This window comes from Bacillus sp. FSL R7-0646, assembly GCF_037969865.1.
Lineage (GTDB): Bacteria > Bacillota > Bacilli > Bacillales > Bacillaceae > Bacillus > Bacillus licheniformis.
In genome coordinates this window covers 3149790-3206494 of record NZ_CP150217.1, presented here as the reverse complement: position 1 = coordinate 3206494, position 56705 = coordinate 3149790, and the positions used below count along the sequence as shown (strand labels likewise).

The window sequence follows — 56705 nt, the reverse complement described above, 5'->3', positions numbered from 1 at the left end:
ATTATCGCATTTCTCGACTCGCCGACGAAAGCATTGATCGCGCTGATCATCGTCGTTGCCGTTCAGCAGACAGACGGGAATCTGCTGTCGCCGCTGATTATCGGCCGCCGCTTGAATACGCATCCGCTGACGATCATCCTTTTATTAATCGGCGCCGGAAGCTTCGGAGGCATTCTCGGCATGATCCTGGCCGTTCCGGCTTATGCCCTGCTCAAGGCTTTTACATTGAATATCGTCCGCCTTGTCCGTTTAAGGCAGAGGTATAAAAAAGAAACGGCGGAAAATCCTGAAGTCTGAACGTTTTGCCCATTTTCACATATGATGCTAATAAATTAAATGGCGGAGGTGTGAAAATGCCGGCAATTGTCGGACCGATTTTTATCAGGCGAGTCGTTGATGACAGCGCAGCCTTTTTTGGAGATGTGTTTGCGATTTCCCCGAAGTGCACGGATTCCTCCGGAGGAGGAGCGGGCACATTTCAAACAGGGGACTACGGATTGATTCATAACGATATCAATAAAACGACCTTCACAGATGCGGATGTGATGGACGGTTCCCAGTCATTGAACCTGTGACAGCCTCTTTTAAAGAGGCTGTTTCTTTTTTATAGTATAATGGGAAAAAAGATAGATAAGGCAGGTGACAAAGATGAAAATCAGGAAGGCAAACATCTTAAACGAAGATCAGATGATCACAGACGTTTACCTCCATGAAAATAAAAAGGAATTTCATACGCTTGTGGCTGTGCCGCAACTGGAGTGGAGCACGCTGATTTCCTATGAGGAAGAAAAAGCAGAACTCGCCGAAAAGCTTGACCGGTCATTGTCGAAAGTGGCTGAGTCGGATGCGGCTGAGGAGCTGTCCAAAAAGATCGTACAATGGGTGACCGAAATGTAGCACGGGCTCATGCCCGCTGTTTTCGTGGGCATACTGATAAAAAAATGCAGCTTAAAAAACGCTGCCAGCAGGATAAAACTGGAGGGTCTAAGACGTGAGCGACCAATCATTGGATCAATATTTACAGCAGGGAATGTACGGACCACGCGAAACGAAGCCGGATGAACGCAGACTGTTTTTAGGCTCGCTGAGGGAAAGGGTCATCATCGCATTGACTAAAGGACAAGTGCTGCGTCCGAAGGCATACCGGGAAGTCATCGATGCGCTTGGCTCAAAAGCGGATGCAACATTATTGCTTAACGGCGAAATCGGCTACTCTCATTTATCTCCTTACATCAAGGAGTCCAATAAGCAAGGCGTCCCTTTTTCGATCGTGTCCGATCAGCAATCGGACACTCCCCTTGGACTTGTTCTCGCGGCGCGTGAGGCCGTAGAGAAAGAATCGATTTATGTTCAGGACGATATCTTTGAGCAGTCGGTTTTAAACAAGAGATGAGGTGCGGGTTTTCGCACGCGCCTTCCGCAAGGCGGTCCCGAACCCGTGGTTTTTGTTTTTTTCTGAAAAAGAAAAAACCGCTGCTGGCGCGGCTTGACAGCCATATTCGATTGATTCGCCATTCACTTGTCCGTTTAGATAAGTTATAATGTTACCTATCATACAAAAGGCGGGGAGGGCGGCAATGAAAAAAGCTCTTATATGTATAGATTATACGAATGACTTTGTCGCAGCTGACGGTAAGCTGACGTGCGGGGAACCCGGCCGCAAAATCGAAGACGCCGTGGCGCGTCTCGCGGATACGTTTATTCAAAACGGCGATTATGTCGTATTTGCAGTCGATTCACACGAGGCCGGCGATACGCTTCATCCGGAAACCCGTTTGTTTCCTCCGCATAATATAAAAGGTACATCAGGACAGGATTTATACGGGAAGCTTGAAAAGCTTTATCGAAAACACGAACACGATCAGAATGTCTATTACATGGAAAAAACAAGGTACTCTGCTTTTGCCGGGACAAACCTCGAGCTGAAGCTTCGTGAAAGGGATATTCAAGAACTGCACCTTGTTGGCGTATGCACAGATATATGCGTGCTCCATACCGCAGTAGATGCTTATAATAAAGGGTTTAATCTTGTCATTCATCAAAACGCAGTGGCTAGCTTTAACCCGGACGGACACGACTGGGCTCTTTCTCATTTTGCAAACACCCTGGGAGCCTCAGTGTCAGATTGAGGAAGGAGAAATGAAGGTTGGAACACCGTTTTACAGACGACAGTCTAGCACTACACACAGACCTATATCAAATTAATATGGCGGAAACGTATTGGCGCGACGGCATTGATCAAAAGAAAGCCGTATTTGAACTGTTTTTCAGAAAGCTCCCTTTTGACAGCGGTTTTGCCGTTTTTGCCGGTCTTGAAAAAGCGATTGAATTTTTGCGGGATTTCAGATTTACTGAAAGCGATTTAGTTTATTTAAAAGAAGAGCTGGGCTTTAAAGATGACTTTCTCGGCTTTTTAAAAGATATGAGATTCACCGGTTCGCTTTATTCTATGCAGGAAGGCGAAATCGTGTTTGGCAACGAACCGATCATGAGGATCGAAGCGCCTTTGGCTGAAGCGCAGCTGATTGAGACGGCTCTGCTCAACATTGTGAATTACCAAACATTGATTGCCACAAAAGCGGCGAGAATCAAAAGTGTGATCGGAGAAGAGACGGCGCTTGAATTTGGAACAAGGCGCGCGCATGAAATGGACGCGGCGATGTGGGGAGCAAGAGCCGCGATTATCGGCGGATTCGACGCGACAAGCAATGTCCGCGCCGGCAAGCGGTTTGACATTCCGGTATCAGGCACGCACGCCCATGCGCTTGTACAGGCCTATCGCGATGAGTACACGGCATTTAAAAAATATGCGGAAACCCATAAAAAATGTGTCTTTTTGGTCGATACATATGATACGGTGCGTTCCGGCATTCCAAATGCGATCAAAGTAGCAAAGGAATTCGGCGATCAAATTGAATTTTCGGGAATCCGCCTGGACAGCGGAGACCTCGCCTATTTGTCGAAGAAAGCGAGAGCCATGCTGGATGAAGCCGGATTTACAGATACAAAAGTTGTTGCATCAAGCGATCTTGATGAGTACACGATTATGAACCTTAAAGCCCAGGGTGCAAAAATCGACGTCTGGGGCGTGGGCACAAAGCTGATTACCGCTTACGACCAGCCGGCTCTCGGCGCGGTTTACAAACTTGTTTCGATCGAAGAAGACGGAAAGATGGCAGACACGATTAAAATTTCTTCGAATCCGGAAAAAGTGACGACTCCAGGCTTGAAAAAGGTGTACAGAATCATCAATCAGCTGAACCATCATTCAGAAGGCGATTATATCGCTTTGGACTATGAAAAGGTCAATGAACAGGAGCGGCTGAAGATGTTTCACCCCGTTCATACGTTTATCAGCAAGTTTGTGACGAATTTTGATGCGAAAGATCTTCACCAGCCGATCTTTGAAAAAGGCGAGCTTGTCTATGAGAATCCGAGCATTCAGGATATTAAGCGGTATGTTCAAGAAAATCTCAGTTTGCTTTGGGAAGAGTATAAGCGGATCAGCAAGCCCGAAGAATATCCTGTCGATTTAAGCGAAGCTTGCTGGAACAACAAGATGCAGCAAATTCACGAAGCGAAAATCAAGGCGAAAAAAGGTCTGGATCAAGGTTGACTCTGTAAACGATAGTTTTTAACATAACTGGGGATTGAAACAGATAATTTCTTCGGGGATTATCTGTTTTTCAATATTAAGTTCAAATTTGGGTGAATTTTTATACAGCAGACGGGATTTGCCCAATTATTTGATATACTTAAAAGCGAAGGCACCTCAGTCGCTAGGGGGAAGAAGAATGAGGGTATTCGTTGCCAGACAGCCAATATTCAACAGAAAAGAACAAGTTGTCGCATACGAGCTTTTATACAGGGAAAGCGAGAAAAACTTTTTTTCCGGTATTGACGGTGATCAAGCGACAACAGAATTAATGATTAACAGCTTTTTAAACATTGGAATCGATAAATTGACAGAAGGCAAAAGGTATTACGTGAATTTTACCGAGGGTCTTTTGGCATCAGGGCTGCCGACGTATTTTGACCCGGACCAGCTCGTTGTGGAAATCCTTGAAGATGTGCCGATTACCCTTGAGCTTATCGAAAGGTGCAGGCATTTGAAAAGCCTCGGCTACACGATTGCACTCGATGATTTTTGTTTAAAGCATCGCGTGAAGAGGGACTTGCTCCATCAGCTTTTGGCATCCATTGATATTTTGAAGATCGATTTTTTCAAAACGACGCAGCAGGAAAGACAGAGCATCCTTCGATCATGCCGTAACCACCGCCTGACGTTCCTCGCTGAAAAAGTGGAGACGCGAAAAGAGTATGAGCAGGCTGTAAAAGACGGATTTCATCTGTTTCAAGGCTATTTCTTCAGCGAGCCTGTCGTGATTGACGGTCAGGACATTACATATCATTTCCACGCTTATTATGAGCTGCTGCATGAATTAAGCGAAGATCAGCCTGATATTGAAAACGTCACAAATATTATAGAGCGCGATTTGTCGCTTTCTTACCAGCTGCTGAAGCTGTTGAATTCTCCAGCCAACCGGCCGATCCAAAAGATTAAAAGCATCCGCCAGGCTATCGTGCTTCTCGGATTTAAAGAAATCAAAAGGTGGATCTTCATCCTCTCATTTAAGGATTTAACGAAAAAGCAAAACTCCAGCAAGAACGAAGTCGTCAAGATTTCGCTGATCCGCGCGAAGCTTTGCGAATTGCTGGCAAAAAAAACGAACCGCCCTCAGCCGGCTTCTTATATGCTGACAGGCATGTTTTCATTTATCGATACACTGCTGCACAAAGAACTAACGGAAGTCGTCAGCGAACTGCCGCTGACAGACGAAGTGGGTCAGGCGCTGCTCGGAAAAGAAAATGATTACCGAAAAATCTTGCGGCTTGCAAAATCGATCGAACGAAACGAATGGGAAGACAACACACCGGAGACAGAAGGCTTAACTAAAGATGAAGCGTACCAGTGCTATCTTGAAGCTGTTGATTGGTGTCAAAAGCTCTTATAAAAAAATTCCGGCTCCTTCTTAGGGACCGGAATTTTTTTTGCGCTAAGACCAACGCAATAGCAGGAATAGTCTGCTGCGGGGGCTGATGAGCATGATGCGAATGCCGTCGGGATCGAATGAGGCATCAAGCTGGCTGCGGACGCCGGTTTGCCTGAGCGCGGCCAGCACGTTATTTTTTTGGTTGCTTTGGGCAGCCGTCATGATTTGCTGGGCCAAAGTACGCGAGGCTGAAAGCCTGCTTAAAATTCTCTGTCCGTCAGCCATCAAGCTCTCCGCTTCTTTTGCCGAGCGCAATAAGGCGCTGACTTGAACTTCGGGATAGACCTGCCGGCAGCTGACGTGTTGATATGGATGCATCCAAAAGCAATGAGGAGGAAGCAATATGAACACCTCTTTTCAATTTTTACGGGTCAAATTGCGGTTTTTGCGGTGTAAGGCGAAGGGATGGTTTTTTATAAGGGCCGAAATGCGTGTCGGTCTATTGCGTGTTTTTCGGTGGCGCATACCCGATCTGCGTTCCGTGAACACTCAAGTTTTTCTATTCCCCGCTAGTTACTACTTTAGACTCAAGGTTGCAAAACGAACAAAACACAACTGAACTTGCGATGATAAAGGGGTTTATATGCGATCTTTATTTGACTCCTTGAAAAACAAACAAAAATTTTATGTTTCATTAGGATTTGAGAACTAATCGCAAGTTGTGTAAAATGGGTGTTATGGTCTATTTAAAGTTTGCGGTGTAACGCATGAATTTATATGCAACTTTTCGGTGAAAAAGAAACCAAATCCCTTTAAACTTGTATTAACAGATCAAATACCTATGACTCGTTCACTATACACAAATTGATTGATCTTCCAAAAGGAGTGTGGAACCGGTGGAAAAGCAACAAATTGAAGAATTAAAACAACTGCTTTGGCGGCTAGAGAATGAAATCAGAGAAACAAAGGACTCCTTGCGCAAGATTAACAAAAGCATTGATCAATACGATAAGTACACATATTTAAAAACCTCGTAAAAAGACTTGTTTCAGACAAGTCTTTTTTTTGTGTGCAAACGAACCCAAAAAAAGGATAAATTATTATATAATTGTTAAATAAAAAAATTGCTCTGTCAATCGGGATTTTGATTTAGTAAAATATTAAGAAAGGAGGGAGCACCATCTCTAAGCTTTTTTGTCTAGATCACAGTAAAATCAAGCAAAGAATGAATCATTTTATAGACCTTGAGATTCCCAATGCGGACTTAAATCGGACGCTGCACGCTTTTCTAGATGCAAAGGACCAGTTGCATTTCAGCGAGCTTGCTTTTTATCATTACCAAAGTTTCGGCGGCACGGACACCGATGCGGCAGAAACCCTTGGAGCAGGCATTGAACTCTTGATTCTTGCGTTTGATATATTCGATGATTTAGAGGATGAAGACAGCCCCGATGAACCTTGGATGAAAATCAACCGTTCAGTCGCAATGAATGCGGCGACTGCGCTTTATACAATAAGCATTAAAGTGATCGGTTCGGTGTCGAACGATTCTTGCTTTTTTAATAAAATGATGGAATACATATTGCAATCTTCACAAGGGCAACATGATGATCTTAGTGATAAGCCGGTTACGGAAAACGAATGCCTTGATATGATCAAGCGCAAATCTGGTTCATTGACAGCTCTTTCATGTGTTTTGGGAACCATGCTCGCTACAGGTAAATTTAATCCTACTGTTGAATCTTATGCACTCCAATTGGGCATTGCTTTACAGATCGAAAATGATTATAGAGGTCTTTTCTATAATTCAAAAAGCGATATTGTGAAAAATAAGCGAACACTTGCTTATTTATACTTGAAAAGAAAATTTAATCAATCCTCAATTGATTTATTAAAAGTATTTGAAAATGAGGATAAAATTGCCGATATAGAAATAAAATGTTATAAAGAAAAATTGAAGGAAGCTGGTGTTCCCCAATATATGTATGTCATGATTCAGCTTGCTATTCAGAAATTTAGAAGAGGAATAGCTGAGTTAGAGCTGAAACAAGAGGAAAAGAAATGGCTTGCTTCTTTCCTTTTGAACAAGTTTGATAAGGAGGATTAAAATAAAACGTGCAGGATATTGTAAATTTTTTAGTTCAGCATCCAGAAGTTTTAGAACAGGTTATAAAAGGAAATGCCAGTTTGATTGGGCTGGATAAAGATCAATTAATAAGTATAACGGAAGGTTTTAAAGAATGGGAATCTATTGGAAGAAGAGTTCCTGTCTGGGGATAAATAAAAAAATAGGGCGTTCTAAATGAAATTTTCATTGAAGTTAGTGTCAGTAACTCTTGTGGTGATTACCTGTATATATACTTTCTTTGTTATATATCTATGTTATAACAACATGTTTGTAGGTGCATACTTAGCCTACAATTCGAAAAACCAGCTAGTTGTGGATTATGTTGAGGAAGATTCCTTAGCCGATTATACGGGTTTAAAAGCTGGAGATATCATTCTTGAGGTTAATAATGAGAAGCCGTCTAAGAAGGAACCAAAAAATAAAATTCTAGCAGATGTCCGTTCACTTTCTATTGAGAGAAATGGAAAAATCATTACAACTGATACAAGGGATACTATTATTAGTTATGATGTTTTATTTACTGTTTTAATCCCGGTTGTATTTTATTTATTATGCATGTTTTGTGTGTTTTTGATTTTAAAATCTAACAAGACGAATAAACAAATGTCTTCATTTTTGCTAATTTCATTTTTAATCATAATTTCACTGGCTTATGTAAGTGTCGGTGGAGTTTCAAGAGGTGATAAATTTAGCCGATATCTGAATTTGTTAACCTTTCTATCAGTACCTGCTAGTTATTATCACTTTATACTTCAATATTTCAAAGAAATTGGCAAAAAATTCTTTAGCAATAAAATATTGTTGCTCTATGCTTTACCTTTCTTGAATATCGTTTTAGAAATTTTTTATGACCTTACTGATTTTCTTGAGGAAGGTAGGCCATATGTCAATTTGTTTTCGTTCTTTATAGGAATTGTTTTAGTTTTCGGAGTTATTATTTACGGTTTAATTAAATATAAGCATTCAGAGGAAATTTATTTCTTGAAAATGCTTATGTTAGGAAATTTCCTTGGTGTTTTTCCTTTTGTAGTATTCTTTGTTCTTCCAATTTTAATTATTGGGGATTATATTTATTCCGCCGCAGTAGTAGCTCCATGTCTATTGATCATTCCGTTTTCTTTAGTTTATCAATTCATATCTAATAAAACTTATGATGTGGAGTTTTTGGTTGGAAGATTAAAATACTATGGCCTATTGGCGATTATTCCAACAATTATGTTGATATCTGCTTTCAAGCTAATAAAGTATCAAACTGGGGACTACTATGATCTAAGATTCACAATCTATATCTACCTGGTCATGCTCGGTGTTTTTTACCTTAAAGAAATCCTTGATTACCGCTTCCGTCTGAAACGTTTTTCAGAGAAGTATAACTACCAAGACAGTATATTTAAGTTCACACAAACGATTCGAACACACTCATCTTTAAATCAGGTTTTGTTGGAATTGAAACAAACAATTCTCGATGTTTTGATTGTCAGCCAAGCCCATGTTCTGAAAGTCAAAAGCGACGGAACAATATCTTTGCTCGAAGAAGATGCCGAAGAATATCCGTGGATCCCCTACGAACAAGAAGTAACCAAGGTCATCACCGATATCGGCAAAATCGTCGAAGTCGACCGCGGATTTTTGATTAAGATCGGTGAACGGGGCGGGACGTCTTATGTCATGCTGTGTTTGTCGGTTTTAAATACGCCTAGGCTGACGCGCGATGAGATTTCATGGCTTGAGACGCTGGCGTTTTATACGAGCGTTTCCCTGGAAAACGTGCTGAAAATCGGCGAGCTGATGGAGCATCTGGAAAATGTGAAAAAAGAAGGGCCGAATCCGGCGTGGCTGAATAAATTGATGTTTGCGATTGAAGAGAAGCAGAGATCTGATTTAGCCCGCGATCTCCACGACTCTGTCCTGCAGGATATGATTTCCTTGAAGCATCAAAGCGAGATGTTTCTGGCTGATTTTGAAAAAGATAAAGTCTGTACGAATCAAATCCGGCAAAGGCTCATCAATATGAATGAGCAAATGTCCGCCGTCATCCAGACGACAAGGGAAACGTGCCAGGAGCTGAGGCCGCAGCTGTTGTACGATCTCGGACTTGTCAAAGCCCTTTCGAAACTGGCGGCGCAGCATCAGGAGTCCTCATCGATCGATAAGATCCGCCTCAATACGGAAAGGTTCTCAAAGGTGCTCGACTTGGACACGCAGTTGAATTTGTACAGAATTGTGCAGGAGCTTTTAAGCAATGCGGTTAAACATTCGAGAGCTAATGAGGTTTTGATTATGCTTGTCTGCATAAAAGAAAAAGTTGTTCTTCATTATGAAGATGACGGCATTGGGGTTGACCCGGACAAGCTTTATCAAAACAGCGCAAGCATGGGGCTGTCGGGCATTCGCGAGCGCGTCCGCGCACTGAACGGCAGTCTGGATATACAGACAGCAGAAGGGAAAGGCTTTAGGGTCGCCATTGAAATGGGATTGTAATGTTTAGTTAACATTTTTGCTTGGCATCCGCCAAGTTTTTTCTATAAAATGGTGATAGGGCAAGGTTACGCAAAAGGGAGGAAATTATGAGAAGATTACTTGTGATCGATGATCATCCGGCTGTCATGGAGGGGACGAAGGCAATTCTTGAAACGAACCAGGACTTTGTTGTCGATTGCCTCAGCCCTGAAGCCAGCGAACAATTTCTCAAGAAACATGATTTTTCTGCGTATGACCTGATCTTAATGGATTTAAATTTGGGTGAAATCAACGGCATGGACCTATCTAAGAAAATCCTTGAGACATGTTCATCATGCAAAATTATCGTTTACACAGGCTATGAAGTCGAAGATTATTTTGAAGAGGCGATTCGTTCCGGCATGCACGGCGCCATCAGCAAAACGGAATCGAAGGAAAAGATTATAGAGTACATATATCAGGTTCTGGATAATAAAATTGTCGTCGATTATGATTATTTCAAGCAGTTGATTACACAGCAAAAATCGAAGTCAAACAGCCAGCAGACCCAGCACGACCTCTTGACTGAAAGGGAATGCCTGATTTTAAAAGAAGTCGAAAAAGGCTACACAAATCAGGAAATTGCTGATGCGCTTCATTTAAGCAAGCGGTCGATCGAATACAGCTTGACTTCCGTATTCAGCAAGCTGAATGTAGGATCAAGGACAGAGGCTGTTTTAATCGCGAAATCTGAAGGTGTACTCTGATGAGGGGACGATTGTGATGGAAACGAAACATACACTTCTTGAAGCGTTGGGAATCGAGTTGAAGGAGTGCAGCAAAGAACGGTGTGTTGCCGTCATGCCTGTCGATGAAAGAACGCGTCAGCCTTTCGGCTATCTGCACGGAGGCGCGTCCGTTGCGCTCGCTGAAACGGTGGCAAGCATCGGGGCATATCAGCATATCGATCCAAAAGAGCAGGCATGCTTCGGGCTTGAGATCAACGCCAACCATATTAAATCGGTAAAAGACGGAACGGTTAAAGCGGTCGCTACGCCTCTGCATGTGGGCAAATCAACAATGGTGTTTCAAATTGACATACGCGATGAGCAGGACAGCCTGATTTGCACGTCCAGGTGCACGATGGCGGTCATCAGCCGTCCTTCATCGTAAACATAAAGAAAACTCGCCTGTTAGGGGCGAGTTTTCTTTTTATAAATAGGAATCTTCCTTCTTTTTAATCAGAAAATTTCTGTAGCCTTCATAATCGTCCTGTACGGTTTTCTTTTCCATTTTAACGCCTGTATTATACGCGGCTCTTGCGATCAGGTGCGCGCCTACAGGAGACGTCAGAAATACAAAGACGATACCGAGCAGCACTTTTGCCGTAATGAAGCCGTGCAGAAACCAGAAGTAAAAGAATACGCCGAGCAGCACGCTGATGATCCCCAGTGTCGCTCCTTTTGAAGCGGCGTGGATTCTTGAGTATAAGTCAGGCAGCCTAAGCGTTCCAAAGGAAGCGGCTAACGATATCAGTGCGCCAAGAAGGATCAAAACGGCGATAAGCAATTTAGCGGCTTCGATCATTTTCGATAATCTCTCCTTTCTCAAGGAATTTAGAAAATGCGACGGTGCCGATGAAGGCCAGAATGCCGATCAAGAGGATGACTTCCAAATATGCTGTCGTATTTAACAGGATGGACACGAGAGCCGTAATTCCGATTAAGTTGATGCCGATCGCATCAAGCGCCACCACTCTGTCCGGGATGCTCGGCCCTTTAATGACCCTCAGGACATACAGAAAAGTGGAGACCGCCAAAATGCCGAGTGACAATTGCAAAATAAATTCAAACATCAGCGGCTTACCTCCTTAATGGCCTCTTCAAACGAAATTCGGATATCACTGATGGCTTTCTCGGCATCATCGATATCGACCGCATGAATATAAAGAATCGAACGGTCATCGGAGATATCGACGACCAATGTGCCCGGTGTCAGCGTAATCAGGTTTGCCAACGTCGTGATTTCCCAGTCCGCTTTAAGATCTGTCTTGAAGGCGAAAATGCCGGGCTTATTTTTTAACCGCGGTGACAAGATCGTCTTTAATACGCTGACGTTTGCCAGCACGAGCTCTTTAATAAAAATAAACAGCAGTCTGACGATCGCCCAAATGTTAATCAAGTAAAAGCGGCGGCGGAAAAAACGCCTCATCAGAAAGAGCGAGAATAATCCGATCACATAACCGATGACAAACCCGGCAGCGGTGTAGTCATTGTTCAGAAACATCCAGCACAACGCAAGAATAAAGTTCAACAATATTTGTAATGCCATGCGATCTACTCCTTCAAAACGGCTTCAATATATTTTTCGGGGTTGACGAGCGTATCAGCCGCCTGGTGAAAATACGGAGCGATAAGCTCGGTTCCGAGTCCGATGGCAAGCGACAGAAAGAGCAGTACCGCTGCCGGATACATGTAGCCTTTTAGCTGCCTTTTGGCCGGAGCATCTTCCTGTTCATCCCCCCAGAAGCCGTTGATAAATATTTTCATGACGGAATACAAGACGAGCAGGCTGGATAAAAGCATCAGCAGCGTAATCACGAATTCACCGCTTAAAAAGCCGCCTTCTGCAATTTTCAGCTTGCCGATGAATCCGCTGAAAGGAGGAACACCTGCCAATGAAACGGCTGAAATCATAAACATCCAGCCGAGCACGGGATGGTTTTTGATCAGGCCGCTCATTTTTTTCAGGTTGTTTGTCCCTGTCAGGGCAAAAAGCGCTCCGCCAAGCATAAACAGCGCTCCTTTAATGATCATGTCATGAATCAAATAGTAGACAGATCCTTCGATTGAAGCCGGCGTATTGGCGGCGATGCCGAACAAGATGACGCCGACCGCAGTGACAATATTGTAGATGATGATTTTTTGAACATCCCAGTAGGCGATCGAGCCGATGACCCCGAAGATGATCGTAAGCGCCGCAAGCCAGACCATTAATTGATGAGTAAAAGCGGCGTCTTGGGTGAAAATTAATGTAAACACCCTTGTGATCGCGTACAGGCCGACTTTGGTCAGAAGTGCGCCAAACAGTGCGGAAACAGCGGCTGGCGGCGCATAATAGGAACCAGGCATCCAGAAATACAGCGGGAAGATGCCGCCTTTTAAACCGAAGACGATCAAAAATAAAACAGCGATGACCGTGATCAGCCCGGTTTGCCCTGATTCGCTGATCCGGACGCTCAGATCCGCCATGTTTAATGTGCCCGTAACCGCATATAAATAAGCGACTCCGATGACAAAGAGGGCGGAAGAAATAATGTTAAAGACGATGTACTTCAGAGACTCCCGCAGCTGAATCTTCGTGCCGCCGATGACGATCAGCACATACGAAGCCATCAGAAGCACCTCAAAAAATACGAACAGGTTAAACAAGTCCCCGGTCAAGAAAGCGCCGCTAACTCCGGCAAGCAGGAACTGGGCGGCGGGATAATAAAAGAAACGCTCGCGTTTTTCGCCGATGGAGCGAAACGAATAAAGAACCGTCAGAAATCCGATAATGGCTGTCGTTAACGCCAGAAGGCTGGCAAATTGATCAGCGACAAGGCTGATTCCGAACGGAGGCTTCCACCCGCCGAGATACAAGGTCTGGATTCCGTCCGTATAGACTGTCTGCACAAGAACGGCGGCCGCAGCGATCGCCGCAATGGAAGATATGGCGCTGAATGCACGCATCAGCACGATCGACCTGTTCATAAAGATAAGCAGAATTGCGGCCATTAAAGGAATCAGTATTGGCAGAATTACAAGATTATTCATGTTGATCATTTCCCCTCATTTGATCCATATCATCCATTTTCAGCTCTTGATAGGCGCGGAAAGCCATGACCAGGAGAAACGAGGTAACCCCGAAAGCAATGACGATCGCCGTTAAAATCAACGCCTGAGGGAGAGGATCGACATAGGTTGTCGACTCTTCATTCAAAATGGGGGGCGCTCCTTTTTTTAACCCTCCCATCGTCAGCAAAAGCAGATGGACGCCATGGCTGAGAACGGCAGTTCCGATAATCACCCTCAAAAGGCTTTTGGAAAGCAGCAGATAAGTCGCCGCCATGAACAAAATTCCTACAATAAAAGACATTAAAATCTCCATTATTCTCTCTCCCCAATCGTCTGAATAATGGTCATGGTCACGCCGACCACTACGAGATAAACCCCGATATCAAACAATACCGCGGTGGCAAGCTCCGTTTTCCCCAAGAGCGGAAGGTTAAAGTAATCAAACGCGTGGGAAAGAAACTGAGCGCCGAACAAAAATGAGCCGATTCCGGTGGAAACGGAAATGAATAAGCCGACGGCCGCCACATAGATAAAGTTGACGGGCAAGATGTTCTGCACCGTTTTTAAATCATAGGCGAGCAGCAGAAGGACAAGCGAAGACGCCGTCATCAATCCGCCGATAAAACCGCCGCCCGGGTTATTATGGCCGGCAAAAAACAGATGGAAAGAAAAGAGCAGAATGATAAAGGATGCAATCTTTGTAACGGTTTGCAGGATCACATCATTCGTCTGAACCTTTTTCAATGCTCTTCCCCTCCTTTCTCCAATCTGAGCCTGATCATGCCGTATATTCCTAAAGCGGCAATGACAAGTACGGTAATTTCAAACAATGTATCAAATCCCCTGAAGTCGACCAATATTACGTTGACGATATTGTGGCCGCCTGCGAGTTTATAGCTGTTTTCAATAAAATACGATGCAATGCTTTCAAGCGAGCGCTGGCTGTTTGCTGAAAGTGCGAGCAGCGTCACAATGGTTCCGACTCCGACCGATACAAGCGCATTTGTGACCCTGAACCTAGCCGTTTTCGGCTTAAATCTGAGCTTCGGCAAATGATAGAAGCACAGCAGGAACAATGCGACTGAAATCGTTTCGATGATCAGCTGCGTCAGCGCGAGATCCGGCGCCCTGAAAATGACAAAGAACAGCGCGAGCGTGTAGCCGATGACGCCGAGCCCGATAATCGCCGTCAGTCTTGACCTTGCGAAAACGGTGGTAAAGGTTGCGGCAATCATTACGGCTGACAGAACGAGCTCATAGACGCCGATTGAAGCATTGCCTTTCACATCGTATGAAAAGCCCCCGGTAACAGCGAGCGATCCGCCGATGATCACGATAAAGAAGACAAAAACATAAACAAGATAGTCACGGAGAAACCCTGTCATATACGTTCTTGTAATCTTGTTGGAGCCTTTTTCAAGCCCTGACAGCGAGCTGTCGTACAACTTGTTCAGCGTCAGTGTTTCCGGGAAGAGGCCGTAGACCTTCCGCCATTTTGACAAGGTCAAATAGGCGAGAACTCCGAGAGCAACGACGCCGATCGTCATATAGAGCTCAGTCGAAAAGCCGTGCCACATGTAAATATGAACCTTGAATTTTTCGTCTCCGTCCAAAAGGGTCGGCATAATCGACGCTGCAGCAGGTTCAATGATGCTGTATGACAGAATGTTCGGGAAAAAGAAAAAAATCACCACGAGAGATACGAGGACAATCGGCGAAATCAGCATGCCGATTGGAGCCTCATGCGCTTGTTTTTCAAGCTTTTCAGGCTGATATTTTCCCCCGAAGGTTTTAAATAAGAGAACCATGCAGTAAATGAATGTAAACACGCTTCCGATCCAAGCCAGCACAGGAAAGAGAAAACCCCATGTGTCAGCGTCATACAAGTTAAAGTTCGTAATCCTGAGCATGCTGGTGAAGAACATTTCCTTGCTCAAAAAGCCGTTGAACGGAGGCAGTCCGGCCATTGAAAACGCGCCGATGAGCGTAATCGTAAACGTAATCGGCATGATCGTCATAAGGCCGCCGAGCTTGCGGATATCTCTCGTACCCGTTTCATGGTCGATGATTCCGACTGCCATGAATAAGCTGCCTTTGAAAGTCGCATGGTTAATCAAGTGAAAGATAGCGGCGATTACTGCAACCATGTAGTATTCAAAATGCTGAAAATGCAGTGCGGCCGCTCCGACGCCAAGCATCGACATGATCATTCCGAGCTGGCTGACCGTAGAAAATGCAAGTATCGATTTCAGATCAGTCTGCTTGACGGCGTTGAACGAACCCCAGAAAAGCGTGACAATCCCCGTGAGAGACACGATCCAAAACCATTCCCCTGAAAAAGCGAACACAGGGGTGAATCTTGCAACGATATAAATTCCCGCTTTTACCATCGTGGCGGAGTGCAGGTAAGCACTTACAGGCGTTGGTGCTTCCATTGCGTCCGGAAGCCAGATGTAAAAAGGGAACTGCGCAGATTTAGTGAAGGCTCCGATTAACACCAGCACGAGAGCCGGGATGAAAAAGCCGTGCCCCGAAATTAAATCAACCTGGTTGATCATTTCTCTAATCGAGAATGAACCTGTGATCGTGTAAAGAAGAATGAAGCCTCCAAGCATGGAAAGACCGCCGAATATGGTGATAAGCATCGATTTTGTCGCGCCGTATCTTGATTTTTCCCGCTTGTACCAATAGCCGATGAGCAGAAAAGACGATATGCTGGTCAATTCCCAAAACAAATAAAGTACAATGACGTTATCAACGAGAACAACGCCGAGCATTGCCCCCATGAACATGAGCAGATAAACGTAAAATGGTCCGAGCTGCTCTCTTTCTTTAGACAGATAATAGATGCTGTAAAGGACAACCAAAGACCCGATCCCTGTAATCAGAAGGGCGAATAGCAATCCGAGTCCGTCAACGTACGCGGTAAAGTTAATCCCAAAGGACGGAATCCATTCCAGTACAGCCTTTAATGTTCCGCCATCCGCCGTCATTTTGATCATGCGGAAAAAATAAATAAATAATAGAACAGGAAGAAACAAGACAAACCAGCCTGTATGAATCTTTCTGACGTTTTTCGCCAATAGCGGAATCAAGAAGGCGAGTGCAAAAGGCGATAAAATAGCAATATGTAAAGACGTCATATTAACCTCCCTTAAGGTAGCATGTATAAATACATTCTGTTCCATACTAAAATTTTCAAACGTTATGTACTTTTTGTAGAACTGGTGACCTAGACAAATTATAACTCAAATTTAAATCGGCTGCATGATCTCATGGTAACCGCGGTTTATGCGGTCTTATGAACCTGAAAACAATTTTAACAAAAAATTCGGCATTTGTATAATGGAAAGTTTTTTTGAACAAGATGAATTTGAGGTGATGAAAGATGAAAAGGAAAGCTTTTGTCAGCCTAGGTTTATTTTGTTCGCTTTTTGCGGGAGCGTTTATGATCAACAGGGAAATGACGCGTGAACAGACTCCGGGGATCGGAACACCCGAAGGCCCTCAATACCGCGGTGATTACACGCCGCTACAGACGGGAGCGGAAGATCAGTCCTTAACGGGAACAGAAAGAGCTCCCTTTAAACCGAGAGAATATATCAGAGTTGAGAAACGCTGAAAACAAAAAAGGAATCCGATCGTATAGATCAGACTCCTTTTTGTTTTTTTATGCGGCCCTTACGAGGTGAAGAACCTCAGTAAAACGGTCGCCATAATGACGGTGGATGCCCCGCCGAGACGCGTTGAGATTTGCGCAAACGGCATCAGACCCATCCGGCCTGAAGCCGAAAGAATGGCCACGTCCCCCGTGCCGCCGAGACCGCTGTGACAGCCTGTGACGATCGCTGATTCAACAGGGTACATGTTCATTAATTTTCCGACAAAGTAGCCTGATGTCACCATGGCAATGACGACTGAAGCGCAGACGGCGATGAAGCGCAGGGAAATAACAGACGCCACATCATCAAGAGGGATATAAAGAATGCCGAGCCCGACCATCAGCGGCCAAGTGAAGCTTGATGACATGAACTTGTAAAGCTGGTGAGCGCCTTTTTCCATGCTTGCAGGCAGAAGCTTTGCATATTTTACGGCAGCCGCTGCGATGATCATCAGGATCGCTCCCGGAATCGCGATGAACTTGGAGACCAAACCGCCGAAAATGAAGAAGGAACATGCGATTAAAACGCCGGCACCCATTAATTTCAAGTCGATTTTCGGCTCCTCTTCTTTTTGGTTGAAAATTTCATCGTCTTTTTTCGATTTAACGAGTCTGCCGTTACCGTTCAGTTCAGGACGCTTTTCCCCAAGCTTTTTCATCAGTCCGGCTGAGATGATGGCAACGACGTTTCCGATAATAGCGGCCGGAATGAGCTGTGAAACAAATACATCGGTGGACTGTCCCAAAATTTGCGAGTAGGCGAGTGACAGCGGCAGGATGCCTTCGCCGATGCCTCCGGCAATAATCGGTACAATAATAAAGAAGAAAGCTTCATAAGGGCTGTAGCCAAATAACAGACCGACGAGAATACCGGCGGCAACCGCTGCGATCGTCCCGGCCAACAACGGAACGAACATTCTCATAAAACCTTGAATCAGAACCGTGCGATGCATTCCTAAAATACTTCCCGCGACTAAACATGCGATGTAGAAATACAAGAAATTTGACGTTTTCATCAAAGTTGTAACCGCTTCCATAGATGCAGGGTTAAGCACTTTGAAAAAGACTAAGAACGAAGGAACAAACAGCGATAGAATGGCAGGTCCGCCGATATCTTTTAAAATCGGAATGCGCTGTCCGACATCCCCGAGAAAAATGCCGAGAATCATAATGACCGCGAAACCGCCGAGCATGTCATTCGGCAATTCATTAAAGTAAGCTGCCAGAAAAACAATCAGCGCAAGCGCAATATATAGCGGAAACGGAATCACGCCGATTTTCCAGTTGATCAGCTTATGGAAAATATTTTTATTTTCTTTATGACCGTGATTTGTAATCGGTTTCAAATCTTTTGCTGCTTCCATAAAAAACACCCCCATGTTTGTATGTGTTCAATTGTAGAAGAAAAGTGTCAATTCTGTGCGTTTTTTAAATTAAAATAATCGATTGATAATTAAATTAAAACGAAAAAGGGCGGGAAAAGAGAAGGAATCTCCTTGATTTTGATCGTTTTATAGGTCTTTTGGTTTATTAGGGATCCATATCCAGGCGGAAAAAGGGGATTTCCTGTCCATGGAGAAAAGCTTTTTTAAGCAGCAATTAAAAAACCCCCGAAGCGCATTTCGGGGGCGGTGCATTATGATGTTCTTTTGGCAAGAGATCCTAACACCTCTCCCATTTTGACTTGAAGAGAGGGGTGAAGGCGTTCATCAGGAATAAAGGTATCCTTTTCAAACAGCAGAATAACGGTCGAGCCGAAAGAGAAATATGCGATTTCGTCGCCTCGGCGCCATTCTTTTGACTCCTGGAGCATCACGATCGAGTTAATATACATCGCTCCGACCTTCACAAGCAGGGCGGACCCATATTGATGCTTAAATTCGGAAATCATCCGGTAGTTTTTTGTCAGCGGCGATTTCCCGTATGTCAAACCGATTTTATTCACAGGGTAAGACGTGCTTCCCAGCGAATACTGCGTTTCAAGTGTGCCGTAAGCCGGGCTGTGAATTCTGTGGTAGTCTCTCGGACTTAAATAGATAATGATATAGGTTCCGCCGACATAGCGGTTCACGATCTCGGATCGTCCGATCATTTCTTCTACAGAATAGAGTTTTTGTTTGACGGTAAATTGCTTGTCGCGCGTGATGGTGCCCATTTCTTCGATGACGCCGTCCACAGGGCTGACCAGGCTGTTTGGATCAGCGGGAAGGGGGCGTGCACCGCTCTTTAATTTTCTGATGAACAGCTCGTGCAGGCTGTTAAAAGAGCGGACATCTTCCAGCATCTCTTCTGTATTAATATGAAAGGTTTTGATATAGGAGGGGATGAGAGGTTTGCTTAGCTTTGACTGAGCAAACTTTTTCAGCATCCGGGACACGCCCTTTTTATTCGTCAACTCAATCAAAAACCGGTAAAGCCGCTTTTTCAAGCTGTTCACTCCTTTACTGATCATCCGGGATGCAAGCGGTATTTAAATCACGCCGATTGTGTATCCGATCGTAATAAAAACAAGACACCAAATAAAAGCTCCTGATCCGGCATAAATCAGGAACCTTTTCATGTCCATCTCGTTCATGCCGGACAGATAGCATGTCACATGGCGGATTCCGGGGACAAAATAGCCGAAAAGAATCGTCCACGGGCCGTATTTTTCAAACCAGCGGTGCACGGTGTCCAGTCTTTTCGGCGTCAGACCGATCCATTTCCCGAACTTATCGAGCAGCGGTTTACCGATTTTCTTCCCTAGAAAATAACTGATGAGCATCCCTGATATCGCACCTGAAAAACTGATCAAAAGGCACAGCTCATAGTTTAATATATGAATAGAAGACAGATACCCGACAAATGTCATCATGACTTCATCGGGTATCGGCAGGCCTACAATTCCGAGGACAAGCATCCCGAATATCGCGAAATACCCGTATTGGGAAATCAATTCTTTTGCCAACTCCATTAAAAACTAGCTCACTTTCTTCAATAGTTTTTTCCCCTTCAGGCTGATGACTTTGATTTTGCTGACCATGAGAAAGGACAGGAACAGCATGATCAAAATGAACGGCTTTTTGCCCAGGATTTCTGAGAAAAGGTTTAAGCATACCAGAATTGTTCCGGCTGCGGTGATCGGAAGGCCTGTAAAATAATCCTGGTTCTCTGATTGAATATTAAATCGCGCCAGCCGAAGCGCTCCGCAAACAGGGAATAACAATGTCGAAGGAAGGCCTAAGATCGGAGCATCATAAAAAACGATTGAATAGGTGATGATGGCCGGGGCGACTCCGAAAGTGATAATATCAGACAAAGAATCTAATTCTTTTCCAAACGGGCTGACGGCATTTAATCTGCGCGCGGCCATGCCGTCAAGGCTGTCCAAGATAGCGCCGATCAGAACAAATATAATGGCTAAGAATAAATACCCTCTGAATGCAAGCAGTATTGAAGAGATGCCCGAAACAAAGTTTCCAACCGTAATTAAAGAAGGTATGACTGATTTATTCAATGTTTTCGCATCCTTTAAATAAAAACGTTTTATATAGAAATTAAACAATATTAAATTGTATACGATTTGCTTCCTGTCTGCAATAAAATTCCTGTAATGATTGATAACCAGACTTTTTCATCATACCATAAAAGTGGTAAAGACAATGGCGGCGTCAAAAAATTTTATCTTTTGTTAAGGTAACAAAAAAAGAATAAGAGAGCAGGCCGCTCTCTTATTCTATCGTTCGGTTATCGTTTTCCTTTAATATAAGGGATACCGTTTGCCTTTGGCGCTTCGGCTCTGCCGCTAAATCCGGCCAGCGCTAGAATCGTCAATACGTAAGGCGCAATCAGCATATAGACGTTTGGTATTTCTTTTGAAGAAGGGAAGCGTGAACCCGATGATGCTTAAGCTTTGAGCGAAGCTGAAGAACAGGGCTCCGATCGGCTGCCATTTACCGAACACAAGCGCGGCGAGCGCGATAAATCCTTATCCGGCAATGATGGCGAGTCAAATGTGGCCGTTACAAAAAAAAACGCCCGCTGTCTTTAGAGAGCAGCGGGCGGGGACATGTTATAGATATTGGTTAATCACATTCAAGTCATTTGTATTTAATTTATATTGGAAAACCGGCCTGCCGATCGTCCCGTAGGCCATTTCTACGTTGAGAACTTCGATTTCCTCCAGAAACTTTAAGTATTTGCGGATTGAAACTTGAGAGATTTCCGTGTGATTGGCCAAATCTTCCGTTGTGAACGTCAAGCTGTCAAACGATCTGATGCTTGACCAAATGAGCTTCAGCGTGCTTTTGGTCAGCCCTTTTGGCAAATGTACCTTTTCGGGCGCGCGTTTTTTTTGAAAAAGTTCAAAATCCAGCTCTTTTTGGCTGATATTCCGGTTGCTTGCATAGAGCTGCTGCTTCCGTTTGTAATCAGTGAGCGCGCTTTGAAACCGCTCAAATTCGAACGGCTTGATTAAGTAATCGACGGCCCCGAAGCGCAGCGTTTTTTGAACAACATCCATTTCACTGGCCGCTGAGATGACAATCACGTCGACAGCTTGATTTTGGCGTCTGATCTCAGTGAGCAGCTCGACGCCGTTCCTGCCAGGCATATAAATGTCGAGCAGGATCAGATCGATATGCTCTTCCCGAAGGAAGGTGAGAGCCTCTTGAAAAGAAGCGGCAATTCCCTTCAGCTGAAATCCCTCTACTTGGCTGAGGTAACGTTTATTCAGCTCTCTTACCATCGGGTCATCTTCAACAATTAATACATCAATCATGGTCATCCTCCTTTGGTTCATACGGAATGCGGAGACTGAATGTCGTTCCTTCATTCTTTTCGCTCGTCACGACGATATGTCCATTTAAATTTTCAAGGCTTTGTTCGACGAAATAAAGACCGAACCCCCGATTGGGGCCCTTTGTTGAAAAGCCTTGGTCAAACATTTTCTGCTGTTCCTCCTTGGATATGCCGACTCCCGTATCCGTGACTTCAATATCAAGCTGTCCGTCATGATGGCGGAATGAAATCGAAATATTTTTCTTCTCAGTTGCGGAAACGGCATCAAGGGCATTGTTGAGAAGGTTCCCGATAACGGTGATCAAATCGTGAATCACCGCTGTGTTGGCTGTATCCGGAATCCTCGTGCTGCAATGAACCTCCAACGAGGCCCCCTGTTCCCGAATATAGCTCTGTTTGCCGAGCAAAAAGCCGGCGAGTACCGAGTTTTTGATATGGTTGATAATGCCGCTCGCTTCAGACTGCTGATAGATCGCAATATCTTTTATATAGTTTCCAAGCTCGTCGTAGTTCTTTAATTGAACAAGACCGAGAATGACGTGGAGCTTGTTCATAAACTCGTGCGACTGCGCCCTGAGCGCGTTTGCGTACATTTTAACACCGGACAGCTGCTCAGCTAAGTGCTTCACTTCGGTTTTGTCGCGGAATGTCGCAATCGCTCCGACGATGTTTCCCTTTTTTAAGTGAATCGGAACTTCATTAAAGACAAGTTCAAGGCCATTGATTCTGACATCGCGGTCCTGAACGGGCTTCTGTGTTTCGATCACTTGTTTCAGTCGGCTGTTTGGCAAGATGTCGAGTACATCCCGGTCGATCGGATTCTCTTCGATCCCCATTTTTTGAAACAGGCGCTTCGCTTCCGCATTGGCGAGCTTGATTTTTCCTGTTCGATCAACGGCGAGAATCCCTTCTTTTGTCGACTCAAGCATTGCGCTTCGTTCGTTCAAAAGCGTTGCAATTTCATATGGTTCCATGCCGAACATAATCGTTTTCACTTTCCTCGCCACGATGACAGCTCCGATGATTCCGGCGACGATGCTGAGGACGATGACCGTATATAGAGGGCGGAGATTTTGCTGGGTGATCTGCTCAATCTCGTTAAGGGTGATCCCGACCGCTACCGCTCCGACCTGGGTGCCCGTTTTATTATAGATGGGAACGAAAGCCCTCAGTGATTCACCGAGCGTGCCTTTTGCCGTACTAATGTGGCGTCGGCCCTTCAGCACTTCTTTTTCGTCCCCGCCGGCAAATTTCTTTCCGATTTTATTCGGATCGGGGTGGGTTTTGCGGATGCTGTTCATATCCATGACAACGACGAATTCAGTCTGGGTGATTTTTTGAACGCGGGCGGTGTATTTCCGGAGCTCTTCGTATTCGCCGCTTTCCAGCGATTGTGCCGTAATCGGAGCCTCGGCGACCATCTCCGCCGTCTGCAGGGCAATCTGCTGCTCCTGCTCCCGAATGTTCCTTGCGGTCTCAGAGCCGACCATAAAAAACGCGATCAATAAAGAAATTAAAACGACGACGCAGACAAATATCGTTAACCGTGTCTGCAGTTTTAATGTTTTTTTCAACGGCGATTCCTCGCGATCTATTGATTAGTCAACACATAATACTTTACAAGTAAATGGCGAATTTGTGAAGAATCCTGCACCTTTCTGCCGCATTAGCAGAAATTAAAAATATGGAAAATATTCTTGTCAACAGGTCATAAGTCGTACATAATGAATGAGGAACATATCAGAAAGGGACTTTTTTTTATGAAAAATACGTATGTAACAGGCTTTTTTCCTTTTATCGCAATTCTTCTTTTCAGTTCATCTCTTGCGATTTCTTCCGTTATCTATGCCATGCAGATGCTGTCTTCTCTCGGCATCTACAAAGGGATGCTCGAATTTTTCTCTGAGAGCGGCATCCGGATGGCTTTGTTTGCTGTGTTTACGCTGATTTTTTTCATGGTATTTTCCGCTTTGAAGCTGATTGCCAATACAGTGACAGAGCTTGCCCTTTTATTTTTCGCCAAAGATCCTGAAGGAGCGAATCTGAGAAAAATCAGGATCGGTTCTGCCGTGTATCTAGGAGCAAGCCTTTTATCTTTTATTTTTGTCCAATATGCCGCGGGAATTGCAGCGCTTTTTTTACTCGCAACTCTCGTATATTTTATTTTTATCGTTTATACGATCCACAGCACGCTTTCATTCATGTCATTAATCGGTTTTATTATGTTTGAGCTGCTGTTTTGGTTTACGTTTATGATCGGGACGGTGTATATCATCATCAAGCTTTATAACAGCGTCATGGCGAGCCTGCCCGTTTGAGCCATGCAAAAAACCGGAGCGCGGACGTTTGTCCGGCGGCTCCGGTTTTTTTATGATAAAAATCGTTTTCTGATCTCAGGACCGGGAACGGTGCACTCGCTTTTTTGCCCGAACCATTTGTAGCGGTTTTTCGCAATGACACTGTAGACGGCGTCCCGAAGCGGCCGGGGAATGATCAAGAGGGCGGAAGCGGCCCGCCAAAGGCCCGGGAGGCTTTTCACCACGTGCAAGGCGGCCGTTGACTTTTGATATACCCGGCCGTTTTCGATCAAAATAAAGCTGTCAAAATGATCGGAAGGGAGGTGATATTGCTTGAGCAGATTCCCTCCGGCGTCAGATTGCAGGGAAGCGAATGAAAATAAGCCTTCAGGATCATGTTTGATAATGAATTGCACGGCTCCGTCGCAAAAGTTGCACACGCCGTCAAACAGAACGATTCGATCGGGCATATCCGCCACTTTCATCCACCCCTTTTTTTAATTTAAGATGCGTATTGCAGCGTTCCTCTCCAGATTAAAAGTTGAGGTCCCGCGTGATGCAGGTACTCGACAGTGCCTTTTGCCTCTTTTCCGACCCATACACTCATTGTGTATGTATCCGTCAATCCGACAAACCAAAGGTCTCTGTACCCGTTGGATGTTCCGGTTTTTCCTCCTACATATCCGCCGCTGAAATTCGCTTTTTTTCCGGTTCCTTCTTTGACAACCGCTGCTAAGAGTTCGCGCATTTGGCTGTTTGTCCGCATGCTGAATACTTGCTGCGGCTTGTCTTTCCATTTGTATAGCGTTTTTCCTTTTAAATCCGTCACCTTTGTGATTGCATGGCTGGATGTGTAGCTTCCGTTATTGCCGAAGGTCGTATAGGCATCAGCCATCTCCAGCGGTGAGAAGCCCCATGTAAATCCGCCCAGCGCAGCAGGAAGACGGTAGTCGTTTTGAACGATTTTATCGAATCCGAACGGTTTTAAATAGCTGAATCCTTTTTGCACGCCGACCCGGTTCAGCATACGTACGGCTGGTGTATTATACGAATATTTAAAGGCTGTCTTGATCGACACGGTTCCGTATGTTCTTTCGTTGAAGTTGTTCGGACAGTATTCCTTGCTGCAAAATTTGCTTGCGTCAATCATGCTGCCTGCCGTCGCACCCGTTTCTTCAATGTACGGCCCGTAGTCAAGGAGCGGCTTAATTGATGACCCCGGCTGCCTGTATGCTTGGAATGCCAGGTTATAATCGTACTTTTTATAGTTTTTCCCGCCGGACATGGCGACGATTTGATGGGTTTGGTGGTTGATCACCACTGCTCCGCCTTGTACGCCTTCATAAGGGAGGCGGTTCTTCACTTGCTGGACGACACGGTTTTGCATGCTGGTATCGAGCGCCGTATAAATTTTGATTCCGCTTGTCGTGAGGGAGCTGATTCGGTTTGACAGCTCTTTTTCGATTTTTTTCTTTTCTTCTTTTGTTTTTGCCTTTTTCAGCCGTTCGTCAAACCCTTCCGTAGCGGACACCAATTTGGTGAATTCCTCGTTGACATAGGTCGTATAGTCGGGATAGTCGTCTTTCTTTTCTTTCACGTTAAGCGTAATTTTTTGCTTAACGGCTTTGCTGTATTCTTTTTCGGTGATCACGCCCGCTTTTTTCAGCCCTTCAAGCAGCCGCTTTTGGCGGGTTTTTGTGTAGTCAAAATGTTTCAAAGGATCATATAATGTAGGGTTATTAGGGATCGCGCAAATAAACGCCGTTTCGGCAAGGCTGAGAGATTTCAAAGGCTTGCTGAAATAGAAAGAAGACGCGGATCCAATTCCGTAGACCCCGTGATTAAAATAGATGGTGTTTAAGTATTTCTCAAAAATTTCTTCTTTTGAAAGCTTTTTTTCCAGCTGGTAGGAATACAGGAGCTCAGTGAACTTGCGGTCGAAGGTTCGTTCATGGTTCAAATACAAGTTTCTCGAAAGCTGCTGTGTAATCGTGCTGGCCCCCTGATCAATGCCGCCTTTTTTGACATTGGCTGCGGCGGCCCGGGCCATCCCGATAAAATCAAAGCCTTTATGCTGAAAGAAATGACGGTCCTCCGAAGTCAGAAACAGCTGCTTCACATGTTCAGGGATATCTTTATAGGGGACGAATACCCGGTTTTGGTGATCTGAAACGATTTCGGAAATCAGAGCGCCGTCCCTGTCATACATGTAGCTGTTTTGTACAAGGCCGATATCCTTTATATTGATCTTCTCATCGAGCACCTGATCGAGAGGCTTCATATTCTGAGCTTCCCGGCCGGAGGCCATTAAGGTAAAGACAAATATAGGTATTAACATCAACAGAAAAATCCATCCAAAAAATGAACGCAACTTTGTCACTCTCTTTTCGCTAAATTCTAGCCATATCGTACCATTCTTTTTGGATATCGAGAAGGATAATTTGATAGATTGGCAGTTTTTTTATCCGATTTCAGCTTGCTTTCGCCTCTGATTTTTTTTGCTGGGACCTTTGGAACATCAGAAGGCATGCTCCGCCGAAAAAGAGGACGGCAGTTGCGTAAAAGGCGGAAGAAATACCGAAAAAGCTGGAAAGAATGCCGCCGAGCACCGGGCCGATGACATTGCCTAAAAATCTGAAACTTACATTATAGCCAAGCACTTCTCCTTGTATAGGCCCCGGTGATTCAACCCGGATTAAAGCGGTGATGCAGGGAATCATCCCGCCAAGTGCGATTCCGAACAGAAAGCGGAAGAACACAAGCGTTTCATACTGAGATGTAAGTCCTTGCGGGATAACGCAAACCGCGGCAGCCAGCGCGAGAATCATCAATATTTTTCCGTGGCCGAACCGGTCGCCCAAAGCGCCCCATTTTCTCGCAGCGAGCAGGCTTCCAAGGCCGGTTGCAGAAAAAGCCAGCCCTGAAAAAAATGCGAGATTCTGAGTTCCGTGCAGTTCGCTGACGTATAAAGCGAGCAGCGGCTGAACACTGAAGTTTCCCACTTGAATCACAGCGGTGAGGATCATCGCCGTGATCAGCGGACGCTGATGCAGAATCGTCTGCAGAACCTGCTTTCTCGTGTACCCGGCGGAAGCATCGCGCTTCTGCTTCAGGGGCCGTTCGCGCACTCCGGCAAACACGAGGAAAACCGCGCTGTAAATCGCAAATGACGTAATGAAAAACGTATATGTAAAACCGACGCGATCGGCGAGCAGACCGCCGAGCAAGGGGCCGAATAATCCTCCCGAGACCGTGCCCATCTGCAGCGTGCCGAGCACTTTGCCAGCCGTTTTTTTCGGCGTCTGAGCCGAAATCATGGCAAGGGAAGTGGGAATGAACCCGGTTACGAGCCCCATCGCCATTCTCAAAAAAAACAGCTCGTATACGGACGAGACAAGGGACATGAGAAGAATGGAAGTGCCGATTCCGGTACCCGTGATCAAGAGGATTTTTTTATAGCCGTGTTTATCGCCGAACCTTCCCCAAAAAGGAGAAACTAAAAAGGCCATCAAAAATGTGACGCCGAAAACGTATCCGCTCCATTTTGCCGTAAATCCGTCCGAATAGCTGCCAAGCGTCTCAATATAGAGGGAAAGAAACGGCAGAACCATTGTGGAGCTTGCGGCCACGAAAAAATTCGCAAACCACATGATCACAAGGTTTTTCTTATAAACAGAGATGCGAATCACCTTCTTAACAAATTTGAATTCCCTTTCATTATAAATGAAATGCGAAAGCTGCATGGAATTGATGCTCTATAGAATGACGAAAAATGGGCATTTGAAGGAATTTTCAACATTTTCAGAAAATAAAACCTTAAATATAGAAATATAATGATATAATAAGAGAAATATGAGCGTACTTTGGAAAACATTCAGAAGACTATAGGCTTGGATAATTTCAATCCGCTGCGTTACCACCATAAGTTTTTTATATTGAGATAGAAAGGCAGGTGTGAAAGTTGGAAGCGAGCACCTTACTGATTATTGATTTTGAATTTACAATGCCTGAGGGAAAGTATCACCCGCAAAATTTTTTCCCGGAAATCATAGAAGCAGGGATTGTAAAGGCGGTTCATGATGAGGTGGTTGAGACGTTTTCAAGCTATATTAAGCCGAAGAAGTTCCCTAAATTAACGAGGCGCTGCAAAAATTTTCTCAGCATCACGCAGGAACAGGTTGACCAAGGCATCACGTTTAACGCGCTGATTGAAAAGCTGCGGGAGCTTGATCCTGACCGAAACAGCGTCATCATTACATGGGGAAACATGGATATGAAAGTGCTGAAGCAAAATTGCATGTTCAACCATGTTCCGTTTCCGTTTAAAGGAGAGATGAGGGACCTTTCCATGGAGTACAAGGAATTTTTCGGCGACAAAACATTGACGAATTTGTGGAAGGCAGCGGAAGAGTACGGCGATTCAGGAACGGGAAAACAGCATAAAGCGCTTGACGACGCGATGACAACGTATAAGTTGTTTCGGCTCGTAGAACGGGATAAGAAGTATTTGGAAAATCCGAAGCCGACGACGATCGGCGAACGGGTTGACCTCTCAAAAGTCTTTCCGCACGCCACATAAAAAAACCAATCTGACAAACAGATTGGGTTATTTGTGCAGGAAATATTCTTTTTCAAGCCCATGAATAAGCTCAAGCGATTTTGCCGCGTATTCGGACGAATCGTTTTGCAGATCCGTTTTTAAGCGGCTCAAAGCTGAGCGGAGCGAATCCGCATAATCCGGTACAGCTTCATCGAACGGCTTCACCATGCGGTGCGGGATATTCGTCTGTTCACCGTAAGCGAGCGCTTTTCGTTCATGAAAAAAAGGGACGTCTGCCCGATTGGGATGATGAAGGTCGCCCTGCTTCGGATGGGTCAGCACGGCGAGGATTTTGACCAGGTAGTGCATCGGTTTAACATCCGTAATTTCGCCGATGTAGACGCCTGTTTTATAAAAGCCCTTTACGCGATCTCCGACTTGAAATTGGTTGTTCACTGCATCTGCCTCCTAATGGTATCATAATAAATAAATGGTAAAAAAATCATTTCAGGGAGGAAGAAAAATGGCGCCGTTTCTGATTCAGTTTATGCTCTATTTTCCTGAAGACAAAAGAGAATATATCCCTTCTTTTATTACGCTGGCCGTTTTCTTTATCATCGCGATCGCTGTATTCCGGCTGATTATCAAGCATTCCAAAAAAGAAGCTGAAAAAGCGGAAAAGCTGGAAAGAGAATTGAATGAAACCATCCATAAACGCTCTTAGAAGCGCCCGGCTTTCAGCCGGAACGCTTACGAAAAAGCGGTCTTCAGACGTCGGAGTCCGTCTTTTACAACAGAGAGCGAACATCCGACATTCATTCTGACGAATCCTTCTCCGCCCGGTCCGTACTTCGGTCCCGGCTCAAGAATCAGCTTTCCTTTATGAAGGAGAAGCCGTTTGATGTCCTGATCCGACAATCCGAGCTTTCGGCAGTCAAGCCATGCCAAGTAAGAGGCGTCAGGCTCCATCATGCGGACCTCGGGCAGCTCCTCTGCCAAAAAGCGGCGGACTTCTTCCATATTTCGTTCAATGTATGGGATAAGCTGATCGAGCCATGGTTCGCCTTTTGAATAGGCCGCCTCGATGGCTGCAATCGCAAATGTATTTAAAGAATGCAGTCCCTGACGCTGCATGACCTTTGCAAAGGCGGTTCTCTTCGCTTTGTCGGGTATGATGATGGCTGAGGCCTGCAACCCGGCCAAGTTAAACGTTTTGCTCGGTGCAATGCATGTGATGGATATATCCGCGAATTCCGGAGATAAAGAGGCGAACGGCGTATGGTTCAGTCCGTTCAGCATCAGGTCCGAGTGGATTTCGTCGGAAACAACTGTGACACCGTGTTTAAGGCAGAGTTCGCCAAGCGTTGTCAGTTCCTCTTTCGACCATGAACGGCCGGAAGGGTTATGCGGATTGCAAAGAATGAACAGCTTGACATCCGGTTCCACAAGCTTTTTTTCAAGGTCGGAAAAATCCATTTCATAGCGGCCGTCTTTTTCGATTAATGGATTATGTAAAACAACCCGCCCGTTTTTTTCAACTATATCAAAGAACGGCGTATATACAGGCGGCTGTACGACCACCCGCTCGCCAGGCTCTGTGTACGCCTGAACCGCTTGGGCGAGCGCTGTTACAATGCCCGGGCTGAAGGTGATAAACGCCGGTTCAGTATTCCATCCGTGCCGGCGGCTGAGCCAATCGGTGACAGCTTCCTTCGTGCCCGCGTTTGCAGATGTATAGCCGAAAACCCCGTGCTCCAGGCGCTGCTGAAGGGCGTCAATAACAGGCTGAGGGGCACGAAAATCCATATCAGCCACCCACATTGGAAGCGCGTCATTTACGCCGAATAATTCCTGTGTTAAGTCCCACTTTACAGACTGGGTCCCGCGTCTGTTATGCTCTGTATTAAAATCCATGATCTCACCTCATGTCTTTTTCATATGTTATACATTAACTGTGAAAAGGATAGATTGCAATGTTTTAACCATGAAAGCTTTTATAAAATAAAGGGAGTGGCAGCTGGTGGAATGGAGCAGCATCCTTGAGTGGGCTTTTCAGCGTCATCTCAACCCAATGAGCTGGTATATACGCCCGCTCTTTCTGGTGGCGCTCGCGTACTTTTGTTATAGGCGGTCTTGGAAAGGTGTCATCATTACTTTTTTGCTGATGACGAGCAGCATGGTTTGGTTTCCCGTCCCCGAGCGGATCAATCCGGAGATGCAGGCCGTTTTGGATTACGAGCTAATGCTTTTGTCCAACCCGCTTTCATGATGGGTTTTCTCGTGTTGATTGGCACGGCATTTTGGAAGCGCTCCTTAGGGTGGGGGCTTGCGGTATTGAATGTGACGCTGATCAGAAAGGTCGTGCTGTCAGTGATGCTGACGGGGGAAAACGGCTGGGCGCCCCTCGGAAATACCGTCTTTGGATTGATTCTCGTCAACGGCATCGGGCTGCTGCTGATCGCCTGGAGGGGGAAGCGGGGAAAAGCCGGCCGTTAGCCTGCGGTTTTCCTTATCGACAAGCCGGCATGTTGTGATACAATAGCCTTTGAAACATTAATATGAAGCGGTGATCATGATGAAAGAAAGTCAGGCAGCAGCACAAATCATACACATCATAAAGGAATGGGATCCGTTTCAAGCCGGACCCGATTTTTATGAAACGGAAGCGGCCGAAATCGTTCAGGCCGTCTATACGGAAGACGATGCAGAGCGGCTGGGCGAAGCGATCCAGACCGTTTTTGAAGTATCGTTTGATCAGACGCTGCCTCTGTCGGAATGCAAACGGCTGGCTGAACGGCTCCTTGTGATCAAAGACAGCAGTTCGTGCTGAACAGAATTTAAAAACCGCCAACCGGCGGTTTTTTTATGTTCATGTCAAAATGAAATTGGCAATCTTGTCTGATACATAATCCGGATTTTCTTCAGGGACGAGGTGTCCGGTTTCTTGCAGGGAGTAGAAAATGGAATTGGGCAGATCCTGATGAAGCCTTTTTCCGATCTGTACCGGGACGACGCGGTCCTCTTCGCCCCAGATCAAGAGGGAAGGCGTCTCGATTTTCTTCAAATCATCCGGTGATAAATCGCCTTCCCGGTGTCTGATAAGACGTGCGAGCGCCCTGAAAATTTGATCATCGAGAAACGGTTTCAGGTAGCCGTTGATCATTTCCTGATCGATCAGGGAGCTGTCGTAGACAACATTCATGAGGTTTTTCAGGACGCCCTGTTTTGACAGCCAGCGCTTGATGTACAAATAAAAATAAGGAATATGGCTCCCGAAAATAAGCGAGCGGGGCGAACGCTTTAAATAGCCTGAGCTGCACAGCAGGACGACTTTTTTGAACAGTTCAGGCCTTTCCTTTATCGCATAAAGTGAAATCTGGCCGCCCATCGAATGACCGACAAGCACGGCGTCTTTAATCTTCAGCCTTTCGATCAGTTCGATGACCACCCTGGCCATGTTTTGATAGGTATACACAAAGGTGCTGGATTTTTCTGATTGGCCGAAGGGAGGCAGGTCAACGGCGACTAAATTAAACTCATCCTTCAGAAGAGGAATGATTTTTCTGTAGCAAAACGAGGAAGAAAGAAAACCGTGTATTAAAACGAGCGATGTCTTGCCTGGATTCTCGTAATGTTCATAATATATATTGACCCCTTGAATGGTCTCGATAGAAGGTTTTGTTAACAGCATGATCCAAATCACTCCGAATGTTTTTCTTTCATGTTCAAACAATCTGGCTGCATGTTGTCGCCTAAGTCCTGAGTATGTTATTTATCGTTCCCGAAAAAAATTTTTTCACGCTGCGATTTCGCTTTTTTTACCGCCTTACATTCGTATAAAAACGTGCTATAATATTCAGAAGATTTCTTGACATATAAAAGGTGTGATAACGAGATGAAGCTAACAGAAAAAGAAACAGAAATATTGGAAATATTAGAGGAAAACAGCCGCCTCGAACCTGAAACGATTGCTAAAATGGCGAACATTTCACAGGAAGAAACAAAAGCGATTATTGAAAAGCTTGAAAAAGAAAAGGTCATCATCGATTATTCTGCAATGATCGACTGGCGAAAAGTCGACGGCCATGAAGGCGTGACAGCGATGATCGATGTGAAAGTAACGCCGAAGCGCGGCGTCGGATTTGACGAAGTGGCCGAGCGGATTTATCGTTTTCAGGAAGTTGAATCCGTTTACTTGATGTCAGGCGTATATGACCTGTCTGTTGTCATCCGCGGCAGAACGATGTCGGATATTTCGCATTTCGTGTCCGAAAAATTATCGACGCTTGAATCGGTCGTGTCGACAACCACCCACTTTATTTTAAAGAAATACAAGCATGACGGTAAAGTTTTTGACTCCGGTGATGATGACAAAAGAATCGTGGTGTCTCCTTAAATGAGGACAACTTATATTTCAAAAGCAGCCCAGCAGATCAAACCGTCAGGCATCCGCAAATTTTTTGATCTTGCGTCCACAATGGAGGGCGTGATTTCATTGGGAGTCGGAGAGCCAGATTTTGTGACGGCGTGGAATGTAAGGGAAGCGAGCATCCTTTCCCTTGAGCAGGGCTACACGTCTTATACGGCAAACGCGGGTCTTCTTTCTCTGCGGAAAGAGATCAGCGCTTATCTGAATAAACGTTTTCATCTGGATTATGCTCCTGATGACGAGCTGATTGTTACAGTCGGAGCAAGCCAGGCGCTTGATATTGCGGTCAGGGCGATCCTTGATCCCGGAGAAGAAGTGCTGATTCCTGAGCCTTGTTTTGTCGCTTATGAAGCGCTTGTCTCTTTGGCGGGGGGAAAAGCGGTCCACATTCATACGAACGCAGAGCGCGGATTTAAAGCGAGCGCTGCAGATTTTGAAGCCGTTCTGACTGAGCGTACGAAGGCCATCATTCTTTGCACCCCGTCTAATCCGACAGGCTCTGTTTATTCAAAAAAAGAACTGGAAGAGATCGCGGCTTTTGCCGAAAAACACGACCTGATTGTAATAGCGGATGAAATTTACGCCGAGCTGACATACGATGAAGCGTATACAAGCTTTGCGGAAATCGCCGGAATGAAAAAGCGGACGATATTGATATCGGGTTTTTCTAAAGGGTTTGCCATGACAGGCTGGCGCCTCGGATATGTCGCAGCTCCTGCATATTTAAGGGACCCTATGCTGAAAATTCACCAGTACTCGATGATGTGCGCGCCAAGCATGGCTCAATTTGCGGCGGAGGAAGCCCTTAAAAACGGCCTCGAAGACGTTGAAAAGATGAAAAAAAGCTACCGCCGCCGAAGAAACGTGTTTGTGGATTCACTGAACGAAATCGGGCTTGACTGCCATCAGCCGGGGGGCGCTTTTTACGCGTTTCCATCCGTTAAAAAAACGGGCATGAGCTCAGAGCAGTTTGCAGAGGAGCTACTCATCAGCGAAAAAGTCGCCGTCGTCCCGGGCAATGTTTTCGGTCCGAGCGGCGAGGGCTATATCAGATGTTCCTATGCTTCCTCGCTTGAACAGCTTCAGGAAGCACTCGTCAGAATGAAGCGCTTTGTGGAGAAGGTCGGTGCAGTAAAATAAAAAAATGCGCACCTGAAAGGTCCGCATCAACATAAGGGGGGAATACTAGAAAGCCTTAGTTGTTCTTTAGTATTCCCCTTTCAACTCGGTTTTAAACATACAATGCTAAAAAAAGTTTTTTTGCTTAATAAAGACTTGTATGATATAATTTTTTATTGCGTATAAAAAGAGATTAAATTCATAAGATTTAGGAGTTGTTAGTTATGACAGCAAAGTTTGAAGTAGGCAGTGTTTACACTGGTAAAGTGACTGGATTACAGGCGTACGGAGCGTTTGTTGCATTAGATGAAGAAACACAGGGACTCGTGCATATTTCTGAAGTAACACACGGTTTCGTTAAAGATATCAATGAACATTTGGCGGTCGGTGATGAGGTGCAAGTGAAGGTTCTTTCCGTAGATGAGGAAAAAGGCAAAATCAGCCTTTCTATCCGCGCTACACAGGCAGCTCCTGAACGAAAAGAAAGCAAGCCTAGAAGACAAAAGGCTGTTCAAGCCGAAGATACAGCTGCTCCACAAGGATTCAACACTTTGAAAGACAAACTTGAAGAGTGGATCGAGCAGTCCAACAGAAAAGATCTTATTAAGAAGTAAATGAAAAAACTCCGGCAAAAGCCGGAGTTTCAGCGTGTCGACAAACCCTCGCATTCGTTGTCAGGCCTGCGCGTCGGTGCTCACGAATTCCAACATTCGCTCCGCTCCGATGCTCGGCCTTCCTAGACTGCAAGGGTTTTCAATCACGCTGAAAGGATGACAAAATCCCAAAACAAAAGCCGTTTTGGGATTTTGTCAACAATCTTAAACTCCGGCAAAAGCCGGAGTTTTTTTAACGCATTTCCGGCTGTTTGGCGTCTTCGCCGGCGGTCTCTTCAGCAGGTTTAAATAAAAGTCCGAGGTTGATCAGACCTGCGATTCCGACAAGCGCGTAAACGGTCCGTGCTAAAGCAGACCCTTGGCCGCCAAAAATGGCTGCAACCAAGTCAAATTGAAAAAATCCTATCAGTCCCCAATTGATTGCTCCGATGATCGTTAAAACCAATGCAATACGTTGAAGTGCATTCATTTGTTATTCCTCCTATTTTGAAATCATATATTTCACATTTATAGATTGCGACCGATTTGGAAACATTATACGCCTGAGGAGCAGATCGCTTTACAGAGCGTTCGGCGATTTCCCATAATAGTAAATAAAGGAGGAGATGTAGATGGATAACTTTACATATTGGAATCCCACAAAGCTGATATTCGGCCGGGGAGAAGTTGAAAAGCTGGCAGAAGAGGTGAAACAATACGGCCGCAATGTCCTGCTCGTATACGGCGGAGGCAGCATTAAGCGAAACGGTTTATACGATCAAGTCATTTCAATCCTTGAAAAGGCGGGCGCGACCGTCCATGAACTGCCCGGCGTCGAACCGAATCCGCGTGTTGCCACTGTGAATAAAGGAGTTGCGATCTGCAAAGAGAACGATATTGACTTTCTTTTGGCAGTCGGCGGCGGAAGCGTCATTGATTGTACGAAAGCAATTGCTGCCGGAGCGAAATACGACGGCGATGCGTGGGATATTGTGACGAAAAAACATATTCCGGCTGATGCGCTGCCGTTTGGAACAGTTTTAACGTTAGCAGCAACAGGCTCTGAAATGAACTCGGGATCTGTGATCACAAATTGGGAAACCAATGAAAAATACGGCTGGGGAAGCCCGCTCGTATTCCCTAAATTTTCAATTCTTGATCCGGTCAACACGTTTACCGTCCCGAAAGACCACACGATTTACGGCATTGTCGACATGATGTCCCACGTGTTTGAGCAATATTTTCACCATACCGAAAATACCCCTTATCAGGACCGGATGTGCGAATCCCTGCTTAAAACGGTAATTGAAACAGCTCCTAAGCTCATTGAAGACCTAGAAAACTATGAGCTGCGTGAAACGATTCTGTATACAGGCACCATTGCGCTGAACGGCATGCTATCAATGGGCGCACGCGGAGACTGGGCAACGCACAATATCGAGCACGCTGTTTCAGCCGTATACGATATTCCGCATGCGGGAGGGCTTGCGATTCTGTTCCCGAATTGGATGAAGCACACGCTTTCCGAGAACGTCGGCCGCTTTAAACAGCTTGCCGTCCGTGTTTTTGACGTAGATGAAACAGGAAAAACCGATCGCGAAGTGGCGCTTGTTGGAATCGAGAAACTGTCTGAATTCTGGACCAGCCTTGGCGCGCCAAATCGTCTTGCCGATTATGACATTACAGATGAGAAGCTTGATCTCATTGCCGACAAAGCGATGGCAAACGGCGAATTCGGCCGCTTTAAAACGCTGAATAAAGACGATGTTCTGTCTATTTTGAAGGCTTCTTTATAAGATTTCTTGACGGCTCAAGGAGAACCGCCATTCCTTGAGCCGTTGTTTATTGTTATGTTTTTGACAAAAATGCAAGTGGAGGCTGAAAAAACATGCATTTTTGGCGGGCATCCTCCATCCTCCTTTTTTTCGTCACTTGATTTAACGAAGGAGTTCATATAAAGTGAAAAGGGAAGAGGCTGTCGCCGAAAATCGACATGTTTTAAAACCCTTTGGCCCGCACTCTCATGCAAATGAAAGCGCTGGCGGGTATTTGAAAGAAAACAGCTAGTACTGGAGGTTTAATAATATGACGCATGTCCGTTTTGACTACTCAAGAGCATTGCCATTCTTTAAAGAACAGGAGCTTACATATCTGCGTGACTTCGTTAAAGTCGCCCACCATACCATTCACGAAAAAACAGGTGCGGGCAGCGACTTTTTAGGCTGGGTGGATCTTCCGACTGACTATGATAAAGAAGAATTCGCCCGCATTAAAAAATGCGCTGAAAAAATTCAAAACGATTCCGATGTTTTGCTGGTTGTCGGAATCGGCGGTTCATACCTCGGCGCAAGAGCAGCGATCGAAATGCTGAATCATTCATTTTACAATGTGCTGCCGAAAGAAAAGCGGAAAACGCCGCAAGTGATTTTCATCGGCAACAACATCAGCTCTTCTTACATGAGAGACGTGATGGATCTTCTTGAAGACGCTGATTTTTCAATCAACGTGATTTCTAAATCAGGCACAACGACAGAACCGGCGATTGCTTTCCGGATCTTCCGCAAGCTTCTTGAAGAAAAGTATGGAAAAGAAGAAGCGAAACGCCGCATTTATGCAACGACAGATAAAGAGCGGGGCGCATTAAAAACGCTTGCTAATGAGGAAGGTTTTGAATCATTCATCATTCCTGACGATGTCGGGGGCCGCTTCTCTGTGCTCACAGCGGTCGGCTTGCTTCCGATCGCAGTCAGCGGAGCCGATATCGATGAAATGATGAAGGGCGCCCGCGATGCGAGCAAAGACTTCTCCACATCAGAGCTTGAAGACAATCCGGCTTATCAATATGCGGTCGTCAGAAACGTCCTTTATAACAAAGGCAAAACAATTGAAATGCTGATCAACTACGAGCCGGGCCTTCAGTACTTCGCAGAATGGTGGAAGCAGCTCTTTGGTGAAAGTGAAGGAAAAGACGAAAAAGGCATTTACCCTTCTTCAGCCAACTTCTCTACTGATCTTCACTCTCTTGGACAATACGTACAAGAAGGAAGAAGAGATATGTTCGAAACGGTGCTGAACGTTGAAAAGCCAAGACACGAGCTGACAATCGAAGAAGCGGACAATGATCTTGACGGCTTGAACTACCTTGCCGGCAAAACAGTCGACTTCGTTAATAAAAAAGCGTTCCAAGGCACAATGCTCGCGCACACGGACGGTAACGTGCCGAACCTGATCGTGAACGTACCTGAAATGAACGCTTACACGTTCGGCTATCTCGTGTACTTCTTTGAAAAAGCCTGCGCAATGAGCGGATACTTGCTCGGCGTCAACCCGTTTGACCAGCCTGGAGTGGAAGCATACAAAGTCAACATGTTCGCCCTTCTCGGCAAGCCTGGCTTCGAAGAGAAAAAAGCAGAGCTTGAGAAGCGTTTGAATCAATAATTGAAAAAACACAGCCTCCGGACTTATTGTCCCGGAGGCTGTTTTAATTCGTATGACGGATGCTGAAGTCCGGTGGACGGATAAAATTCGTCATGTATGTAGACGAATCCTAATTTCTCCAATCGTTTTCGTGAAGCTGTATTTTCAGGATGATGTCCCGCAAACAGCTTTTTTGCCCGGATTTTGTTAAATGCGTACTCAATCATGGCTTCAGCCGCTTCAGATGCATAACCTTTACCCCAAGCTGAACGGACGAGATGAAAACCAAGCTCGTACACATCATTTTCCGGGTCATAGGGGCGAAGGCCGCAGCATCCGACGAATTCATTGTTGCTTGTTTTAAGAACCCCGTGTGTTTTATATTGTTCGATTTCCAGCAGCAAACGGTTTCTTATTTCGCCTTCGGTCATGATTCCGTCTGCTGTTAGATAATTGGTCACATCTCGATTTCCCCACAATGTCTTTGCCAAATTCAAATTCTCTTTCTTCCATAAAGAAAAGCCGATGCGTTTAGTTTGCAGAAAGTGGTTCATTCCGATCCCCCTGTAAGGCTGCTGTTCACCCTATTTTAACACAGCTACAGCCGTCGGGGCTCTCTAGGCTAATGATTCATCCCGTAAATCGTAAACGCGAGATAAGCCGCGAAAAAACTCCACAGCACATAAGGGATAAAGAGAATGGCCGCCGTTTTGTGAATTCGCCGTGTGATAAAGGTGAGCGAAAGAGCGGTAATGGCTACGAAAAAGGAGTCGACTGCGGCAGCAAGTAAGTTTTTTTGCGTAAATTGAAAATAGCTGAATGCCTGGTTAAACACATAGTTGATGATCAGCATGATCCAAAATGGCGCAGCTGCTTTTCTCATGTCATATGCAGCATACACGAGCGCCGCTGCTAATGAAATGAAGGCGAACAGCACGCTCCAGACGGTTCCGATCAAACGGCCTGACGGCGTCCAATCCGGCTTGTTTAATGACTCATACCATTCCCGGTCTACGGGAAATAAAATTCCTGCGAGTGAAAACAGTGCATATATAACGAGAAACACTATCACAGCCGTTACTATTTTTCCTTTCTTCAATAGAGGTTCCTCCCAAAAATAACCTTATAACATTGTCTTTCCCTATTTGTTCAAATATACTCATACCGCGCAAGCTTCTGAACCATACTAAAAAAATAAAACGGTTGGAGTGACACCATGGCATTTGTATTGGAAACATTGTTTCTCATCTTAACGGGCATTGTTCTGCTGAGAATTTCGGGAAGAAAATCAATTTCGCAGATGACAATTGCCACCACCGTCGTCATGATATCCATCGGAACGATCATCGTTCAGCCGATTATAGAAGACAGCATTTTTAAAACGGTGGCAGCTGCATCGATCTTTATCATCGTCCTTCTGTTGATCGAGTACTTGAAAATGAAATTTGATTTTTTTGAAAGCCTGATTGCGGGGAAAGCCGTTGTATTGATCGAAAACGGGGAGCTCCAGGAGCAGAATTTAAAAAAGCACCGCCTGACCGTCGACCAGCTGGAAATGAGGCTCCGGACACAGGGGATTTCAAAGTTAGCGGATGTGAAAAACGTAACGCTCGAATCAAACGGCCAGATCGGCTACGAGTTATCGGATGATGCCAAGCCTTTCACTATGGGAGAGTATAAAAAATTCCTGCGCATGCAAAACAACCTGCAGCAGCCGGAGGACAACCTGTTTAAAGAAATCACCGAAGGCCATCTGAACGAACCTGATAAGCAATTGCGCTAAAGTCCTGGCATATAAAAACGAAAAAAGGAGTTTTTTTCATGATAAGCTTACCTTCTGAACTGGAAAACCGGTCGTTTTCTCTTTATCACCTCGAACAGACGCTGAAGCCTCTCGGCTATGTGATCAGCGGCGGCTGGGAATATGACCGCGGCTTTTTTGACTATAAGATTGATGATGAGGACGGATACCTGTTTTTGCGGATTCCGTTTGAGGCGGAGGACGGACAGCTTGATTCGCAAAATGCGACGGTCAAGCTCGGCACGCCGTTTTTGCTTCGCCATGTCTATCAGGAAGCGCTGGATGACTACGTCGTTCAGGGGAATTTCCGCGCATCTTTTGACCAGTTTGCCGAACCGAAAGAAAAAGACGCCGATATTCCCGGCGTCTATGAAAAGCTTGGCCAATCGTATGTAAAAGAACTCGAAGAGGCGCTTCTTTCTTAAAGGGACAGCAGCTGGTCCGTCGGCTGTAGCTTGTACGAAAAAGAAGGAGACAGCACAGGCCCGTCTTTTTGGTGGACACCGATGATGAAAATGTCTTCCTTCATAAAATGGCGGATCACTTCTTGAAAAGACGCGCCCTCCATCGTCTTCGGAAGCGGAACCCGATGGACTTTGAAATGAATATCCGCTTCCGTAAAAAGCGGATCAGGAAGCTGGTCTTTAATGAGAAAATGCTGCAGCATCGCCGTTTTTAAAAGGTCCGCCGTACTGATGATTTGGTTGGCTCCGGCGCGCTCGGCATTTTTTTTCTGCTTTTCCGTCAAGATTTCTACAACGCAATACACCGACGGGTTCAAGCCTTTAACGGCCAGCAATGTTAAGACCGACTGCATGTCTGCAGATATTTCGCTTTTATGCTGATCGGCGGTTATAAAGACGATTTCAGCCTCTTCGATATTCGCTTTTTGCAGTGTGGCATCATCCGCTGCGTGTCCTCTGATGAAATGAATGTTTTCCATCAGGGGACCTTCCTTTAGCGTTTCATCAATGAGGACGATCGTTTTGTTTGAATCGGCGGCCTGGAGCGTCCTCATCAGCTTGTTGGATTTCTCGTTCCAGCCGATCAGGATCATATGCCCCTTGCCTCTGTAGTTCACCTTGCCTTCGGCGTAGCGCTGCTGCTTGCTGAAAGCGGCCGTCGCCATCGTTGCAAAATAGGCCGTGACAAACGCTGCCCCTATTAAAATCAGGAGCATGCCGACGATTTTGCCGAGCGCTGTTTTAGGGACAAAATCGCCGTATCCGACTGAGGACACGGTGATCAGGGCCCACCATATGCCTTCAAAAACATTTGAAAACTGCTGCGGCTCGACGAAGGTGATCAGCTGACCGAAAAGGAGGATCAATAAAAGGATAATGATTGCGATGCGGACATATATAGGCCACCTCAGCCATGCGATGAATACACGGTTTGATTTCATGCTTCTTCACCGTCTTTCCGCAGGGAAAATGATAAAATTTCTTTGATGATCGCATTTAACTTTTGATTGGTGCTAACTTTCCCGTGCTGTTCAATCGCTTGTCTGATCATCTCTGCCGTTTCTTCTTCAAATTCGATCAGCTGCTCGTCCTTTTCCGATTCGTTATAGAGAAGAATGAACGCATCAAGCCCTTCATTCATTTTATCGATCGCCGTGCTTAACTGTTCTTTTTCCTGATCCGTTACTTTCACCGTGTCACCACCCGAGTTCGCCTTTTTAATCAGTATATCCCTCTTTTGCAAAAATTTTTCAGGTAATAATAAACCTTCGTTAACCGACAATAACCGGTAGAGCTGAAGATTTTCGCTCCGGCGTCATATCGGTTCCCGTCCTTCCATACACTTTTTATAAACGAATGAGGGATGGGAGCGGAATGTCCTGTTTAATGAGGCTCTTTTTCATACTGATCGGAGTCCAGTTGATGGCGGCGTCGTCCATTCAATTCATTTTTGATTTAAACGCCGTGTATCATTCCTCTGATGAGGTGTTCTGGAGGGAATTTTTCAAGGAGCTGTTCACTAGGCCGCCTTTATACTTCATGATTTCAGGAATGGTGCTGATCTTTATCGGGGTTTGTTTGCCGCGAAGAAACAAATAGTGCACTTTTCTGTACAAAAGGAAATCCCTCGGGCTAAAATATATTTACAATTACAATTTTTAAACAACTTATCACAAGAGGGAAGATGATTGCATGAGCATGATTTTTTACTTGTTAACATTTGCTGCATTAGGTTTATCGATTTGGGCACAATTTAAAGTAAAGAGCAACTTTGAAAAATATTCAAAAGTAGAGGCGTCAAGCGGGAGAACTGGAGCCGAAGTGGCCAGACAGATTCTCGACCGAAACGGCCTTTACGATGTCCCGGTTGAACCGGTAAGAGGAACCTTGACAGACCATTATGACCCGACAGCACGCGTTGTGCGCCTGTCCGAACCCGTATACTACGGCCGTTCAATCGCAGCGGTTTCCGTTGCTTCCCATGAATGCGGACATGCCCTGCAGCACCAGGAGTCATACGGCGCACTTGTTTTGAGGCATAAGATGTTTCCGGTCGTGAACTTTTCTTCGGGAGTGGCGCCGTTTTTGTTTATCGGCGGAATGCTGCTCGGAAGCCTGAATCTGATCGGACTCGGCATCATATTGTTTTCTGCGGCCGTATTCTTCCAGCTTGTGACATTGCCTGTTGAATTTAACGCAAGCTCCCGGGCAAAAAGGATCATCGTTTCAGAAGGAATGATCCGCAATACGGAGGAAAGAGGCGTCAGCAAGGTGCTGGATGCCGCGGCTCTGACATACGTCGCAGCAGCGCTTGTTTCGCTGTTTGAGCTGCTGCGCTTCGTCGCAATTTTCCTGTCCGGTCGTAATGACTAACCATTCGTTTTAAGGAGGTGGCCCCTTACCATATTTGGTAAGGGCTTTTTTTGAATATCCTGAATCTCATACTCGTCATACTTTTAATTGCAGCTACGGCTTTTTTCGTTGTCGCCGAATTTGCGATCGTCAAAATCCGCGGCACAAAAATCGATCAGCTCGTTGAAAGCGGGGATAAGCGGGCGATTGCGGCCAAAAGAGTGGTGACAAATCTTGATGAATATTTGTCTGCCTGCCAGCTCGGCATTACCATCACCGCATTAGGGCTCGGCTGGCTCGGAGAATCGACATTCGAACAGATCATTCACCCGCTTTTTGAGTTATTTGGCCTGCCTGAGTCCGTTTTAAGAGTGGCTTCGGTTGTTGCCGCATTTATCATCATTACATTTTTGCACGTTGTGGTCGGCGAGCTTGCGCCAAAAACAATTGCGATTCAAAAAGCGGAAGCCGTCAGCTTATGGACGGCGAAGCCGCTCATTTTGTTTTATAAAATCATGTTTCCGTTTATCAAACTGTTGAATGGCTCGGCCCGGCTGTTAACGAAGCTGTTCGGGTTCCATTCTGTTAAAGAGCATGAAGTGGCGATCAGTGAGGAAGAGCTGCGGCTTATGCTGTCTGAAAGCTATAAAAAAGGGGAAATCAATCAGTCTGAGTATAAATACGTCAACAAAATTTTTGAATTTGACAACAGGCTGGCCCGGGAAATCATGGTGCCGAGAACGGAGATGGCGACGCTTTTGGCCGATCAATCCATAAAAGAAGCGATTGAAACCGTCATTAATGAACGCTACACGAGATATCCGGTTATTAAGGACGATAAAGACCATATTATCGGAATTGTCAACAGCAAGGACTTGTTTAAATCGTATTTTCTCGACGAGACGATTCCTTTAACTGACTTAATGAGGCCTGTCATCAGGGTGATTGAGAACATACCGATCCAGGAGCTCTTGATTCGCATGCAGAAGGAACGGATCCATATGGCCATTCTTGTTGATGAGTACGGCGGAACGGCAGGGCTGGTTACGGTAGAAGACATATTAGAGGAAATCGTCGGAGAAATCAGGGATGAGTTTGATCAGGACGAAATGCCGCACATTATAAAAAAAGGCGAACATCATTATATTATGGACGGAAAAGCTTTAATCGACGAAGTGAATGACCTCCTTCATATCGCGATAGAAAACGAAGAAGTCGATACGATCGCCGGCTGGCTTTTGACGCAAAAGATGGAGCTGAAAAACGGGGACATCCTTAAAACTGAGGGGTGCGAATTTAAAATTCTTGATGCTGAAGATCATCATATCCGTTTCATCGAAGTGAAAAAAACGGATTTTTAAAAACAGCTGCGGTTGGCCGCGGCTGTTTTTTAGTTCGATGGCCGTTCCTTATTTCAATAAAATGGATATTTATTCAAAGATAAGAGGATATATCTATGGAAAATCATGACTTTTTACGAATGTGCACCTTGTCGTTCTTTTTTATAATATGATGTATAAATATGAGGAGGTTTTTAATACGTGAAAAACAACCATTTGCTAAAATCCATTCTGCTATGGGGTGCCGTATGCATCATAGTGCTGAAAGGGCCGCTCTCAGCATTTGCCGCTTCGTCATCAAACCCGTCGGATAAATTGTATTTTAAAAACAAAAAATACTACATATTCAACAATGTATGGGGAGCCGACCAGGTCAGCGGCTGGTGGCAGACCATTTATCATAATAGTGATTCAGATATGGGCTGGGTGTGGAATTGGCCGAGCAATACAAGCACGGTAAAAGCTTATCCGTCGATCGTCAGCGGCTGGCATTGGACTGAAGGCTATACTGCCGGAAGCGGCTTCCCGACGCGATTGTCAGATCAAAAAAACATCAACACGAAAGTCAGCTATTCGATCAGCGCAAACGGCACATACAATGCCGCATATGACATTTGGCTCCACAATACAAACAAGGCGAGCTGGGATTCGGCTCCAACCGATGAGATTATGATCTGGCTCAATAACACAAACGCCGGACCTGCCGGTTCCTATGTCGAAACTGTATCGATTGGCGGGCACAGTTGGAAAGTATATAAAGGCTATATTGATGCTGGAGGCGGCAAAGGGTGGAACGTGTTTTCATTTATCAGAACAGCAAACACCCAAAGTGCGAACCTGAATATTCGGGATTTCACGAATTATCTTGCCGACTCCAAACAGTGGCTTTCCAAAACAAAGTATGTCAGCAGTGTGGAATTCGGTACTGAAGTTTTCGGAGGCACAGGACAAATTAATATTTCCAATTGGGACGTAACGGTCCGCTGATGGATTTACACCGCTCTTTCGCAAAAAGAGCGGTGTTTAATTTATTCCAAATGTTCTTTTTTAGGCGTTCGCAACTGAAATATTACGATACCATCCTTACGTATTGCCGTTTATCTTCATCCTGAATAACCACTCCAAGCTTTGCCAGGTCTTTGCGCAGAATTTTTGCCTCTTCATGTTTATTATCCAGTAAAGCTCGTTCTCTGGCTAAAAGTAGCGTATTGATATGCGAGGGAAAATCGGGGTGATCCGCAACCCAGCGTTGATACTCATTCTTAAAGGGATCTTCGTCTGCCCATTTATAGCCGTGATGTTTAAAAGCACTTTCTGCTAGCGCTCTCTTTGATTCAAGTTGTTCACGGTACAATTCAGTGCCCTTATGACCAAGAACAACAAGATCCTTCTTCTCAAGATAAATTGCAGAAATGTCTTTTTTCTCAATCACTTCTTCTTTCTCTTTAAACAACAGCTTCACGTTTTGATCAGAAATGAACACTTGAAGAATTTCAGTGAAAATATATTGTGAAAAAAATAGGCCGGCAACGATTCCGATAAATGCAGCGATAATTGAAACCCAGAAACTGTTTAGTGATGTGATAAATTCCAAAGGCCCTTTAAAAGGAACGATTGGAATGGTCAATACCCAATCGGCTATAACAGGCAAAAACCATCCAAGAACAGCTCCTAAAACCGGTGGAATGATCCAATATAAGGTTTTCTCTATTTTAGACAATCCAATAATCGTTTCCTGATTCAAAATCTTTCACTGCCTTTCATTACATTACTGACTGCTGTTTCCCATACTTTTTTATAATCCATCTCAATTCCTAAAATCATAAAGTTACCCAAATTATCAATGATCAGGGCAAGGGAGTGTGCATTCACTTTGGTGTTTTTAGAAGAGATGACACCGAGTTCGACACCGTAGGAAAGCAATGCTTCAAAACCTTCTAAGAATTGTTCCATGATAGATTTAAGCTTTTTCTCATATCTTGGTTTTTGTGCTGCACTTAAAACAAACTCGTGTACCACTTTTAAAGCAGGAGAGTTATGTTTATACTCTTCAAAATAGCGTACGCCGTCTGTTATTAATCGTTTTTTAAAGTTCTCCTTCGTGTACTCATTGATTGAAAAAAATTCAGAGAAATTGTGATCATCAAATACAATGTGAAATAGATAATCCACCAGCTCTTCTTTAGAAGGGAAATAATAGTAAATAGCCGGTTTAGAAATGCCGACTTCCGATGCAATCATTGAAAGGCTCGTGCCTTTTAGGCCGTGTTGGGCAATAAGAGTAAATGCTGCTTCAACAATCGCATCTTGGGTGTTCATTTTCTTTTTCATTGAAATCATCCTTAGCATAATCTGTATATTTATTTTACTTACCGATAGGTAAAAAAGCAACTGTAATTTATGCTTTACATATTCTGTATTAACAGATGCTCCGTTTCAAAAGGATTAAAGCTTCTTTCACCTACTCTTGCCGTCACCCTTGCTGTCTTCAAAGGATTTATAGTCCGCAAAGCATATTTAGTATTGAGAAACGTATAATCGTTGGTATATCAAAGTTTATAGGATGTTTATGTTCGGAGTCTAAAAATATTTTATTCATATATCATAATGTCTTCACAACAAGGGGTGTTTGAATGGCAAGGGCATGGTGGAAAGAGGCAGTCGTTTATCAAGTGTATCCGCGCAGTTTTATGGATTCGAACGGGGATGGCGTCGGAGATATCAACGGGATCAGAGAGAAGCTTCCGTATATCAGGGAGCTCGGGGCAGATGCCATTTGGATTTGTCCGGTCTTTGATTCTCCCAATGCAGATAACGGCTACGACATCAGGGATTATCAAAGCATCATGCCGGAATTTGGCACGATGGACGACTTTGACGACCTATTAACTGAAGCGCATCAGCTCGGAATGAAACTGATCATCGATCTTGTCATCAATCATACGAGCGATGAACATCCTTGGTTTATCGAATCAAGAGCAGAGCGGAATTCCGGGAAACGGGACTGGTATATTTGGCATGACGGAAAGGACGGAAGCGAACCGAACAACTGGGAAAGCATATTCGGCGGCTCAGCCTGGACTTATGACGAAAAAACAGAGCAATATTATCTGCACCTTTTTCACGAAAAGCAGCCTGATCTGAATTGGGAAAACAGTGATATGCGAAGCGCTCTTTATGACATGATCAACTGGTGGCTTCAAAAAGGAATCGACGGATTCAGGGTTGACGCGATTTCGCACATTAAGAAAAAAGAAGGGCTGCCGGATCTGCCGAATCCGGAAGGGCGCCCTTTCGTGCCTTCATTTGCTTATCATATGAATGTCGAAGGGATTATGGCGTTATTGCAGGATGTAAAAGAGAATACGTTCGCCGGGTATCCACATATCATGACAGTCGGCGAAGCAAACGGTGTCAGCGCTGAAGAAGCGGAGGACTGGGTTGGAGAACCAAACGGTATATTCAGCATGATTTTTCAATTTGAACACCTCGGGCTTTGGGATATTGAAGGCGGAGAACCCGATATCCCCGAACTCAAGCGGATTTTGTCAAACTGGCAATCTGCTCTTGAAGGAAAAGGCTGGAACGCGCTTTTTATCGAAAATCATGATCAGCCCCGGGCCGTTTCAGTTTGGGGAGATGACGGGAAATACAGAACAGTCAGCGCGAAGGCCTTAGCTGCAATGTATTTTTTGATGAAAGGCACCCCGTTTATTTATCAAGGGCAGGAAATCGGAATGACAAACGCGATTTTCTTAGATATAGACGATTATGATGACGTCTCGATTAAAAATTATTACCGGATTCAAAAAGAAAAGGGCCGCTCACACGAAGACATCATGAAGGCGGTATGGAAAAAGAGCAGGGATCACGCGCGCACGCCTATGCAATGGACTGATCGGCCAAATGCCGGCTTTACCAAAGGGGAACCGTGGCTGCGCATGAACGAAAATTACAAGCTGATCAATGTCGTTCATCAGCAGCATGACCCCCGGTCGGTCTATCATTTTTATAAACGGTTAGTCGCAATCAGAAAACGGTATGACGTCTTCATCGACGGATCATATAAACTGCTTCTGGCTGAGGATCGGCAGATTTTTGCATACTTGCGAAAGCTTGAAGAAGAAACCGCCATCGTGATCGTGAACCTCAGCGCACGCCAGGCGTTTTACCATCATCCCGCATATCCGTTATGTTCGAACGGACTGCTGCTGTCAAACTTGGATATCAACGCGCACAAGCACCTCACATCTTTCATGATGAGACCCTATGAGGCGCGCGTTTATTTGATCAGACAGGAAATCGGCGATTTGTAACGAATTGAGAAAGGGTGCCAAGAAAGGAGCGGATTCGTATGTTGAAAAAAATACAGATTCAAACAAACCGGCGCGATGAAATGCTTGATATCACAAATGACGTCCAAAGATTCATCTCAGAAAACGATGTTTCCAGCGGCGCTGTTATCGTCTACTGTCCGCATACGACGGCGGGTATAACGATCAATGAAAATGCCGACCCCGATGTCAAACGCGATATGCTGAGAAGGTTCGATGAAGTGTATCCGTGGGAAGATGAGCTTGACCGCCATATGGAAGGGAATACAGCGGCGCATTTGAAAGCGAGCACGGTGGGCGCATCGCAGCATATATTGATTGAAGGGGGCAGGCTTGTCCTCGGGACTTGGCAAGGCATATATTTCTGCGAGTTCGACGGCCCGAGGCACCGGACGTGCTATTTTAAAATTTTATCCGATTAAAAGGAGGAAATAAAAGTGAATCAGTTCATGGAACGCCTCTCTTTGTCAAAGCCTGTGATCCAGGCGCCGATGGCGGGCGGACCGACAACGCCAAGGCTCGCCGCAGCCGTATCTGACTGCGGCGGCTTAGGCGGCCTTGCCTCCGGCTATTTGACGCCGGAAGTTCTTCGACAACAGATTCTGGAAACAAAAAAGCTGACATCAGCCGGGTTTCAAGTCAACCTCTTCATTCCGGAAAAACGGGAAACCGTCAGCCGGGAAGAATATGAAGGGTGGCAGGAGAAGATACCTTTGGCGCATTCGGCTTCACCCGTGACAGATGAGAGACAAGATTGGGGCGATTTTTACGAGAAAATAGAAATCATTCTAAAGGAAGGAATCAGCGCCGTTTCATTTACGTTTGGCCCTCCGCCGGCCGATGCCGTCAAGGAACTGAAAGACCGAAACTGCTGTTTAATAGGCACCGCGGTTTCAGTTGAAGAAGCCGTGCTGCTTGAAGAACTGGGGATGGATGTCATCGTTGTTCAAGGTAGTGAAGCGGGCGGCCACAGGGGAGCCTTCTTGAAAACGAAGGGAGAGCCTGCTGTCGGCTCGATGTCCTTAATTCCCCAAGCGGCAGATCATGTGTCGGTTCCGGTTATCGCAGCGGGCGGCATTTTTGACAAAAGAGGTGTTGCTGCAGCTTTTGCCCTCGGCGCACAGGGCGTTCAAATCGGTACCGCTTTTTTGACGTGCGAAGAAAGCGGAACACACCCTGCCTACAAACAAAAATTGTTCGAAGCGGTTGAAACCGACACAAGCCTGACCCGTTTGTTCTCGGGGAAGCCGGCAAGAGGCATCGTCAATCAGTGGATGGAAGACAGACGCCAGGAAGAAGCTGAAGCGCTGCCTTATCCTCTGCAAAACACGCTGACGCAACCGATGAGAAAACAGGCGAAGCTTGACGGGAATACGGATAACATGTCATTGTGGGCCGGACAGAGCGTGCGGGCCACCGTCGAGCAAACGACGGTGAAGGAGCTGATGGATCAGCTTGTGCCGGCCGATGTGCTATCTGATCATTTGAATTAATGCCGGAATATCAACCCGCGTCACTTGGGAAAGCAGATAGGCGGACGTCTGTGCATGAGGCTTTCTCAGCCCGTTCAGTTTTTCAATGATTGTTTCGCCGCTTAAGATCCCCAGGCCGTGTGCCGCATAGAGATTATTTTCAAGTAAAATAGCATTTTCTCCGCGCCACTGCGGTCTTGAGGGATCGAATTCAGGGTTCTTGAAATACAGGCAGTCTCCCGGAAGGTAGTCGTTTCCTTTATCCGTATAGATCGGCAGCCGCTCATAGTGCCAATCGTATAAAATGATCCTTTGATAATTCCGGTCAAATGTCTGGTCGCCGATCGTTTTGAGAAGCGCCATATAAAAAATGATGACAATCGCAGTCGCGCACTCAAAAGCATAAGAAGGGCCGCTTTCAAAAATATTTCGAATCGCCTTTGAAGCCGGTGCCCTGTACTTCAACTCCAAAGCCCCCTCAGGCGTCACCCTCCAAAACTCTTCATTCCCGTATGTCTTTGAAAAGGTGGCAAACTTCGCTCCGCTGTTGATCAGCTCTCTGGCCGATTTGACGGTATGCTCTCTGAATCTCAGCTCAAATAACAGCTCTGAGATTGAACCGTATCTATATCCGGACGGCATGGCCAGCATCCGGTTGGCGATGTCTCTCTGCGTCTGACTGACATTCAGTTTTTCGATATCCTCAGGACGGAGCCGGTAGCCCGAAACACTTATCATAGGATACACCCTTTTCCTTTTTTATTAGCGTATGCCTGATGCTTGGGCAGGAAAACGGTCTAATTTTCCGCTTTTTTTATTTAAAAAACAGACCCCGTCTCCGATAAAAGTAGAGAAAGGGGAATCACACATGAAAAAGCTTTTAAATTGGATGAAACGTCCTTCTATTTCTAAAAAATTAATTTTCTCTTTTATATTCATTTTAACAATTCCGATTTTGGTTCTTTCGGTTACTTCATATTTTACGGCCAGCAGCACGCTTGAGGATGAGATTTTGAGAAGTGCGAAAGACAATATCGATGAACTGAACGACATCATTCAGCAAGATATCGGCAGCAAGGAGACTTCCATTGCGTATTTCAGCGAATGGATTGATCAAAAAGCGTACAAAGAGAAAGGCCAGACTGCCATTAAACAACGGTTTGAGCAGTTTGCAAAACAGAATCCCGATGTTGAACTCGTCTTCACCGGATCGGAAGATAGTGTTTACGCACAATATCCGAATGCTCCACTGCCCGACGGGTATGACCCGGTAGAACGCGACTGGTATAAACAGGCTGTCCAGGAAAAAGGGAAAACGATCGTAACTGAACCTTATAAGTCCGCATCAACAGGCCATATGGTCGTCACGATAGCCAAGCAGAATAAAGACGGTTCTGGGGTCGTCGCCCTTGACTTGAACATTGACAAGCTGATCAAATCGGCAAACAGCATCAGCATCGGAAAAACCGGCTATGCATTCATCATCGGTGAAGGGAAAACGTATGTCGCCCATCCGAAAATAAAAGCCGGCACAGATGCAGAAGCTGATCTGACAGAGCAAATGTTCAGCAAAGAGAGCGGCTTGTTCACCTTCAATGAAAAAGGCAAAGAAAAGAAAACGGTCTTCACGACAAACAAACTAACCGGCTGGAAAATCGGCGGAAAGATGAATACAGCGGAGATTAAAGACGCTGCCCAGCCAGTGCTTCACATGGCAGTCATGACATTGGCAGGCGCCATTATTCTCGGCGGCATCCTTGTTTACTTTATCGTCCGCGCGATCAGCAAGCCTTTAAATCAACTCGTCTCTTCTGCAAAAAGCATCAGCGAAGGAGATCTGACACAAAAAATCGATGTCCGCTCCAAAGACGAATTCGGCCAGCTGGGCACAAGCTTCAACGAAATGGCTGACTCGTTGCGCTCTCTGATCAGCACGATTCAAGAATCGGTCGACAATGTGGCATCTTCTTCAGAGCAGCTGACGGCAAGCGCGGACCAGACAAGCAAAGCGACCGAGCACATTACATTAGCCATCGAGCGGTTCTCAAGCGGCGCTGAAAGTCAAAGCGAAAAAGTCGAAGAAAGCTCACAGCGGCTCAGCCAAATGAATGAGAAGCTGAATGAAATTGCAGGCGTGTCAGAATCGATTACAGAATCCTCGGGTAAATCGACGGAAATTGCCGAAACAGGCGGAGAGCTCGTCCAACAAACCGTCGGGCAGATGAACTCGATCAACAGGTCTGTCAAACAGGCTGAACAGGTTGTCAAAGGGCTTGAAGCGAAATCGAAAGATATCACCGCGATCCTGCGCGTCATAAACGGAATCGCCGATCAAACGAATTTATTAGCTCTGAACGCCGCCATCGAGGCAGCGCGGGCCGGCGAATCAGGCAGAGGCTTCTCGGTTGTCGCTGAAGAAGTCAGAAAGCTTGCGGCTCAATCAGCGGGATCGGCAAAAGAAATCGAAGCGCTGATTCAGGATATCGTTAAGGAAATCGAACATTCGCTCAACATGTTCAAATCGGTCAACCAGGAAGTACAGTCAGGACTCGAAATTACCGAAGAAACGGAATCTAGTTTTAAACACATTTACGACATGACAAACGAAATCGCAGGCAAGCTGCAAACGATGAATGCCGCCGTAGAGCATTTATCAACAGGTTCTCACGAAATATCCGATGCGGTCGAAGAGATCGCCGACGTATCGCGTGAAAGCTCTGCCGGCATTCAGGACATCGCCGCTTCAGCGGAAGAACAGCTGGCTTCCATGGAAGAAATCAGCTCATCCGCTGCAACGCTCGAACAGATGGCTGAAGAGCTGCGCGATTTAACGAAAAAGTTTAAGATTTGATGAAAAGAGGCTGCTGGTCAGCCTCTTTTTTCAGTTCTATCTTCAAGAATTTTCAGAAATACTTTTTAAAGTTTTTTAATATGCAAAAGTAAATGAAAGCTCCGATATTAGTTTCATAATCTAGAAGCTAAAGGAGTTATACTAAATGAAAAAGATATTGGACTGGCTTAAACGTCCGTCTATCTCAAAAAGGCTGTTTTTCAGCTTTATATTGGTTTTAACTTTGCCGATTTTGGCCTTATCCTATAGTGCGTACCAAACGGCGGGAAGCTCTCTTGAAACGGAAATCATGAGAAGCGCACGCGATAATGTCGAACAGCTGAATGAGATCATAGACCAGAATATCGGAGAGAAAGAGGAGGCCGTCTCCTTTTTCAGCGGCTTGGTAAATGAAAAGCTTTATCAAGAAAAAGAGAACGCATCACTCGTAGAAAGACTCGAGCAGTACGCCAAGCTGAATCAGGATGTGGAAGCGATCTACACAGGTTCAAAAGACGGCAAGTTCATCCGATATCCCGCCGAGAAAATGGCGAAAGGCTATAACCCGGCGGACAGGGACTGGTATAAGCAAGCCGTTGAAAATAAAGGAAAGGTGATCATCACAAACCCTTATAAAACAGCGTCAACCGGAACGATGGTCATTACGATTGCGAAGCAGACGGAGGACGGCTCAGGAGTTGTTGCCGTCAACATGAAAATCGATGAGCTTATCAAAGCGACAGAGCGCGTCAACATCGGAAAAAGCGGCTTTGCGTTTATTTCAAGCAATGACAAAAAATATGTTGCCCATCCGACAATCGAAGCCGGAACCGAAGGCAAAGGCGACTGGGTTGGACAAATGTACGGCAGTGAGAAAGGCGATTTTCAATATACATTTGAAGGAAAAGAAAAGAAAATGGCTTTTACGACGAACAAGCTGACCGGCTGGAAAATCGGCGGAACGATGTTCACAGATGAGATATCAGAGGCCGCCCAGCCCGTCTTCCACATGGCGATAATCATTTTGGCAGCGGCGATCGTGCTCGGCGGCATTCTCATCTACTTTATTATCCGCGGAATCAGCAAGCCGTTAAGCGAGCTCGTGTCATCCGCAAAGAGCATCAGCGGAGGCGATTTGACGCAAAAAATCGAAGTCCGTTCAAAAGACGAATTCGGTCAGCTCGGTACAAGCTTTAATGAAATGGCCGAATCGCTGAGATCTTTAATCAGCGTCATCCAATCATCAGTTGACAATGTAGCTTCTTCATCTGAAGAGCTTCATGCCAGCGCGGCGCAGACAAGCAAAGCGACTGAGCATATTACAATGGCCATTGAACAATTTTCCGACGGAAATGAAAGCCAGAAAGAAAAAGTGGAAGCGAGCTCGCATCAGCTGAATGAAATGAACAACGGGTTATATGACATGTCAAAAACATCAGCTGCGATTACCGATGCGTCGCTGAAATCGACTGAGATTGCCGGCAAAGGAGAAGAGCTTGTTCAAAAGACGGTCGGCCAAATGAACTCGATCGATCGGTCTGTCAAGCAAGCGGAAGCGGTCGTCAAAGGACTTGAAGCCAAATCCAAAGATATCACAAGCATTTTGCGCGTGATTAACGGAATCGCCGATCAAACGAATCTGCTGGCGCTCAATGCCGCGATCGAAGCGGCAAGGGCCGGGGAATCGGGCCGCGGCTTCTCGGTAGTGGCTGAAGAAGTCAGGAAGCTCGCCGCACAATCCGCCGACTCGGCGAAGGAAATTGAACATTTAATTCAGGAAATCGTCAAGGAGATCGACAACTCTTTGAACATGTTCAAATCGGTCAATCATGAAGTACAGTCAGGACTTCGAATCACCGATGAAACAGAGACAAGCTTCAAAACGATTTACGATATGACCAATGATATCGCAGGAAAGCTGCAGACCATGAATGCCGCTGTCGAGCAATTGACGCAAGGTTCCCGCCAAGTCGCGGGCGCGGTCGAAGAAATCGCTGATGTATCGAGAGAAAGTTCGGCAAGCATTCAGGACATCGCTGCTTCAGCCGAGGAGCAGCTTGCCTCCATGGAAGAGATCAGCGCCTCCTCCACGACATTGGCGGAGCTGGCTGAAGAACTGCGTGATTTGACACAGAAATTTAAGATTGAATAGCTTTAAAACATCCGGTTTTCCTCCGGATGTTTTTTTAGTTATTTTAGACTATAAAAAGTTATAAAATGCATATAAAAACTTTTAAAAGAATCCGATATTAGGGATATAACAGAAAAGAGGAGTCAACAATTCTATGTCAAAGATTGTCAATTGGGTGAAGCGTCCCTCCATTGCAAAGAAATTAATTCTTTCATTCTTGCTTATTTTAACCGTTCCAATCATCGTCCTTTCCTATAGTGCGTATCAAACGGCAAGCAGTACGCTTGACGGAGAAATCATGGACAATGCGCGCGAAAACGTTAACCAGCTGAATGAAATCATCAATCAGAATATCAGCCAGAAAACAAACGCCATGTCTTATTTCAGCGGGTTCATTAAAGAAAACTCTTTTACAGGGAAAGAAAGCGACGCTTTAAAAGTGAAATTCGAACAGTTCGCCAAGCTCCATCCCGATGTTGAAGGGATCTTTACCGGTTCAAAGGACGGGAAGTTCACCCGCTACCCGGATCAAAAGATGCCGAGCGGATATAATCCGGTAGAGCGGGACTGGTATAAAAAAGCCGCTGAACACAAGGGCGAAGTCGTTATCACAGACCCCTACAAAACGGCGTCAACCGGAACGGTGGTTATCACCATCGCCAAGATGCATGAGGACGGCTCCGGCGTTGTCGCCGTCAATATGAAAATCGAAGAGCTCATTAAAGCGACAGAACGCGTAACCATCGGGAAAAAAGGCTTTGCCTTTATCACGAGCGCTGATAAAAAGTTTGTCGCCCACCCGAAACATGATGCGGGCACAGATGTCGAAGGCAGCTGGGCGGAAAAGGTATATGCGAATGACAAAGGAACATTCAAATACACGCTTGACGGCGAAAAGCAGATGGCTTTCGCGACCAACAAGCTGACCGGCTGGAAAATCGGCGGAACCATGTATATCACTGAATTAAAAGAAGCCTCACAGCCTGTGCTGAATGCCGCTCTGATTACGTTGGGCGCCAGCATCATCATTGGCGTGCTTCTCATGATTCTCATCATCAGATCGATCACAGGGCCGCTCCGCGAACTCGTTTCCTCTGCGAAAAGCATCAGCGGCGGCGATCTGACGCAAAAAATCACTGTCCGCTCAAAAGATGAAATCGGACAGCTCGGAACAAGCTTCAACGATATGGCTGAATCGCTGAGCTCTTTAATCAGCGTCATTCAGACATCGGTTGAAAACGTTGCTTCTTCGTCAGAGCAGCTGACCGCGAGCGCGGATCAGACAAGCAAGGCGACAGAACATATTACATCTGCGATCGAACAATTTTCAAACGGAAATGAAAGCCAAAATGAGAAAGTGGAAATCAGTGCGCAGCAGCTGACTGACATGAACAGCCGATTGCATGAAATGTCCAAAGTCTCAGCATCGATTACAGAATCATCCATTCAATCGACGGACATTGCCGGTACAGGCGGAGAGCTTGTTCAAAAAACGGTCGGACAGATGAATTCCATCGATCATTCCGTTAAACAGGCGGAATCCGTCGTGAAAGGACTTGAGAGCAAATCAAAAGACATTACGGCGATCCTGCGGGTGATCAACGGCATCGCAGACCAGACGAATTTGCTCGCGTTGAACGCGGCAATTGAAGCAGCAAGAGCCGGTGAAGCCGGAAGAGGGTTTTCTGTAGTTGCCGAAGAAGTGCGCAAACTGGCTGAGCAATCCGCGTCATCGGCAAAAGAAATTGA

General features: G+C 45.4%; 63 protein-coding genes and 2 pseudogenes (2 of these 65 cut by a window edge). 36 read left to right on the top strand and 29 right to left on the bottom strand.

Annotated elements, in window-relative coordinates; all coding sequences use genetic code 11:
• The 7 genes from MKY62_RS16740 to MKY62_RS16710 all read left to right on the top strand — a co-directional run.
• Positions 1–297, top strand: partial view of an AI-2E family transporter gene (locus MKY62_RS16740; RefSeq protein WP_003184877.1) — the end only. It extends 813 nt beyond the left edge of the window; only the last 297 of its 1110 coding nucleotides appear in the window; its start codon lies off the left edge, out of view; it ends in the stop codon at positions 295–297.
• Between the two features lie 56 nt (positions 298–353).
• Positions 354–575, top strand: a complete 222-nt coding sequence (locus MKY62_RS16735; protein ID WP_003184874.1) for a spore germination protein — start codon at positions 354–356, stop codon at positions 573–575.
• Between the two features lie 73 nt (positions 576–648).
• On the top strand, positions 649–897 hold the full coding sequence (locus tag MKY62_RS16730) for a YueH family protein (RefSeq protein WP_003184872.1): 249 nt from the start codon (positions 649–651) through the stop codon (positions 895–897).
• A 94-nt stretch (positions 898–991) separates the two neighbouring features.
• Positions 992–1393 (top strand): YueI family protein, encoded by a 402-nt coding sequence (locus MKY62_RS16725; protein WP_003184870.1) that lies wholly within the window; start codon positions 992–994, stop codon positions 1391–1393.
• 184 nt (positions 1394–1577) lie between these two features.
• Positions 1578–2129, top strand: a complete 552-nt coding sequence (locus MKY62_RS16720; RefSeq protein ID WP_003184868.1) for an isochorismatase family cysteine hydrolase — start codon at positions 1578–1580, stop codon at positions 2127–2129.
• 17 nt (positions 2130–2146) lie between these two features.
• Positions 2147–3616 carry a nicotinate phosphoribosyltransferase gene (locus MKY62_RS16715; protein WP_003184866.1) on the top strand — a complete coding sequence of 490 codons (1470 nt, stop codon included), beginning with the start codon at positions 2147–2149 and terminating at the stop codon, positions 3614–3616.
• Positions 3617–3794: 178 nt separating this feature from the next.
• Positions 3795–5015, top strand: a complete 1221-nt coding sequence (locus MKY62_RS16710) for an HDOD domain-containing protein (RefSeq protein ID WP_003184864.1) — start codon at positions 3795–3797, stop codon at positions 5013–5015.
• A gap of 42 nt (positions 5016–5057) precedes the next feature.
• On the opposite strand, the gene MKY62_RS16705 is transcribed toward MKY62_RS16710, so the two are convergent.
• Complete coding sequence (locus MKY62_RS16705; RefSeq protein ID WP_009329512.1) at positions 5058–5405, bottom strand: hypothetical protein; 348 nt, start codon at positions 5403–5405, stop codon at positions 5058–5060.
• A 485-nt stretch (positions 5406–5890) separates the two neighbouring features.
• Between MKY62_RS16705 and degQ the strand changes: the two genes are divergently transcribed.
• The 6 genes from degQ to MKY62_RS16675 all read left to right on the top strand — a co-directional run bounded on the left by degQ (position 5891) and on the right by MKY62_RS16675 (position 10734).
• Positions 5891–6031, top strand: a complete 141-nt coding sequence (gene degQ / locus MKY62_RS16700) for a degradation enzyme regulation protein DegQ (RefSeq protein ID WP_003184860.1) — start codon at positions 5891–5893, stop codon at positions 6029–6031.
• A 188-nt stretch (positions 6032–6219) separates the two neighbouring features.
• Positions 6220–7101: a polyprenyl synthetase family protein gene (locus MKY62_RS16695; protein WP_003184856.1), complete on the top strand. Its 882-nt coding sequence runs from the start codon at positions 6220–6222 to the stop codon at positions 7099–7101.
• 8 nt (positions 7102–7109) lie between these two features.
• On the top strand, positions 7110–7274 hold the full coding sequence (comX, locus tag MKY62_RS16690; protein ID WP_003184853.1) for a competence pheromone ComX: 165 nt from the start codon (positions 7110–7112) through the stop codon (positions 7272–7274).
• A gap of 22 nt (positions 7275–7296) precedes the next feature.
• Positions 7297–9603, top strand: coding sequence for an ATP-binding protein (locus MKY62_RS16685; protein ID WP_003184851.1), 2307 nt, complete (start codon positions 7297–7299; stop codon positions 9601–9603).
• Between the two features lie 86 nt (positions 9604–9689).
• On the top strand, positions 9690–10328 hold the full coding sequence (locus MKY62_RS16680) for a response regulator transcription factor (RefSeq protein ID WP_003184849.1): 639 nt from the start codon (positions 9690–9692) through the stop codon (positions 10326–10328).
• Between the two features lie 16 nt (positions 10329–10344).
• Positions 10345–10734: a hotdog fold thioesterase gene (locus MKY62_RS16675; protein ID WP_003184847.1), complete on the top strand. Its 390-nt coding sequence runs from the start codon at positions 10345–10347 to the stop codon at positions 10732–10734.
• A 39-nt stretch (positions 10735–10773) separates the two neighbouring features.
• On the opposite strand, the gene mnhG is transcribed toward MKY62_RS16675, so the two are convergent.
• From mnhG to MKY62_RS16640, 7 genes are read right to left on the bottom strand one after another with little or no spacing between them, the layout of a single operon-like run.
• Positions 10774–11148: a monovalent cation/H(+) antiporter subunit G gene (gene mnhG / locus MKY62_RS16670; RefSeq protein ID WP_003184844.1), complete on the bottom strand. Its 375-nt coding sequence runs from the start codon at positions 11146–11148 to the stop codon at positions 10774–10776.
• Complete coding sequence (locus tag MKY62_RS16665; protein ID WP_003184842.1) at positions 11132–11416, bottom strand: Na(+)/H(+) antiporter subunit F1; 285 nt, start codon at positions 11414–11416, stop codon at positions 11132–11134. Before MKY62_RS16665 ends, mnhG begins: the two co-directional genes overlap by 17 nt.
• Positions 11416–11892, bottom strand: coding sequence for a Na+/H+ antiporter subunit E (locus MKY62_RS16660; RefSeq protein WP_003184840.1), 477 nt, complete (start codon positions 11890–11892; stop codon positions 11416–11418). The genes MKY62_RS16665 and MKY62_RS16660 overlap by 1 nt, the downstream gene beginning before the upstream one ends.
• Before the next feature lie 5 nt (positions 11893–11897).
• Positions 11898–13376, bottom strand: coding sequence for a Na+/H+ antiporter subunit D (locus tag MKY62_RS16655; RefSeq protein ID WP_025804921.1), 1479 nt, complete (start codon positions 13374–13376; stop codon positions 11898–11900).
• Positions 13369–13710: a Na(+)/H(+) antiporter subunit C gene (locus MKY62_RS16650; RefSeq protein WP_003184836.1), complete on the bottom strand. Its 342-nt coding sequence runs from the start codon at positions 13708–13710 to the stop codon at positions 13369–13371. The genes MKY62_RS16655 and MKY62_RS16650 overlap by 8 nt, the downstream gene beginning before the upstream one ends.
• Positions 13710–14141 carry a Na(+)/H(+) antiporter subunit B gene (locus MKY62_RS16645; protein ID WP_003184834.1) on the bottom strand — a complete coding sequence of 144 codons (432 nt, stop codon included), beginning with the start codon at positions 14139–14141 and terminating at the stop codon, positions 13710–13712. Before MKY62_RS16645 ends, MKY62_RS16650 begins: the two co-directional genes overlap by 1 nt.
• A complete protein-coding gene (locus MKY62_RS16640; RefSeq protein WP_016886502.1) occupies positions 14138–16540 on the bottom strand; it encodes a Na+/H+ antiporter subunit A in 2403 nt (800 codons plus the stop codon). Before MKY62_RS16640 ends, MKY62_RS16645 begins: the two co-directional genes overlap by 4 nt.
• A 245-nt stretch (positions 16541–16785) precedes the next feature.
• Here MKY62_RS16640 and MKY62_RS16635 point away from each other — a divergent pair, with 245 nt between their 5' ends.
• A complete protein-coding gene (locus MKY62_RS16635; RefSeq protein ID WP_016886501.1) occupies positions 16786–17019 on the top strand; it encodes a hypothetical protein in 234 nt (77 codons plus the stop codon).
• 59 nt (positions 17020–17078) lie between these two features.
• Here MKY62_RS16635 and MKY62_RS16630 read toward each other — a convergent pair whose 3' ends face one another.
• The 7 genes and pseudogenes from MKY62_RS16630 to malK all read right to left on the bottom strand — a co-directional run bounded on the left by MKY62_RS16630 (position 17079) and on the right by malK (position 23411).
• Positions 17079–18422, bottom strand: coding sequence for a citrate:cation symporter (locus tag MKY62_RS16630; protein WP_003184828.1), 1344 nt, complete (start codon positions 18420–18422; stop codon positions 17079–17081).
• A 272-nt stretch (positions 18423–18694) separates the two neighbouring features.
• Positions 18695–19486, bottom strand: a complete 792-nt coding sequence (locus MKY62_RS16625) for a phosphatidylserine decarboxylase (protein WP_003184826.1) — start codon at positions 19484–19486, stop codon at positions 18695–18697.
• A 42-nt stretch (positions 19487–19528) separates the two neighbouring features.
• Positions 19529–20011 (bottom strand): DedA family protein, encoded by a 483-nt coding sequence (locus MKY62_RS16620; protein WP_016886500.1) that lies wholly within the window; start codon positions 20009–20011, stop codon positions 19529–19531.
• Between the two features lie 6 nt (positions 20012–20017).
• Complete coding sequence (gene pssA, locus MKY62_RS16615; protein WP_011198249.1) at positions 20018–20554, bottom strand: CDP-diacylglycerol--serine O-phosphatidyltransferase; 537 nt, start codon at positions 20552–20554, stop codon at positions 20018–20020.
• 230 nt (positions 20555–20784) lie between these two features.
• Positions 20785–21043, bottom strand: a pseudogene (locus tag MKY62_RS16610) (ABC transporter permease); the annotation flags it as partial.
• 66 nt (positions 21044–21109) lie between these two features.
• On the bottom strand, positions 21110–21817 hold the full coding sequence (locus MKY62_RS16605; protein ID WP_003184821.1) for a response regulator: 708 nt from the start codon (positions 21815–21817) through the stop codon (positions 21110–21112).
• Positions 21810–23411 (bottom strand): malate sensor histidine kinase MalK, encoded by a 1602-nt coding sequence (malK, locus tag MKY62_RS16600; protein WP_009329503.1) that lies wholly within the window; start codon positions 23409–23411, stop codon positions 21810–21812. Before malK ends, MKY62_RS16605 begins: the two co-directional genes overlap by 8 nt.
• Positions 23412–23597: 186 nt before the next feature.
• On the opposite strand from malK, the gene MKY62_RS16595 reads away from it, so the two are divergent.
• On the top strand, positions 23598–24155 hold the full coding sequence (locus MKY62_RS16595; protein WP_009329502.1) for a YufK family protein: 558 nt from the start codon (positions 23598–23600) through the stop codon (positions 24153–24155).
• Between the two features lie 50 nt (positions 24156–24205).
• On the opposite strand, the gene MKY62_RS16590 is transcribed toward MKY62_RS16595, so the two are convergent.
• From MKY62_RS16590 to MKY62_RS16580, 3 genes are all read right to left on the bottom strand, one after another.
• Positions 24206–24619: a thiol-disulfide oxidoreductase DCC family protein gene (locus tag MKY62_RS16590; protein ID WP_009329501.1), complete on the bottom strand. Its 414-nt coding sequence runs from the start codon at positions 24617–24619 to the stop codon at positions 24206–24208.
• A 17-nt stretch (positions 24620–24636) separates the two neighbouring features.
• A complete protein-coding gene (locus MKY62_RS16585; RefSeq protein ID WP_044051839.1) occupies positions 24637–26472 on the bottom strand; it encodes a transglycosylase domain-containing protein in 1836 nt (611 codons plus the stop codon).
• 133 nt (positions 26473–26605) lie between these two features.
• Positions 26606–27877, bottom strand: a complete 1272-nt coding sequence (locus MKY62_RS16580; RefSeq protein ID WP_016886107.1) for an MFS transporter — start codon at positions 27875–27877, stop codon at positions 26606–26608.
• A 218-nt stretch (positions 27878–28095) separates the two neighbouring features.
• Here MKY62_RS16580 and kapD point away from each other — a divergent pair, with 218 nt between their 5' ends.
• Positions 28096–28713: a 3'-5' exonuclease KapD gene (gene kapD / locus MKY62_RS16575; protein WP_003184808.1), complete on the top strand. Its 618-nt coding sequence runs from the start codon at positions 28096–28098 to the stop codon at positions 28711–28713.
• A 27-nt stretch (positions 28714–28740) separates the two neighbouring features.
• Here kapD and MKY62_RS16570 read toward each other — a convergent pair whose 3' ends face one another.
• Entirely contained in the window at positions 28741–29130 is a 390-nt protein-coding gene (locus MKY62_RS16570) for a kinase-associated lipoprotein B (protein WP_003184806.1), read from the bottom strand.
• 67 nt (positions 29131–29197) lie between these two features.
• On the opposite strand from MKY62_RS16570, the gene MKY62_RS16565 reads away from it, so the two are divergent.
• Entirely contained in the window at positions 29198–29398 is a 201-nt protein-coding gene (locus MKY62_RS16565) for a hypothetical protein (protein WP_003184804.1), read from the top strand.
• 26 nt (positions 29399–29424) lie between these two features.
• On the opposite strand, the gene MKY62_RS16560 is transcribed toward MKY62_RS16565, so the two are convergent.
• A complete protein-coding gene (locus MKY62_RS16560) occupies positions 29425–30588 on the bottom strand; it encodes a MalY/PatB family protein (protein WP_003184802.1) in 1164 nt (387 codons plus the stop codon).
• 106 nt (positions 30589–30694) lie between these two features.
• Between MKY62_RS16560 and MKY62_RS16555 the strand changes: the two are divergent.
• Both MKY62_RS16555 and MKY62_RS16550 read left to right on the top strand, forming a co-directional pair.
• Positions 30695–31170, top strand: a pseudogene (locus MKY62_RS16555) (hypothetical protein).
• Between the two features lie 79 nt (positions 31171–31249).
• Entirely contained in the window at positions 31250–31504 is a 255-nt protein-coding gene (locus MKY62_RS16550) for a DUF1871 family protein (protein WP_011201725.1), read from the top strand.
• A gap of 39 nt (positions 31505–31543) precedes the next feature.
• Here MKY62_RS16550 and MKY62_RS16545 read toward each other — a convergent pair whose 3' ends face one another.
• Positions 31544–32365 carry an alpha/beta hydrolase gene (locus tag MKY62_RS16545; RefSeq protein ID WP_009329497.1) on the bottom strand — a complete coding sequence of 274 codons (822 nt, stop codon included), beginning with the start codon at positions 32363–32365 and terminating at the stop codon, positions 31544–31546.
• Between the two features lie 204 nt (positions 32366–32569).
• Between MKY62_RS16545 and MKY62_RS16540 the strand changes: the two genes are divergently transcribed.
• The 3 genes from MKY62_RS16540 to yugI all read left to right on the top strand — a co-directional run bounded on the left by MKY62_RS16540 (position 32570) and on the right by yugI (position 34836).
• Positions 32570–33070, top strand: coding sequence for an Lrp/AsnC family transcriptional regulator (locus MKY62_RS16540; protein ID WP_003184796.1), 501 nt, complete (start codon positions 32570–32572; stop codon positions 33068–33070).
• Positions 33071–34243, top strand: coding sequence for an aminotransferase (locus MKY62_RS16535; RefSeq protein ID WP_011198244.1), 1173 nt, complete (start codon positions 33071–33073; stop codon positions 34241–34243).
• 203 nt (positions 34244–34446) lie between these two features.
• Complete coding sequence (gene yugI / locus MKY62_RS16530) at positions 34447–34836, top strand: S1 domain-containing post-transcriptional regulator GSP13 (RefSeq protein WP_009329495.1); 390 nt, start codon at positions 34447–34449, stop codon at positions 34834–34836.
• Positions 34837–35068: 232 nt separating this feature from the next.
• Here the strand turns inward: yugI and MKY62_RS16525 are convergent, their stop codons facing one another.
• Positions 35069–35305, bottom strand: coding sequence for a DUF378 domain-containing protein (locus MKY62_RS16525; protein WP_003184789.1), 237 nt, complete (start codon positions 35303–35305; stop codon positions 35069–35071).
• 142 nt (positions 35306–35447) lie between these two features.
• Here MKY62_RS16525 and MKY62_RS16520 point away from each other — a divergent pair, with 142 nt between their 5' ends.
• Together MKY62_RS16520 and MKY62_RS16515 are read left to right on the top strand one after the other, a co-directional pair.
• Positions 35448–36611, top strand: coding sequence for an iron-containing alcohol dehydrogenase (locus tag MKY62_RS16520; RefSeq protein ID WP_009329494.1), 1164 nt, complete (start codon positions 35448–35450; stop codon positions 36609–36611).
• 289 nt (positions 36612–36900) lie between these two features.
• On the top strand, positions 36901–38253 hold the full coding sequence (locus MKY62_RS16515) for a glucose-6-phosphate isomerase (protein WP_003184785.1): 1353 nt from the start codon (positions 36901–36903) through the stop codon (positions 38251–38253).
• A gap of 23 nt (positions 38254–38276) precedes the next feature.
• Here MKY62_RS16515 and MKY62_RS16510 read toward each other — a convergent pair whose 3' ends face one another.
• Complete coding sequence (locus MKY62_RS16510; RefSeq protein WP_003184784.1) at positions 38277–38786, bottom strand: GNAT family N-acetyltransferase; 510 nt, start codon at positions 38784–38786, stop codon at positions 38277–38279.
• A gap of 68 nt (positions 38787–38854) precedes the next feature.
• Positions 38855–39331: a TspO/MBR family protein gene (locus MKY62_RS16505; RefSeq protein ID WP_003184782.1), complete on the bottom strand. Its 477-nt coding sequence runs from the start codon at positions 39329–39331 to the stop codon at positions 38855–38857.
• Between the two features lie 117 nt (positions 39332–39448).
• Here MKY62_RS16505 and MKY62_RS16500 point away from each other — a divergent pair, with 117 nt between their 5' ends.
• Positions 39449–40015: a DUF421 domain-containing protein gene (locus MKY62_RS16500; RefSeq protein WP_009329492.1), complete on the top strand. Its 567-nt coding sequence runs from the start codon at positions 39449–39451 to the stop codon at positions 40013–40015.
• 38 nt (positions 40016–40053) lie between these two features.
• Complete coding sequence (locus MKY62_RS16495) at positions 40054–40458, top strand: YugN-like family protein (RefSeq protein WP_003184777.1); 405 nt, start codon at positions 40054–40056, stop codon at positions 40456–40458.
• On the opposite strand, the gene MKY62_RS16490 is transcribed toward MKY62_RS16495, so the two are convergent.
• On the bottom strand, positions 40455–41438 hold the full coding sequence (locus tag MKY62_RS16490) for a potassium channel family protein (RefSeq protein ID WP_009329488.1): 984 nt from the start codon (positions 41436–41438) through the stop codon (positions 40455–40457). The two genes, MKY62_RS16495 and MKY62_RS16490, sit on opposite strands and share 4 nt — an antisense overlap.
• Positions 41435–41689 carry a protein mistic gene (locus tag MKY62_RS16485; protein WP_003184771.1) on the bottom strand — a complete coding sequence of 85 codons (255 nt, stop codon included), beginning with the start codon at positions 41687–41689 and terminating at the stop codon, positions 41435–41437. The genes MKY62_RS16490 and MKY62_RS16485 overlap by 4 nt, the downstream gene beginning before the upstream one ends.
• A 182-nt stretch (positions 41690–41871) precedes the next feature.
• Between MKY62_RS16485 and MKY62_RS16480 the strand changes: the two genes are divergently transcribed.
• The 4 genes from MKY62_RS16480 to MKY62_RS16465 all read left to right on the top strand — a co-directional run bounded on the left by MKY62_RS16480 (position 41872) and on the right by MKY62_RS16465 (position 45176).
• Complete coding sequence (locus MKY62_RS16480) at positions 41872–42096, top strand: hypothetical protein (RefSeq protein WP_003184768.1); 225 nt, start codon at positions 41872–41874, stop codon at positions 42094–42096.
• 99 nt (positions 42097–42195) lie between these two features.
• Positions 42196–42870, top strand: a complete 675-nt coding sequence (locus MKY62_RS16475; RefSeq protein ID WP_025805900.1) for a zinc metallopeptidase — start codon at positions 42196–42198, stop codon at positions 42868–42870.
• A 50-nt stretch (positions 42871–42920) separates the two neighbouring features.
• Positions 42921–44210: a hemolysin family protein gene (locus MKY62_RS16470; protein WP_016886102.1), complete on the top strand. Its 1290-nt coding sequence runs from the start codon at positions 42921–42923 to the stop codon at positions 44208–44210.
• A gap of 180 nt (positions 44211–44390) precedes the next feature.
• On the top strand, positions 44391–45176 hold the full coding sequence (locus MKY62_RS16465) for a glycoside hydrolase (RefSeq protein WP_003184763.1): 786 nt from the start codon (positions 44391–44393) through the stop codon (positions 45174–45176).
• Between the two features lie 82 nt (positions 45177–45258).
• Here the strand turns inward: MKY62_RS16465 and MKY62_RS16460 are convergent, their stop codons facing one another.
• Positions 45259–45933 (bottom strand): hypothetical protein, encoded by a 675-nt coding sequence (locus MKY62_RS16460; RefSeq protein ID WP_003184761.1) that lies wholly within the window; start codon positions 45931–45933, stop codon positions 45259–45261.
• On the bottom strand, positions 45930–46520 hold the full coding sequence (locus MKY62_RS16455) for a TetR/AcrR family transcriptional regulator (protein ID WP_339613791.1): 591 nt from the start codon (positions 46518–46520) through the stop codon (positions 45930–45932). Before MKY62_RS16455 ends, MKY62_RS16460 begins: the two co-directional genes overlap by 4 nt.
• A gap of 302 nt (positions 46521–46822) precedes the next feature.
• On the opposite strand from MKY62_RS16455, the gene MKY62_RS16450 reads away from it, so the two are divergent.
• From MKY62_RS16450 to MKY62_RS16440, 3 genes are read left to right on the top strand one after another with little or no spacing between them, the layout of a single operon-like run.
• The gene (locus MKY62_RS16450; protein WP_173667851.1) at positions 46823–48505 is read left to right on the top strand and encodes an alpha-glucosidase; all 1683 of its coding nucleotides are present in this window, start codon (positions 46823–46825) and stop codon (positions 48503–48505) included.
• A 38-nt stretch (positions 48506–48543) separates the two neighbouring features.
• Positions 48544–48945, top strand: a complete 402-nt coding sequence (locus tag MKY62_RS16445) for a secondary thiamine-phosphate synthase enzyme YjbQ (protein WP_003184756.1) — start codon at positions 48544–48546, stop codon at positions 48943–48945.
• 15 nt (positions 48946–48960) lie between these two features.
• A complete protein-coding gene (locus tag MKY62_RS16440) occupies positions 48961–50016 on the top strand; it encodes a nitronate monooxygenase (RefSeq protein ID WP_003184753.1) in 1056 nt (351 codons plus the stop codon).
• Here the strand turns inward: MKY62_RS16440 and MKY62_RS16435 are convergent.
• Positions 49996–50733, bottom strand: a complete 738-nt coding sequence (locus tag MKY62_RS16435; RefSeq protein WP_009329469.1) for a protein-glutamine gamma-glutamyltransferase — start codon at positions 50731–50733, stop codon at positions 49996–49998. The genes MKY62_RS16440 and MKY62_RS16435 overlap by 21 nt on opposite strands.
• Positions 50734–50863: 130 nt before the next feature.
• On the opposite strand from MKY62_RS16435, the gene MKY62_RS16430 reads away from it, so the two are divergent.
• From MKY62_RS16430 to MKY62_RS16420, 3 genes are all read left to right on the top strand, one after another.
• Positions 50864–52846 carry a methyl-accepting chemotaxis protein gene (locus MKY62_RS16430; RefSeq protein WP_003184750.1) on the top strand — a complete coding sequence of 661 codons (1983 nt, stop codon included), beginning with the start codon at positions 50864–50866 and terminating at the stop codon, positions 52844–52846.
• Between the two features lie 145 nt (positions 52847–52991).
• A complete protein-coding gene (locus MKY62_RS16425; RefSeq protein WP_003184749.1) occupies positions 52992–54977 on the top strand; it encodes a methyl-accepting chemotaxis protein in 1986 nt (661 codons plus the stop codon).
• Between the two features lie 133 nt (positions 54978–55110).
• Positions 55111–56705, top strand: partial view of a methyl-accepting chemotaxis protein gene (locus MKY62_RS16420; protein WP_003184747.1) — the 5' portion only. It continues 388 nt past the right edge of the window; 1595 of the gene's 1983 nt are visible here — the first part of the coding sequence; it begins with the start codon at positions 55111–55113; its stop codon lies off the right edge, out of view.

Coding starts and splice junctions, on each gene's coding strand:
- MKY62_RS16735 (WP_003184874.1), top strand. CDS start 354: ATGCCGGCAATTGTCGGACCGATTTTTATCAGGCGAGTCGTTGATGAC.
- MKY62_RS16730 (WP_003184872.1), top strand. CDS start 649: ATGAAAATCAGGAAGGCAAACATCTTAAACGAAGATCAGATGATCACA.
- MKY62_RS16720 (WP_003184868.1), top strand. CDS start 1,578: ATGAAAAAAGCTCTTATATGTATAGATTATACGAATGACTTTGTCGCA.
- MKY62_RS16710 (WP_003184864.1), top strand. CDS start 3,795: ATGAGGGTATTCGTTGCCAGACAGCCAATATTCAACAGAAAAGAACAA.
- MKY62_RS16695 (WP_003184856.1), top strand. CDS start 6,220: ATGAATCATTTTATAGACCTTGAGATTCCCAATGCGGACTTAAATCGG.
- MKY62_RS16685 (WP_003184851.1), top strand. CDS start 7,297: ATGAAATTTTCATTGAAGTTAGTGTCAGTAACTCTTGTGGTGATTACC.
- MKY62_RS16680 (WP_003184849.1), top strand. CDS start 9,690: ATGAGAAGATTACTTGTGATCGATGATCATCCGGCTGTCATGGAGGGG.
- MKY62_RS16675 (WP_003184847.1), top strand. CDS start 10,345: ATGGAAACGAAACATACACTTCTTGAAGCGTTGGGAATCGAGTTGAAG.
- mnhG (WP_003184844.1), bottom strand. CDS start 11,148: ATGATCGAAGCCGCTAAATTGCTTATCGCCGTTTTGATCCTTCTTGGC.
- MKY62_RS16665 (WP_003184842.1), bottom strand. CDS start 11,416: ATGTTTGAATTTATTTTGCAATTGTCACTCGGCATTTTGGCGGTCTCC.
- MKY62_RS16660 (WP_003184840.1), bottom strand. CDS start 11,892: ATGGCATTACAAATATTGTTGAACTTTATTCTTGCGTTGTGCTGGATG.
- MKY62_RS16655 (WP_025804921.1), bottom strand. CDS start 13,376: ATGAATAATCTTGTAATTCTGCCAATACTGATTCCTTTAATGGCCGCA.
- MKY62_RS16650 (WP_003184836.1), bottom strand. CDS start 13,710: ATGGAGATTTTAATGTCTTTTATTGTAGGAATTTTGTTCATGGCGGCG.
- MKY62_RS16640 (WP_016886502.1), bottom strand. CDS start 16,540: ATGACGTCTTTACATATTGCTATTTTATCGCCTTTTGCACTCGCCTTC.
- MKY62_RS16635 (WP_016886501.1), top strand. CDS start 16,786: ATGAAAAGGAAAGCTTTTGTCAGCCTAGGTTTATTTTGTTCGCTTTTT.
- MKY62_RS16630 (WP_003184828.1), bottom strand. CDS start 18,422: ATGGAAGCAGCAAAAGATTTGAAACCGATTACAAATCACGGTCATAAA.
- MKY62_RS16620 (WP_016886500.1), bottom strand. CDS start 20,011: ATGGAGTTGGCAAAAGAATTGATTTCCCAATACGGGTATTTCGCGATA.
- MKY62_RS16605 (WP_003184821.1), bottom strand. CDS start 21,817: ATGATTGATGTATTAATTGTTGAAGATGACCCGATGGTAAGAGAGCTG.
- MKY62_RS16595 (WP_009329502.1), top strand. CDS start 23,598: ATGAAAAATACGTATGTAACAGGCTTTTTTCCTTTTATCGCAATTCTT.
- MKY62_RS16590 (WP_009329501.1), bottom strand. CDS start 24,619: ATGAAAGTGGCGGATATGCCCGATCGAATCGTTCTGTTTGACGGCGTG.
- MKY62_RS16585 (WP_044051839.1), bottom strand. CDS start 26,472: ATGTTAATACCTATATTTGTCTTTACCTTAATGGCCTCCGGCCGGGAA.
- MKY62_RS16580 (WP_016886107.1), bottom strand. CDS start 27,877: ATGCAGCTTTCGCATTTCATTTATAATGAAAGGGAATTCAAATTTGTT.
- MKY62_RS16565 (WP_003184804.1), top strand. CDS start 29,198: ATGGCGCCGTTTCTGATTCAGTTTATGCTCTATTTTCCTGAAGACAAA.
- MKY62_RS16560 (WP_003184802.1), bottom strand. CDS start 30,588: ATGGATTTTAATACAGAGCATAACAGACGCGGGACCCAGTCTGTAAAG.
- MKY62_RS16550 (WP_011201725.1), top strand. CDS start 31,250: ATGAAAGAAAGTCAGGCAGCAGCACAAATCATACACATCATAAAGGAA.
- MKY62_RS16545 (WP_009329497.1), bottom strand. CDS start 32,365: ATGCTGTTAACAAAACCTTCTATCGAGACCATTCAAGGGGTCAATATA.
- MKY62_RS16540 (WP_003184796.1), top strand. CDS start 32,570: ATGAAGCTAACAGAAAAAGAAACAGAAATATTGGAAATATTAGAGGAA.
- MKY62_RS16535 (WP_011198244.1), top strand. CDS start 33,071: ATGAGGACAACTTATATTTCAAAAGCAGCCCAGCAGATCAAACCGTCA.
- yugI (WP_009329495.1), top strand. CDS start 34,447: ATGACAGCAAAGTTTGAAGTAGGCAGTGTTTACACTGGTAAAGTGACT.
- MKY62_RS16525 (WP_003184789.1), bottom strand. CDS start 35,305: ATGAATGCACTTCAACGTATTGCATTGGTTTTAACGATCATCGGAGCA.
- MKY62_RS16520 (WP_009329494.1), top strand. CDS start 35,448: ATGGATAACTTTACATATTGGAATCCCACAAAGCTGATATTCGGCCGG.
- MKY62_RS16515 (WP_003184785.1), top strand. CDS start 36,901: ATGACGCATGTCCGTTTTGACTACTCAAGAGCATTGCCATTCTTTAAA.
- MKY62_RS16510 (WP_003184784.1), bottom strand. CDS start 38,786: ATGAACCACTTTCTGCAAACTAAACGCATCGGCTTTTCTTTATGGAAG.
- MKY62_RS16500 (WP_009329492.1), top strand. CDS start 39,449: ATGGCATTTGTATTGGAAACATTGTTTCTCATCTTAACGGGCATTGTT.
- MKY62_RS16495 (WP_003184777.1), top strand. CDS start 40,054: ATGATAAGCTTACCTTCTGAACTGGAAAACCGGTCGTTTTCTCTTTAT.
- MKY62_RS16490 (WP_009329488.1), bottom strand. CDS start 41,438: ATGAAATCAAACCGTGTATTCATCGCATGGCTGAGGTGGCCTATATAT.
- MKY62_RS16480 (WP_003184768.1), top strand. CDS start 41,872: ATGTCCTGTTTAATGAGGCTCTTTTTCATACTGATCGGAGTCCAGTTG.
- MKY62_RS16475 (WP_025805900.1), top strand. CDS start 42,196: ATGATTTTTTACTTGTTAACATTTGCTGCATTAGGTTTATCGATTTGG.
- MKY62_RS16455 (WP_339613791.1), bottom strand. CDS start 46,520: ATGAAAAAGAAAATGAACACCCAAGATGCGATTGTTGAAGCAGCATTT.
- MKY62_RS16450 (WP_173667851.1), top strand. CDS start 46,823: ATGGCAAGGGCATGGTGGAAAGAGGCAGTCGTTTATCAAGTGTATCCG.
- MKY62_RS16445 (WP_003184756.1), top strand. CDS start 48,544: ATGTTGAAAAAAATACAGATTCAAACAAACCGGCGCGATGAAATGCTT.
- MKY62_RS16435 (WP_009329469.1), bottom strand. CDS start 50,733: ATGATAAGTGTTTCGGGCTACCGGCTCCGTCCTGAGGATATCGAAAAA.
- MKY62_RS16430 (WP_003184750.1), top strand. CDS start 50,864: ATGAAAAAGCTTTTAAATTGGATGAAACGTCCTTCTATTTCTAAAAAA.
- MKY62_RS16425 (WP_003184749.1), top strand. CDS start 52,992: ATGAAAAAGATATTGGACTGGCTTAAACGTCCGTCTATCTCAAAAAGG.